At 71.3% G+C, this 56,083-nt stretch carries 51 protein-coding genes and 1 tRNA gene (1 of these 52 cut by a window edge); 24 read left to right on the forward strand and 28 right to left on the reverse strand.

Translation table 11 applies throughout. The features are described 5' to 3' along the window. Both ETD85_RS04560 and ETD85_RS04565 read right to left on the reverse strand, forming a co-directional pair. Positions 1–941: inositol-3-phosphate synthase (locus tag ETD85_RS04560; protein WP_138688322.1), on the reverse strand; the 941-nt coding region annotated here is incomplete at its 3' end. Between the two features lie 7 nt (positions 942–948). Beyond that, positions 949–3,471 carry an ATP-binding protein gene (locus ETD85_RS04565; RefSeq protein WP_138688323.1) on the reverse strand — a complete coding sequence of 841 codons (2,523 nt, stop codon included), beginning with the start codon at positions 3,469–3,471 and terminating at the stop codon, positions 949–951. 73 nt (positions 3,472–3,544) lie between these two features. Between ETD85_RS04565 and ETD85_RS04570 the strand changes: the two genes are divergently transcribed. After that, a complete protein-coding gene (locus ETD85_RS04570) occupies positions 3,545–4,669 on the forward strand; it encodes an MFS transporter (protein ID WP_138688324.1) in 1,125 nt (374 codons plus the stop codon). On the opposite strand, the gene ETD85_RS04575 is transcribed toward ETD85_RS04570, so the two are convergent. Continuing rightward, on the reverse strand, positions 4,638–5,261 hold the full coding sequence (locus ETD85_RS04575; RefSeq protein ID WP_206058080.1) for a hypothetical protein: 624 nt from the start codon (positions 5,259–5,261) through the stop codon (positions 4,638–4,640). The genes ETD85_RS04570 and ETD85_RS04575 overlap by 32 nt on opposite strands. Before the next feature lie 20 nt (positions 5,262–5,281). Between ETD85_RS04575 and ETD85_RS62865 the strand changes: the two genes are divergently transcribed. Then, entirely contained in the window at positions 5,282–5,446 is a 165-nt protein-coding gene (locus ETD85_RS62865) for a hypothetical protein (protein WP_170246494.1), read from the forward strand. On the opposite strand, the gene ETD85_RS04580 is transcribed toward ETD85_RS62865, so the two are convergent. After that, entirely contained in the window at positions 5,422–6,981 is a 1,560-nt protein-coding gene (locus ETD85_RS04580; RefSeq protein ID WP_138688326.1) for an ABC transporter substrate-binding protein, read from the reverse strand. The genes ETD85_RS62865 and ETD85_RS04580 overlap by 25 nt on opposite strands. A 186-nt stretch (positions 6,982–7,167) precedes the next feature. On the opposite strand from ETD85_RS04580, the gene ETD85_RS04585 reads away from it, so the two are divergent. Further along, positions 7,168–9,030: a sensor histidine kinase gene (locus tag ETD85_RS04585; protein ID WP_138688327.1), complete on the forward strand. Its 1,863-nt coding sequence runs from the start codon at positions 7,168–7,170 to the stop codon at positions 9,028–9,030. Beyond that, positions 9,023–9,379, forward strand: a complete 357-nt coding sequence (locus ETD85_RS04590) for a DUF742 domain-containing protein (RefSeq protein WP_138688328.1) — start codon at positions 9,023–9,025, stop codon at positions 9,377–9,379. Before ETD85_RS04585 ends, ETD85_RS04590 begins: the two co-directional genes overlap by 8 nt. A 99-nt stretch (positions 9,380–9,478) precedes the next feature. On the opposite strand, the gene ETD85_RS04595 is transcribed toward ETD85_RS04590, so the two are convergent. Then, on the reverse strand, positions 9,479–10,876 hold the full coding sequence (locus ETD85_RS04595) for an MFS transporter (RefSeq protein ID WP_138688329.1): 1,398 nt from the start codon (positions 10,874–10,876) through the stop codon (positions 9,479–9,481). A 73-nt stretch (positions 10,877–10,949) separates the two neighbouring features. On the opposite strand from ETD85_RS04595, the gene ETD85_RS04600 reads away from it, so the two are divergent. Beyond that, positions 10,950–11,417, forward strand: a complete 468-nt coding sequence (locus tag ETD85_RS04600; RefSeq protein ID WP_138688330.1) for a MarR family winged helix-turn-helix transcriptional regulator — start codon at positions 10,950–10,952, stop codon at positions 11,415–11,417. Here ETD85_RS04600 and ETD85_RS04605 read toward each other — a convergent pair. From ETD85_RS04605 to ETD85_RS04635, 7 genes are read right to left on the reverse strand one after another with little or no spacing between them, the layout of a single operon-like run. Continuing rightward, positions 11,410–12,297 (reverse strand): ABC transporter ATP-binding protein, encoded by an 888-nt coding sequence (locus ETD85_RS04605; RefSeq protein WP_138688331.1) that lies wholly within the window; start codon positions 12,295–12,297, stop codon positions 11,410–11,412. The genes ETD85_RS04600 and ETD85_RS04605 overlap by 8 nt on opposite strands. After that, positions 12,294–13,031 carry an ATP-binding cassette domain-containing protein gene (locus ETD85_RS04610; protein WP_138688332.1) on the reverse strand — a complete coding sequence of 246 codons (738 nt, stop codon included), beginning with the start codon at positions 13,029–13,031 and terminating at the stop codon, positions 12,294–12,296. The genes ETD85_RS04605 and ETD85_RS04610 overlap by 4 nt, the downstream gene beginning before the upstream one ends. Next, positions 13,028–13,930: an ABC transporter permease gene (locus tag ETD85_RS04615; RefSeq protein ID WP_138688333.1), complete on the reverse strand. Its 903-nt coding sequence runs from the start codon at positions 13,928–13,930 to the stop codon at positions 13,028–13,030. Before ETD85_RS04615 ends, ETD85_RS04610 begins: the two co-directional genes overlap by 4 nt. Continuing rightward, a complete protein-coding gene (locus ETD85_RS04620; protein ID WP_138688334.1) occupies positions 13,927–14,943 on the reverse strand; it encodes an ABC transporter permease in 1,017 nt (338 codons plus the stop codon). The genes ETD85_RS04615 and ETD85_RS04620 overlap by 4 nt, the downstream gene beginning before the upstream one ends. Positions 14,944–14,945: 2 nt before the next feature. Continuing rightward, a complete protein-coding gene (locus ETD85_RS04625) occupies positions 14,946–16,565 on the reverse strand; it encodes an ABC transporter substrate-binding protein (RefSeq protein ID WP_138688335.1) in 1,620 nt (539 codons plus the stop codon). Positions 16,566–16,588: 23 nt separating this feature from the next. Then, a complete protein-coding gene (locus ETD85_RS04630) occupies positions 16,589–18,163 on the reverse strand; it encodes a hydantoinase/oxoprolinase N-terminal domain-containing protein (RefSeq protein WP_138688336.1) in 1,575 nt (524 codons plus the stop codon). Continuing rightward, positions 18,156–19,229: a DUF917 domain-containing protein gene (locus ETD85_RS04635; protein ID WP_170246495.1), complete on the reverse strand. Its 1,074-nt coding sequence runs from the start codon at positions 19,227–19,229 to the stop codon at positions 18,156–18,158. Before ETD85_RS04635 ends, ETD85_RS04630 begins: the two co-directional genes overlap by 8 nt. A gap of 214 nt (positions 19,230–19,443) precedes the next feature. Between ETD85_RS04635 and ETD85_RS62870 the strand changes: the two genes are divergently transcribed. From ETD85_RS62870 to ETD85_RS04665, 6 genes are all read left to right on the forward strand, one after another. Further along, positions 19,444–19,516 (forward strand) — tRNA-Met (locus ETD85_RS62870). A 60-nt stretch (positions 19,517–19,576) separates the two neighbouring features. Further along, positions 19,577–20,011 carry an RpiB/LacA/LacB family sugar-phosphate isomerase gene (locus ETD85_RS04640; protein WP_138688337.1) on the forward strand — a complete coding sequence of 145 codons (435 nt, stop codon included), beginning with the start codon at positions 19,577–19,579 and terminating at the stop codon, positions 20,009–20,011. A 334-nt stretch (positions 20,012–20,345) separates the two neighbouring features. Continuing rightward, a complete protein-coding gene (locus ETD85_RS04650; RefSeq protein WP_138688339.1) occupies positions 20,346–21,509 on the forward strand; it encodes an amidohydrolase in 1,164 nt (387 codons plus the stop codon). A 27-nt stretch (positions 21,510–21,536) separates the two neighbouring features. Then, on the forward strand, positions 21,537–24,074 hold the full coding sequence (locus tag ETD85_RS04655) for a Tex family protein (protein ID WP_138688340.1): 2,538 nt from the start codon (positions 21,537–21,539) through the stop codon (positions 24,072–24,074). 577 nt (positions 24,075–24,651) lie between these two features. Continuing rightward, positions 24,652–25,437 carry an alpha/beta fold hydrolase gene (locus tag ETD85_RS04660; RefSeq protein ID WP_138688341.1) on the forward strand — a complete coding sequence of 262 codons (786 nt, stop codon included), beginning with the start codon at positions 24,652–24,654 and terminating at the stop codon, positions 25,435–25,437. Positions 25,438–25,478: 41 nt separating this feature from the next. Further along, positions 25,479–26,615: a hypothetical protein gene (locus ETD85_RS04665; RefSeq protein WP_138688342.1), complete on the forward strand. Its 1,137-nt coding sequence runs from the start codon at positions 25,479–25,481 to the stop codon at positions 26,613–26,615. A gap of 244 nt (positions 26,616–26,859) precedes the next feature. Here ETD85_RS04665 and ETD85_RS04670 read toward each other — a convergent pair whose 3' ends face one another. Together ETD85_RS04670 and ETD85_RS04675 are read right to left on the reverse strand one after the other, a co-directional pair. Continuing rightward, complete coding sequence (locus tag ETD85_RS04670; RefSeq protein WP_206058075.1) at positions 26,860–27,933, reverse strand: spore photoproduct lyase family protein; 1,074 nt, start codon at positions 27,931–27,933, stop codon at positions 26,860–26,862. Between the two features lie 32 nt (positions 27,934–27,965). Next, a complete protein-coding gene (locus ETD85_RS04675; RefSeq protein ID WP_138688344.1) occupies positions 27,966–28,676 on the reverse strand; it encodes a TetR/AcrR family transcriptional regulator in 711 nt (236 codons plus the stop codon). A 100-nt stretch (positions 28,677–28,776) separates the two neighbouring features. Between ETD85_RS04675 and ETD85_RS04680 the strand changes: the two genes are divergently transcribed. Next, positions 28,777–29,997: a saccharopine dehydrogenase family protein gene (locus tag ETD85_RS04680; RefSeq protein ID WP_138688345.1), complete on the forward strand. Its 1,221-nt coding sequence runs from the start codon at positions 28,777–28,779 to the stop codon at positions 29,995–29,997. A gap of 73 nt (positions 29,998–30,070) precedes the next feature. Continuing rightward, positions 30,071–31,720, forward strand: coding sequence for a dihydroxy-acid dehydratase (ilvD, locus tag ETD85_RS04685; protein ID WP_138688346.1), 1,650 nt, complete (start codon positions 30,071–30,073; stop codon positions 31,718–31,720). Positions 31,721–31,974: 254 nt separating this feature from the next. On the opposite strand, the gene ETD85_RS04690 is transcribed toward ilvD, so the two are convergent. The 8 genes from ETD85_RS04690 to ETD85_RS04725 form a co-directional block, all read right to left on the reverse strand. Beyond that, positions 31,975–32,430, reverse strand: coding sequence for a hypothetical protein (locus ETD85_RS04690; RefSeq protein ID WP_138688347.1), 456 nt, complete (start codon positions 32,428–32,430; stop codon positions 31,975–31,977). A 185-nt stretch (positions 32,431–32,615) separates the two neighbouring features. Next, on the reverse strand, positions 32,616–33,509 hold the full coding sequence (locus ETD85_RS04695) for a sigma-70 family RNA polymerase sigma factor (protein WP_138688348.1): 894 nt from the start codon (positions 33,507–33,509) through the stop codon (positions 32,616–32,618). A gap of 10 nt (positions 33,510–33,519) precedes the next feature. Beyond that, the gene (locus ETD85_RS04700; protein ID WP_170246496.1) at positions 33,520–33,906 is read right to left on the reverse strand and encodes an STAS domain-containing protein; all 387 of its coding nucleotides are present in this window, start codon (positions 33,904–33,906) and stop codon (positions 33,520–33,522) included. A gap of 41 nt (positions 33,907–33,947) precedes the next feature. After that, positions 33,948–34,925 (reverse strand): phosphotriesterase family protein, encoded by a 978-nt coding sequence (locus ETD85_RS04705; protein WP_138688350.1) that lies wholly within the window; start codon positions 34,923–34,925, stop codon positions 33,948–33,950. A gap of 153 nt (positions 34,926–35,078) precedes the next feature. Beyond that, positions 35,079–36,494, reverse strand: coding sequence for a methionine--tRNA ligase (gene metG / locus ETD85_RS04710; protein ID WP_138688351.1), 1,416 nt, complete (start codon positions 36,492–36,494; stop codon positions 35,079–35,081). A 193-nt stretch (positions 36,495–36,687) separates the two neighbouring features. Beyond that, the gene (locus tag ETD85_RS04715) at positions 36,688–37,191 is read right to left on the reverse strand and encodes a TrmH family RNA methyltransferase (RefSeq protein ID WP_138688352.1); all 504 of its coding nucleotides are present in this window, start codon (positions 37,189–37,191) and stop codon (positions 36,688–36,690) included. Between the two features lie 127 nt (positions 37,192–37,318). Continuing rightward, positions 37,319–38,605, reverse strand: coding sequence for an APC family permease (locus ETD85_RS04720; protein WP_276617169.1), 1,287 nt, complete (start codon positions 38,603–38,605; stop codon positions 37,319–37,321). Positions 38,606–38,814: 209 nt separating this feature from the next. Then, on the reverse strand, positions 38,815–39,273 hold the full coding sequence (locus ETD85_RS04725; protein ID WP_138688354.1) for a universal stress protein: 459 nt from the start codon (positions 39,271–39,273) through the stop codon (positions 38,815–38,817). Between the two features lie 84 nt (positions 39,274–39,357). Between ETD85_RS04725 and ETD85_RS04730 the strand changes: the two genes are divergently transcribed. Further along, positions 39,358–39,723 (forward strand): hypothetical protein, encoded by a 366-nt coding sequence (locus ETD85_RS04730; protein WP_138688355.1) that lies wholly within the window; start codon positions 39,358–39,360, stop codon positions 39,721–39,723. On the opposite strand, the gene ETD85_RS04735 is transcribed toward ETD85_RS04730, so the two are convergent. Continuing rightward, complete coding sequence (locus tag ETD85_RS04735; RefSeq protein WP_138688356.1) at positions 39,684–40,316, reverse strand: DUF998 domain-containing protein; 633 nt, start codon at positions 40,314–40,316, stop codon at positions 39,684–39,686. The two genes, ETD85_RS04730 and ETD85_RS04735, sit on opposite strands and share 40 nt — an antisense overlap. Before the next feature lie 213 nt (positions 40,317–40,529). Between ETD85_RS04735 and ETD85_RS04740 the strand changes: the two genes are divergently transcribed. Next, the gene (locus ETD85_RS04740; protein WP_138688357.1) at positions 40,530–40,880 is read left to right on the forward strand and encodes a MerR family transcriptional regulator; all 351 of its coding nucleotides are present in this window, start codon (positions 40,530–40,532) and stop codon (positions 40,878–40,880) included. Next, a complete protein-coding gene (locus tag ETD85_RS04745; protein ID WP_138688358.1) occupies positions 40,877–41,851 on the forward strand; it encodes an aldo/keto reductase in 975 nt (324 codons plus the stop codon). The genes ETD85_RS04740 and ETD85_RS04745 overlap by 4 nt, the downstream gene beginning before the upstream one ends. Positions 41,852–41,870: 19 nt before the next feature. Here ETD85_RS04745 and ETD85_RS04750 read toward each other — a convergent pair whose 3' ends face one another. Next, positions 41,871–42,791, reverse strand: a complete 921-nt coding sequence (locus ETD85_RS04750) for a sensor histidine kinase (RefSeq protein ID WP_138688359.1) — start codon at positions 42,789–42,791, stop codon at positions 41,871–41,873. 183 nt (positions 42,792–42,974) lie between these two features. On the opposite strand from ETD85_RS04750, the gene ETD85_RS04755 reads away from it, so the two are divergent. Continuing rightward, positions 42,975–43,526, forward strand: a complete 552-nt coding sequence (locus tag ETD85_RS04755; protein WP_240778958.1) for a DUF1707 SHOCT-like domain-containing protein — start codon at positions 42,975–42,977, stop codon at positions 43,524–43,526. Here ETD85_RS04755 and ETD85_RS04760 read toward each other — a convergent pair. Continuing rightward, positions 43,496–44,608, reverse strand: coding sequence for an aromatic ring-hydroxylating oxygenase subunit alpha (locus ETD85_RS04760; protein ID WP_138688360.1), 1,113 nt, complete (start codon positions 44,606–44,608; stop codon positions 43,496–43,498). The genes ETD85_RS04755 and ETD85_RS04760 overlap by 31 nt on opposite strands. 63 nt (positions 44,609–44,671) lie before the next feature. Then, entirely contained in the window at positions 44,672–45,763 is a 1,092-nt protein-coding gene (locus ETD85_RS04765; RefSeq protein WP_138688361.1) for an FAD-dependent oxidoreductase, read from the reverse strand. A gap of 50 nt (positions 45,764–45,813) precedes the next feature. Here ETD85_RS04765 and ETD85_RS04770 point away from each other — a divergent pair, with 50 nt between their 5' ends. The 3 genes from ETD85_RS04770 (at position 45,814) to ETD85_RS04780 (ending at position 48,417) form a co-directional block, all read left to right on the forward strand. Next, a complete protein-coding gene (locus ETD85_RS04770) occupies positions 45,814–46,377 on the forward strand; it encodes a TetR-like C-terminal domain-containing protein (RefSeq protein WP_170246497.1) in 564 nt (187 codons plus the stop codon). 122 nt (positions 46,378–46,499) lie between these two features. Continuing rightward, complete coding sequence (locus tag ETD85_RS04775; RefSeq protein WP_138688363.1) at positions 46,500–46,853, forward strand: hypothetical protein; 354 nt, start codon at positions 46,500–46,502, stop codon at positions 46,851–46,853. Positions 46,854–47,034: 181 nt separating this feature from the next. Then, positions 47,035–48,417: a DUF2079 domain-containing protein gene (locus ETD85_RS04780; RefSeq protein ID WP_138688364.1), complete on the forward strand. Its 1,383-nt coding sequence runs from the start codon at positions 47,035–47,037 to the stop codon at positions 48,415–48,417. A gap of 98 nt (positions 48,418–48,515) precedes the next feature. On the opposite strand, the gene ETD85_RS04785 is transcribed toward ETD85_RS04780, so the two are convergent. Next, complete coding sequence (locus ETD85_RS04785) at positions 48,516–49,613, reverse strand: glycosyltransferase family 4 protein (protein WP_138688365.1); 1,098 nt, start codon at positions 49,611–49,613, stop codon at positions 48,516–48,518. 38 nt (positions 49,614–49,651) lie between these two features. Between ETD85_RS04785 and ETD85_RS04790 the strand changes: the two genes are divergently transcribed. From ETD85_RS04790 to ETD85_RS04800, 3 genes are all read left to right on the forward strand, one after another. Further along, entirely contained in the window at positions 49,652–50,470 is an 819-nt protein-coding gene (locus ETD85_RS04790) for a PIG-L deacetylase family protein (protein WP_240778959.1), read from the forward strand. A gap of 49 nt (positions 50,471–50,519) precedes the next feature. Beyond that, the gene (locus ETD85_RS04795) at positions 50,520–51,578 is read left to right on the forward strand and encodes a lysylphosphatidylglycerol synthase domain-containing protein (RefSeq protein ID WP_138688366.1); all 1,059 of its coding nucleotides are present in this window, start codon (positions 50,520–50,522) and stop codon (positions 51,576–51,578) included. 81 nt (positions 51,579–51,659) lie between these two features. Beyond that, complete coding sequence (locus ETD85_RS04800) at positions 51,660–55,067, forward strand: ATP-binding protein (protein ID WP_138688367.1); 3,408 nt, start codon at positions 51,660–51,662, stop codon at positions 55,065–55,067. On the opposite strand, the gene ETD85_RS04805 is transcribed toward ETD85_RS04800, so the two are convergent. Continuing rightward, on the reverse strand, positions 55,036–55,554 hold the full coding sequence (locus tag ETD85_RS04805) for a hypothetical protein (RefSeq protein WP_138688368.1): 519 nt from the start codon (positions 55,552–55,554) through the stop codon (positions 55,036–55,038). The two genes, ETD85_RS04800 and ETD85_RS04805, sit on opposite strands and share 32 nt — an antisense overlap. Before the next feature lie 170 nt (positions 55,555–55,724). On the opposite strand from ETD85_RS04805, the gene ETD85_RS04810 reads away from it, so the two are divergent. After that, positions 55,725–56,083, forward strand: the 5' portion of a protein-coding gene (locus ETD85_RS04810; protein ID WP_138688412.1) for a DedA family protein. It continues 169 nt past the right edge of the window; the window shows 359 of its 528 coding nt (coding positions 1–359); the start codon lies at positions 55,725–55,727; the stop codon falls past the right edge of the window.

Here is a 56,083-nt window from a genome sequence, read left to right on the forward strand (position 1 = left end):
TCCCCGAGCAGCCCGCCCACCCCTTCGTCCATGGCCGCCTTGGCGTGCCGTACCGCGTCCAGGGCGTTGCCCGCGGCGCTCGGCGAGTCCTCGACGACCATCCGCACCTCCACCTCCAGCGGGGAGCCGCCGAAGCCGGTCCCGTCCAGCCGGAGATAAGCGATCTTGCGATCGTCAAGGAACGGCAGGTATTGAGCGCTCACGTGCGTGGAGGTCCCGGCTCCGGTGGCTTTCGTGTCCTTCTTGCTCTTCATCCGGTCGGCGTCCTGGAGGTTGGCGAAGTCCATGTTGCCGCCCCCGAGCAGCTGGTGGCCGTCGTGGAGGTGGACGCCGCTCGCGGTCAGGGCGTCCACCAGCGCGCGGTGCACGAGCGTGGCGCCGAACGAGCTCTTCAGGTCGTCGCCGATCAGCGGCAGCCCGGCTTCCGCGAAGCGTCGCCGCCATTCCGGCGAGCGGGCGAGCACGGCGGGCATGCAGTTCACGAACGCGCAGCCGGCCGCCAGCGCCGCCTCCGCGTACAGCTCGGTGGCCTGCTGAGCGCCGGTGGGCAGAAAGCTGAGCACGACGTGCGTGCCCGTCTCCGCCAGGTGGGCGGCGACCTGGCCGGGGGTCGCGCCACCGCGCGGGTCGATCGCCCCGGCCGAGCCGGGGCCCACGCCGTCGGCCAGGATCCCCTCCACGACGGGCACGCCGAGGTGCGGCACGGTGGCGAACCCGCGCGCGTTGTTCGGCGGGGTCCAGATGGCCTCCGACAGGTCGCGGCCGAGCTTGGCGGCGTTGACGTCGAAGGCGGCGGTGAAGCGCACCTGCGAGATCGCGTATCCGGCGCACACGGGGTGCGACAGCCCGGGCGCGTCGCCGTCCCGGTAGTGCTCCACGCCCTGCACCAGGGAGGACACGCAGTTTCCTACACCGATCACGGCCACGTTCACGTTCGACATGCCTGGATTAGATCAGCCCCGTGCGGCGGGCCACCGCGGCGGCCTCGACGCGGGAGGTCACGCCCAGCTTGGCCAGGATGTTCGAGACGTGCACGCCCGAGGTCCTGGCCGAGATGAACAGCCGCTCGGCGATCTGCCGGTTGCTCAGCCCCTCGGCGACCAGGCCGAGCACCTCCAGCTCCCTCGCAGACAGCGACTGGCAGTCGGTGAGACCGACCCGCAGCGTGGCCGCGGCCGACTCGGCCTCCCGCCGCAGCGGCTCCGAGCCGAGGCCGGCGGCGATCGCCGCCGCCTCGCGCAGCAGCTCGCGGGCGTTCGCGCGATCCTGCTCTGCCGCCCTGACCAGGGCCTGCCCCAGCGCGTACGGCTGCCCGACGGCCCGCCAGCAGGCCACCGCCGCGGCCCAGGAGCCCCCGCACTCGGCCTCGAACGTGGCCCGGTACGCCTGCTGCACCCGCCCGGTGGTCGCCAGCCCCGCGGGCGCTTCGCGCACGCGCCCGATGCGGGCCCCCAGCACCAGCAGCGGCCAGGCGTAGCGGCGGCTCAGCGTGAGGTCGTGCTCGGCCAGCACGTGGTCGATCAACCGGCCGGCCCGCTCCAGGCCGGCCCCGCCGGTGGCCTGGGTGCTCGCGAGCCGGCATTCGAGCAGGTCCGGCTCCAGGCAGGAGTCGTAGCCCCGCGAGCGCCCGCGCATCAGCGGTCTGACCAGGCCGACGATCTCGCCGGCCTCGTCCGTGGCGCCCTCCCAGACGGCGACCGTGCCGAGCACCATGAGCGCCCAGGCCCGGTGGATCGGCGGCGGGTCGAGCGCCAGCGCCGCCCTGATGACCTCGCGGGCCTCCTGCCAGCGGCCGAGCGAGGCGAGCGGCTCGGCGAGGTTCGCGGCCAGGTGGGCGCCGCGGGAGCGGGCCAGGCCCAGCCGGCGGGCCCTGGCGATGCCCTCCCTGGCGACCGACTCCGCCCTGGCGTGCTCGCCCGCGGCCTCCAGCACGTCGGCCTCGCTGGCGTAGGAGACGAGCAGGCTGTCGTCGTCGGGCGCGTCCGTCCTGGCCTTCGCGTACAGGGCCGACGCCGTGCCGAGGTCGCCGTCCAGCGCGGTGAGCGCGGCCAGCGTGATGAGCGATCTGGTGTCGCCGAGCGCCAGCGCCTCCTCGGCGTGGGCGCGCGCCTCGGCGTCCTGGCCGTTCCAGGCCAGGGTGTTGGCCAGCGCGCCGATCAGCCTGGCCTCGCGCGGCGCCAGGCGGACGGCTTCGCGCAGGTCGCCCAGTCCTTCCTCGCCGAGCAGGTCGCGGACGGCTACGCGCAGCTCCAGCAGGTGGGCCGCGCGCAGCGGATCGTCCACCTCGTCGAGCGCCCGGGTGGCCAGCTCCTCCGCGCGCGCGGCGTCGCCCTCGCACAGGGCGTCGCGCGCGGCCAGCTCCAGCACGTGCGCGTGGTCCTCCCCGCCCGCCTGGTCCCACAGGTCGAGCACCCGCTGCCATCTGCGGGCCTGCCAGGCGGCCTGGAAGGCGCGCGGCCGGTCCCCCGCCGCGTACCAGTGGTCGGCGGCCAGCTCCGGCTGGGCCTCGGCGCAGCGGGCGTGCAGGCGCCGCCGCTCCCCCGGCAGCAGGTCGTCGTAGACGGCGTCGCGGATCAGCGCGTGCCTGAAGGCGTAGCCGTCGCCGTCGACGAGCAGCAGCCGGGCGCGTACGACCGGCCGTAACACCTCGTCGAGCGCCAGGTCGTCCAGCCCGGCCACGGCCCGCAGCACCTCGTGCGGTGTCCTGCGCCCGGCCACGGCGGCGATCCGCAGCACGTCGAGCCCCGCCGGGGGCAGCCGCTCGGCCCCGGCCAGCAGCAGCTCGCGCAGCGAGGCGGGCGTGGCGGCCCCCGCCCCCGCGCCGGCCAGCGCCTCGACGAACAGCGGATTGCCCTCGCTGCGTGCCAGGACCAGCTCCAGCTCCTGCCGGAGCCCGGCGTCCTCGCCGCCGAGCAGGCGGGCCACGTCGTCGCGCCCGAGCGGCGGCACCCTGATCACCTCCGTGCCGGGCAGCCGGAGCTGCTCGCGCGAGGTCGCGACGACCAGCACGCCCGGCCGCATCAGGTTGCGCAGCAGGAACACCAGCAGGTCGCGGGTGGCCTGATCGGCCCAGTGCAGGTCCTCCAGCACGAGCACGAGAGGGCGCCGCTCGGCGGCCCGCTCGACCAGCAGCAGGACCTCCTCGAACAGCCGCGCCCGGCCCAGGTCCGGCAGCTCCTCGACCTCGCCCAGCTCGGGCAGCAGCCGGGCCAGCCCCCTGCGCCCGCCGCCCGGCACCAGCTCGGGACCGTGCTCCCTGACCAGCCGGCGCAGCACCGGGACGAACGGCGCGTACGCGGTCGATCCCGGGTCGGCCCCGCCCTCGGCGACGAGCGCCTCGACCCCGCGGGCGAACTCCCCCACCAGCCGCGACTTGCCGATCCCGGCCTCGCCCACGACCAGCACGCCACCCGGAGTGCGTGCCTGCGCGGCGGCCAGCCGCTCCAGCTCGGCCTCACGTCCGACGAACATCCCCCCATTATGAAGAGGCGGCTAAGCATCATGACCGATGTGAGGCGAACGGCTTTTCGAGACCGTCGTCGGCATGATGAACCGTTCGCTGAACCTGATGATGGCCGCGTCGGTGGCCGGTCTGCTCGGCTTCTACCTCCTGTTCGCCACCGTCCCCTTGTACGCGGCGACGGGCGGCGCGGGCGAGCTCGGCGCGGGGGCGGCGACCGGCGTCATGATGCTGGCCACGGTCCTGGCCGAGCTGGCGGTGCCGTGGCTGCTGGCCAGGCTCGGCTACCGCGCCGTGCTGGGCCTCGGCCTGGCGCTGCTCGGCCTGCCCGCGCTGCTGCTGCCCCTGTCGGCGGCGCTGCCTCTGGTGCTCGCGGCCAGCCTGCTACGCGGGGCCGGGCTCGGCGTCCTCGTCGTTGCGGGTACGGCGCTCACCGCCCAGCTGGTGCCGGCCGATCGCCGCGGCGAGGGCATGGGCCTGTACGGCATGGCCGTCGGCGTACCCTCGATCCTCGGCCTGCCGCTGGGCGTGTGGGCGGGCGGCGCGATCGGCTTCGTCCCCGTCTTCGTCGTGGCCGGGCTCATCCCGCTGGCCGGGCTCGGGGCCGTGCTGGGGCTGCCGCGCATCGTGCCCCGGCCGTCCGGGCCAGGCGAGCGCGGGGCGGGCCTGCGCGGGCTGGCGGCCCCTGCGCTGATCTTCGCGGGGGTGACGACCGCGACGGGCGTGGTGGTGACGTTCCTGCCGCTGGCGGCCTCGCCCGGGCTGGCCTCGCTCGCGCTGCTCGTCCAGTCGCTGACGACGCCGGTGGCGCGCTGGCTGGCGGGCAGGTCCGGTGACCGGCACGGCTCGGCCCGCCTGGTGGTGCCCGGCCTGCTCGCCGCCGTCACGGGCATGGCGCTGCAGATCTGGGTCGGCAGCCCGGTCGCGGTGGTGGCGGGGATGGCGGTGTTCGGGGCCGGGTTCGGGGTGCTGCAGAACGCGACGCTGGCCCTGATGCTGGAGCGCGGCGAGGCGGCCAGGGTGAGCACGCTGTGGAACCTGGCCTACGACGCGGGGATGGGCGTGGGGGCGATGGGGTTCGGGCTGGTGCTCGGGCACACGGGTTACCCGCTGGGGTTCGCGCTGGTCGCCGCGCTGATGGCGGTCACGCTGCCGCTGGCCCGGGTAAGGAGCGAGGTCAGGCCCGCGTGCGCTCCACTCCCACGGTGATCTCGTTGCCGAGCCGGCGGCCGGTGAGCAGGTCGAGGTCGTCGCCGCTCCAGAACCTGCCGGGGTCGTACCAGTTGGGGCGGCGGCCGCCGGCCAGCAGGCCCATCTCCTCGTAGGTGACGGCCACGACCTCGGCGCAGTAGGCGCTCTCCAGCGTCTGCTCCTTGCGGGTCCTGCGCGGGACGCGTCCCCTGGCCCAGCGGCCGGCCAGCCGGGCGGTGGAGGGGAACGGGGTGCCGTCGAGCCGGGCCACCGTACGCAGGGCCGCGTCCTCCATCTCCTGCGTGGCCAGCGGTTCGAGCTGGCGCAGCCAGGCCCGCTGGTCGTATCTGTCGGCCCACACCGTCACCGCCTCGCGCAGGTCGTGGAGCTGCGCCCCGCGCTGGTGGGTGCCCGACCACAGGTCGAGGAGCGACTTGCCGAGCTCGGCGTGCCACATCATCGGCGGCAGGTCTTCGATCACGATGGCCATGCCCACGTGGTTGACCGGGCTGTTGGTCATCGTCTGGATGGCCCGGTCGGGCACGGAACGTCCGCGGAAGACCCACAGGTCCCCTGTCCTCGTCACCTTTACGGCCTCGTCGAGAGTCAGCACACCGCTAGCCTAGGCACATGCGCTGGTGGAAGATGCTCGGTCTGGCCGGAATCATGGGCGTCGCGGCGACGGGCGTGGTGATCGCCCGAGCCGAACGCCGTCGTCGCGCCTACACTCCCGAAGAGATCAGGGTGCGGCTGCGCGAGCGGGTGAACGCTCAGCCCGAGGGGCGCAGGTCGTAGACGAAGACGACGTCGGGGTAGGCCGGGTTGTCGTCGTAGCCGCGGATGCCCCCCACGAAGGCCCGCTGGTAGTTGACCACCCATGGCAGCGCCGCCGCCGCCCGCTGGTCGAGCACCCGCCGGGTCGCCTGCTCGTACGCCCGCTGCGCCGCCGGCCGGTCGGTCACGGTCAGCTCGGGCACGGTGTCGAGCATCGCGTCCAGCCCCTGGTCGTTGAGGTAGGCCAGGTTGAAGACGGGCGGGTTGCCGCTGTGGAAGACGTTGCCGAACCACGAGTAGCCATCGGCGTAGTCCGGCCACCAGTACATGACGAAGATGTCCTGGCCGCGCTTCTTGCCCAGCTCCCATTGGGCGTTCCAGGGCATCGGCCGGGCCTCGATCGTGACGTTCAGCGGCTGTAGCGTCCTGGTCAGCTGGGTGGCGAGCAGCCGCCAGTCGGTGTCGCCCTCCCCGTACGTCAGCCGCAGCCGCAGCGGCTTGCCCGCCGGGCCGTAGCCCGCCCTGGCCAGCAGCTGGGCGGCCCCGTTCAGGTCCTGCTTCGGGACGCGCCCGGGCACGTGGCCCATCAGGCCCTCGGGGATGAGGCCGCTGGCCGGCGAGGCGGCGCCCTTCAGCGCCTTGAGCAGCCCGCGATAGTCCACGGCCTTCTGGATGGCGCGGCGCAGGCGCACGTCCTTCATCGGACCGGTCGCGGTGTTGAACAGCAGCATCGCGGTCTGGAACGACGGCCGCTCCGACGTGCGCACGCCCGGCGCCGTCTCGGCCCTGGCGAACAGCCGCGGGCTGAGCCGGTCGACGAAGCTCACCTCGCCGCGCTGGAGCAGCCGGTACGCCCGCTCGGGATCGGGCACGACGCGGAACTTCACCGCGTTGTAGTGCGGCCTGGTCCAGCCGCCCCAGTACTTGTCGTACGCCCTGAGCGTGAGCTCCTCCTCCTTGCCCCGCTGCCAGTTCGCCACGGTGTAGGGACCCGAGCCGGCGTCCCTGCCCTCCTTGAACCACTTGCCCAGGTCGGGAGCCGCCTTCGTGTCGTAGATGTAGGCGGCGTACCCGGCCGAGGCCACCAGGTCGAGCGGGACCGAGTACTTGAGCGAGAACGTCACCGTCCGGGGGTCTTCGGCTCTGATGGCCGAGACCGCGTCCCAGATGTAGGAGGCGCCCGTCTTGGCCTGCATCGTGCGCTCGATCGACGCTTTGACCGCCGCCGCGTCCAGCGGCCTGCCGGTGTGGAAGGTCACGTCAGGGCGCAGGTTGAACGTCCACGTGCGGCCGTCCGCCGACGACCGCCACGACGTGGCCAGGCGGGGGGCGGACTTCTTGGTGACCGGGTTCCAGAGCGTGAGGGTCTCGTAGACGTTCTGGAAGGCGATGATCTCGTTCGAGTACGAGCGGCTGGGGTCCCACTCCGTGATGACGTCCAGGTTGTTGACGTACACGAACGGGGCTTCGCCGACGGGGGCCTGGGGCACTTCGATGGGGGCCGAGCAGGCCGCGAGGAGCATCAGCGCGGCGGCCGCGACGAGACGACGGCGCAACGCATCTCCCTTTGTCAGCGATGTACCCGGGAAACCTACTCCAAGATCAAGCTAATGTGTCCAAAAGTCCCGAAAAATTGGGCATTCCGGTGATCGAATTGCTATCCTCGGGGCTTGTCCCGTCCGGGGTTGCCAGCAGGGGACCGACCGGAGTGAGGTGCCATGGGTCGTAGCCGAACGATCCGCATGAAGATCATCGGTCTGCTTCTGGTGCCGCTGACCTCCATGGTGGTGTTGTGGGGGGTCATCACCGCCGTCACCGCCAGCGAGAGCTTGGAGCTGCGTCAGTACAAGACACTCTGGACGAACCTCCGGCTACCCGCGTACAAACTGATCAGCGAGATCCAGCGTGAGCGTCTCGTCTCGGCCAAATTCCAGCGTACGACCGCGGACAAGGCGGCCGTCGCCACGCAACGCACCCGTACCGACGCCGTCAGAGACACCTTCAAGCAGCTCTCCAGCATCTCCAAGAACCGATCGGAAGAGATCCGCACACAAGTGGACGCGGTGAACATGCAACTCGACAGGCTCGATTCGATCAGAGGAGAGATCGACACGGGCCTGTCCGACCGTCTGCACACCGCCGAGTCCTACAACGCGGTCATCGACACCCTCTTCGGCCTGCACAAGCGCGTCGCGCTCATCGACGACATCCCGATCTACGAGCAGTCCCGGGTGGTCATCGACATGGGCTACGCCAAGGAGCTGCTCACCAGGGAGCAGGCCATCGCGCTCGGGCCGACCACGGCCGCCGAGCGCCGGCTGTTCACCCAGCTCGTCGGCAACCGGCGCTTCCTGATCGACCAGGCGCTCGGCGAGCTCGACCCGAGCCTGCGCGACGGCCAGGTGGCCCTCATCTCCTCGCCCGCCTACCAGCGGATGCGGATGATGGAGGACCAGATCATCGCCGGGGGCACGCCCCAGAGCTGGCTCGCCACCACGGACGCGCTGGCCAAGTCGTTCCAGGAGGCGCAGATGCGGGCCAGCACGATGCTGAACGCGCGCGCCGACCCGGTGGCCGACGAGGTGCTGTCGAGGGCGTTCCTGCTGGCCGGTACGGCGCTGGCGCTGGTGATCGTGTCGATCGGGTTCTCGCTGCGGATGGGCAACCGGCTGTCGAAGGAGCTCGGCGCGCTCCGGCTGGCCGCGCTGGAGGTGGCCCAGGAGCGGCTGCCGCACGTCGTGGCCAAGCTGCGCAAGGGCGAGACGGTCGAGATGCCCGAACTGTCGGTGGCGAGCACCACGGTCGAGATCGATGACGTGGGGCAGGCCTTCTCCACCGTCCAGCAGACCGCCGTCGAGGCGGCCGTCGGCCAGGCGCAGCTCAGCGAGGGCGTCGGCCACGTGTTCCGCAACCTGGCCAGACGCAGCCAGACGCTGCTGCACCGCCAGCGCATCCAGCTGGAGGACATGCAGCACCGGGCGACCGACCCGGAGGCGCTGGACGACCTGTTCAGGCTCGACCACCTCACCACCCGCATGCGCCGCCACGCCGAAGGGCTGATCATCCTGTCGGGCGCCACCCCCGGCCGGGGCTGGAGCAAGCCGGTGCCACTGCTCGACGTGGCCCGCGGCGCGGCGGCCGAGGTGGAGGACTACCAGCGGGTCGTCGTCGAGCCGATGTCCGGCCAGCGCCTGGCCGGGCCCGTGGTCGGCGACGTGATCCACCTGATCGCCGAGCTCATCGAGAACGCCACCGTCTACTCCCCCGAGCACACGTCGGTCATCGTGCGCGGCGAGGAGGCGGCCCGCGGCTTCGCCTTCGAGGTCGAGGACCGCGGGCTCGGGATGAGCGCAGAGGAGCTGGCCGATCTCAACGAGCGGCTGGCCAGCCCACCGGAGTTCGACCTGGCCGACAGCGACCGCCTCGGTCTTTTCGTCGTCTCCCGCCTGGCCGCCAGGCATGACATCCGCGTGACGTTGCGCGGTTCACCATATGGAGGGACCACCGCGATCGTGTTGATCCCGGAAGAGCACGTGGCCGATCCGGAACCGGAGGTTCGCGTGCAGGAACCCGCTCGACCCATGCGGGTGGTGCGAAGTGAGTGACGAGCGCTGGCTGGACGAGGACGCCGGTCCGATCGTCCCCGCCTACCTGCTGACCAGGGGCCGGACGGTCCCCGCGAGCGAGGCCATCGACCTCATCGCGGTGATCATCACGGCGGGTGGCCTGACGCCGCCTGTGGGCCTCGGGCCCGAGCATCTCATCATCCTGCAGAAATGCACCAAGCCGACCAGGCTCGTGGACGTCGCGGCGGAGCTGAACCTGCCCATCGGCGTCGTCCGGGTGCTGGTCGGCGACCTGCACGCGCAGCAGCTCGTACAGGTCGAGCTGCCGCCGCCCGCTCCGGACGCCAAGGTGCTGCTAGAGGTGATCAGCGGGCTCAAGGCGCTATGACCCCCGTGGTCCCGGGCGAACGGGACCACGGGGGCCGGATGTGACGCTCGAACCCGCCGCTCAGCCTGGCTGCTCGAACCGGCCGCTCGAACCGGCCGCTCAGGCGGCCGCGAGCGTCCTGCGGTTGAGCGCGCCGTACACGGCCGCGAACACGGCGGCCACCGCGCCCGCCGCGGCGGCGACGCCGAAGATCCACTGGTAGCCGAGCACGCCCGGCTGGGCGGCCAGGATGGCGGCGATCACGGCGCCCGCCGTGCTGCCGCCCACGATGCGCACCAGGGCGTTCACGCCGGCGGCCAGGGCCGTCTTGGCCGGGTCCACGTGCTCGACGGCCATCGTGCCGAGCGCCGCGTAGCCGATGCCGAGGCCGATGCCCATCAGCGAGGACGAGGCGTACAGGTCGGCCGCGCTGTCGTTCGCGACCACCAGCAACAGCGCGGCCAGGGCGGTGACCGCGGAGCCCGCCGCCACCATCGAGGAGGCCTGGAAGCGGCGCATGAACCGGCCCGCGAACAGCGAGATCACCAGCATGAACAGCGTGCTCGGCAGCAGGTAGAGCCCTACTTGCAGGGTGGAGGCGCCGAAGCCGTAACCGGTGCTCTCCGGCACCTGGGCGAAGCTGGACATGCCGGTCAGGATGGTGAAGAACGCGAATCCGAGCAGCATCGAGGCCACCGTCGCGCCGATCGTGCCCCTCTGCACCAGCATCGCCATCTCGACCAGCGGCGCCGCCACCTTGCGCTCGACCGCGACCCAGATGGCGGCCAGCATCGCGGCGGCGGCGAACAGCCCGAGCACGCCGGGCGAGGTCCAGCCCCACGAGCCGCCCTGGCTGATGGCCAGCAGCAGCGCCACCAGCCAGGAGGTCAGCAGCGCCGCGCCGAGCAGGTCGGGACGGCCGCCGCCCGCGGGCGCGCCGTCGCGGACGAGGAACGCCACGACGATCGCGGCCACCAGCGAGATCCCGCCGGTGATCCAGAAGACCAGATGAAAGTCACCGGCCGCGAGCCCGGCCAGGATCATGCCCCCGCCGCTCCCGAACCCCATCGTCGCGCTGAGCACCCCGATGCCGGTCGCAAGCTGGTGTTTGGGCAAGGTGTCCCGCACCACCCCGATCGACAGCGGCACCAGCGCGGCCACCGCGCCCTGGAGCACCCTTGCCACGATCAACCAAGCCAGCGAGGTCGCCAGGGCGGCCATGACCGAGCCGATCACCAAGAGGGCCAGGGCGCCGAGGATCATGGGGCGCCTGCCGTACATGTCGCCGAAGCGCGACAGCAAAGGGGTGGCCACCGCGGCGACCAGGAGGCTCAGCGTGAGCGTCCAGGTCACCGCGGTCAGCGAGGCGTGCAGCTCGCGCTGCAGCACGGGAAGCAAGGGGACCACCGCGGTGTTCTGCAGTGCGGCGATGGAGGCGGCGAAGGCCAGCGAGACCACCGCGGGCCAGGGGTTTCTGGTGGACGTCTCGCGCGGCGCGGACGCGACCACTGTCGCCATTACGGCTCCTTTAGATAACTTGGGTAAGTAACCGAGAGACGATAATACATACGTAAGTTAGGTAAGCAAACCGATGGACGAAGATCTCAACAGGACGGTGTCGGCGTTCCGCGCGCTCGTGACCACGCTCAACCGCGCCAAGACGCACGAGCGGCTGACCGAAGCCGCCGGCGTCCGGTTGGACCGGCCCGACGTGCAGATCCTCGTCCATCTGCTGGACGCGGGCGAGCCGCGCAGGATCGGCCTGATCGCCGAGGGGCTGCAGGTGGAGAGCCCGCACGTGACCAGGCACGTCGCCGCGCTGGAGCAGCGCGACCTGGTCGAGCGCGTACGCGATCCCGACGACGGCCGCGCCTGGCGAATCGCGCTCACCGAGGAGGGCGCCGAGGTGGCGAGCAGGTGCAGGAAGGTGACCACCGACTGGTTCGACGGCGCGATCGCCGGGTGGTCCGCGGCGGATCGAGCGGAGCTGTCCAGGTTGATGGGGAAGCTGGCGGAAGACCTCTGCTCGCACCTGAAGGACGTGATCAGCGTCAGGTGACGGTTTCCGCCGCTTCCGCCGCTTCCTCCGCGCGGTGGCAGGCCACCTGACGGCCGCCGACGTCCCTGAGCTCGGGGCGCCGCTCGCACTCCGGCGCCGCCAGCGGGCAGCGCAGCCGGTACGCGCAGCCCGTCCCGGCCGGTACGGCCTCCGTCGCGCCCTTGGCCTCGGGCGGCTCGCCCCCGAGCTTGGGCACCGCGTCGCGCAGGGCCCGGGTGTAAGGGTGGGCCGGGCTCGCGAGGAGGGCGCCCGTGGGGCCCGACTCGACCACGCGGCCCGCGAAGAGCACGTGCGAGGTGCGGCAGAGCCGCTTGACCACCGCGAGGTTATGGGTGATGAGCAGGCGCTCGGTGTCCAGCCCGGCCAGGAGGTCGAGGATCCTGGCCTGGACGGTGACGTCGAGCGCGCTGGTGGGCTCGTCCAGGATCAGCAGGCGCGGGCCGACCGCCAGCGCCCTGGCGATCACCACGCGCTGGCGCTGGCCGCCGGAGAGCTGGTGCGGCCGGCGGGTGGCCAGCTCGGGGTCCAGGCCGACCTGTTCGAGCAGCTCGCCCACCCGGCTCCGGGCCGCGCGGGGCAGGGCTTCGGCGATGGAGCTGCCGATGCGCATCCGGGGGTCGAGGGCTTCGGCCTGGAAGACGGGCTGAACGTCTTTCCGGAATTTCCGCATGTCCGCCTTTTTCAGGCTTTGGTCGCCGTACCAGATATTTCCGGACATGGGGGTGAGGAGGCCAAGGAACGCCCGCGCCAGGGTCGTCTTGCCTGAGCCGCTCTCCCCGATCAGGCCGACGCCGCCCTCGGTGATGTCCAGGCTCACGTCGTGCACGACCGGGCGCCTGCCGTACCCGAGTGTCACCCGCTCGGCCCTGAGAACCGTCACGGCAGCGCCTCCAGCAACTCGCGCGTATAGGGATGGGCCGGCTCGGACAGCACCCGGGCGGCCGGGCCCGACTCCACCACCGCGCCGTCCCGCATGACGAGCACCCGGTCGGCGATGGTCGAGACCAGGGCCAGGTCGTGGGAGACGAGCAGGAGCGCCAGCCCGCGCTCGGCGCGCAGCCTGCGCAGGACCCCGACCACCTCGGCCTGCACGGTCACGTCGAGCGCGCTGGTGGGCTCGTCGGCGAGGATCGCCTCGGCGCCCAGGGCGATGGCGAGTGCGATGGCGAAGCGCTGGGCCTGTCCGCCGGAGATCTCGTGCGGGTAGCGGCGCAGGATCTCGCGGTCGAGCAGGACCGCGTCCACGGCCTCCGCCATGGTCTCCGCCACCCGGTCACGTCCGTGCAGCTTGAGCGCGCGCCGCATCAGCACGCCGAGCCGGGTGGCGGGGCTGAGCGCGGCCTGCGGTGACTGCATCACGAGCGCCACCTTGGCCCCGCGGATCTCGCGGAGCCGCCGGGGCGAGGCCGTCAGGACGTCCACGCCGCACACACTGACGTGCCCCGATATTTCGGCGTCTGGGGTGAGGCCCAGCAGCGAGAGCAGCGTCGTGGACTTGCCCGAGCCGCTCTCCCCCACGATCGCGACGCACTCGCCCGCGCCCACGTCCAGCTCGGGCACGTCGGCCACGACCCGGCCGCCATAGCTGACCCGGAGGTCGCGCACCTCGATCATTCCGCCACCCCCGTGCTCGCTCCCGGGCCGGCAGGGCCCTTCGCCTGCCGGGCTCCCCCGCTCCGGGGGTCGAGCGCGCTGCGCAGGCCCTCGCCCAGCACGTTGAACGCGAACGCCGTCACCAGGATCGCCAGCCCGGGGAAGGTCACGACCCACCAGTCCGTGGTGAAGAGCGTCTGCCCCTGCTGCACCATCAGCCCCCACTCCGCCGTCGGCTCCTGCGCGCCCAGCCCCAGGTACGACAGCGCCGCCGAGGTCAGGATCACGCCGCCCGCGTCAAGGGAGAGCTGGACGAGGACGGGGGTGAGCGAGTTCGGCAGCACGTGCCTGAGGATGATCAGCGGCGCGGGCACGCCCAAGCACCTGGCCGCGTCCACGTAACTCCTGGTCGCGATCGAGGCGGCCATGGAGGCGGCCAGCCGGGTGTACCAGGGCCACCAGGTCACCGCGATGGCCACGATGACCGTGGTGACGCTGGGCTGCAGCACGACGGCCAGGGCCAGGGAGAGCAGCAGCGCGGGGAAGGCCAGGAACACGTCCGTGACCCGCATGATCACGTCTCTGACCCAGCCGCCCGCGTACCCGGCGACCACGCCGAGCGTGACCCCGGCCAGCGCCGACACGCCCAGCACGGCGACCGCGATGAACAGCGAGGTGCGCCCGCCGTACAGGATCCGCGTGAGCAGGTCCCGCCCGGCCTGGTCGGTCCCGAACCAGTGCGCGGCGCTCGGCGGCTGCGAGCCGATCAGCGGGTTCAGCTCGTCCATCGGGTACGGCGCGAGCCACGGCGCCAGGATCGACGCCAGCACGACGAGCACCATGAGCACCGCGCCGAACGTGGCGAACCGGTCGGTGACCTTCGGCAGGGTGCGCCGCAGGGGCGCTTGCGTGAGTGTCATCGGACCCTCGTCCGAGGATCGACGAAGCCCTGGAGGAGGTCCACGACCAGGTTGGCCAGGACGTACATCAGGGCGACCAGGAGGGTGACGCCGGAGATGGCCGGGGTGTCCAGGGAGCGGATCGACTCGGCGGCGTAGCGGCCCAGGCCCGGCCAGTTGAAGACCGCCTCGACCAGGAAGCCGTTGACGATCGCGTAGGCGAAGACCAGGGCGATCAGCGACAGGACGGGGTTCAGCGCCGGTCTCAGGGCGAATTTGGTCAGGATGGACGTCTCGCCGAAGCCGAGCGCGCGCTCCAGCCTGACGTGGTCCTGGCCGGACTCCTCGATGAGTGCCGCTCTGGTCATCTGCGCGATCACGCCCAGGGGGTAGGCGGCCACGACCAGGGCGGGCAGCACCAAGTGCTCGACGGTGCTGGTGAAGATGGGCCAGTTGCCGGTGATGAGGGCGTCGACGACCGTGATGTTGGTCCAGAGGGTGAGCGGGCTCGTGGTGTCGAGCGAGGAGTCATACTCGCCGGCCACGGGGAACCAGCCGAGGTTGCTGGCGAAGACCGTCTGCAGGGTCAGGGCCAGCCAGAAGACGGGGACGGAGACGGCGAGCATGCTCCCGAACCGCACCCCCAGGTCAGGAAATTTCGTCTTATAGCGTGCGGCGAGCACGCCGACCGGGATGCCCACGACGACCGCGATGAGCAGAGCCGTCCCGACCAGCTCCAGAGAGGCGGGGAACGCGAGGTAGAGGTCGTCGCGCACGGGTTGCCGGGTACGCAGGCTGGTGCCCCAGTCGCCGGCGAACAGGTCGCGCACGTAGTTCAGGAGCTGGACGGGGATCGGGTCGTCGAGCCCGAACCGCTGCCGGGCCTCGGCGAGCTGCTCGGGCGTCGCCTTGGGCCCGGCGAACGCGACCGCCGGATCCCCCGGCACCAGCCGCATGACCGCGAACGTGAGCACGACCACGCCGGCCACGACCAGGAGTGCCTGGCCGAGCCGGCGGGCCAGATAGCGGAGCATGGTCAGCTTGCGCGCGTGAGGTCGTAGAAGAAGACCACGTTGGGATAAGCGGGATTGTCCACATATCCCGCCACGTCGTCCGTCAGCGCCCGCTGGTAGACCTGCACGTACGGCACCGCCACCGCGGCCTGCTCCGTGATGATCTTCTTCTGCAGGTCCTGGAACGACTGCCTGGCCTGCATCTGGTCCGTGGCCGTGAGCTGCGGCAGCTTGTCGATGGCCGCGTCGATCTCGGCGTTCTTGAGGTAGGACAGGTTGAACTGCGGCTTGTCAGCGCTCTTGAACACGTTGACGAACCAGGAGTAGGCGTCCGGATAGTCCGGGTACCAGTACATGACGAAGATGTCCTGGCCCTGCTTCTTGCCCAGGTCCCACTGCGCGCTCCAGGTCATGGGCTTGGCCTGGAGGGTCACGTTGAGGCCCTTCAGCGCCGTGCTGAGCAGCGTGACCAGCAGCTTCTGGTCGTCGTCGCCCTGGGCGTAGGTCAGGCTGAGCTTGAGCTCGGGGTTGTCGGGGCCGTACCCGGCCTCTTCCAGCAGCGCCTGCGCCTTGGCCAGGTCCTGCTTGGGCGCCATGTCGGAGATCTGGCCGAGCAGCCCCTGCGGCACCAGGCCGCTGGCCTTCTGGCCCGAGCCCTTGAGCGCCGCGGCGAGGCCGTCGTAGTCGATCGCGAGCTGCAGCGCCTGCCGCACCTTGATGTCCCGCGCGGGGCCGCTCGCCGTGTTGAACAGGACCAGCAGGTTCTGGAACGACGGCGACTGCGCCGTCCGGACGCCCTCGGTCGTCCCTGCCTGTGCGAAGAGCTGCGGGTTCAGCCGTTGTACGAAGTTCACCTCGCCCTTCTGCAGGAGCTGCCACGCCGTGGTGATCTCCGGCGTGACCCTGAAGGCCACCTTCTTGTACTGCTCCGGCTTCCAGCCGCCCCAGTAGTCCTCGTACGCCTTCAGCGTGAGCTCGGTCTCCTTGCCCTTCTGCCAGGAGTCGATCGTGTACGGCCCGGTGCCCGCGGTCTTCTTGCCGTCGGGGTCCACCGCGTCCACGTCGTAGATGTAGGCCGCGTAGCCGGAGGAGGCGATGAGGTCGAGCGGGGCGGCGTACTTGAGCGTGAACTTCAGCGTGGCCGCGTCCACCGCCTCGATCTTCTGCACCGAGTCCCAGATGTAGGCCGCTCCCCCCTTCTTCTCGATCGTCCGCTCGATGGCCTTCTTGGCGGCCTGCGCGTCGAGCGTGGCGCCGGAGTGGAACTTGACGCCCTGGCGCAGCTTGAACGTCCACTCCTTGCCGTCGTCCGCCGAGGTCCACTCGGTGGCCAGGCGCGGCTCGGCCTTCTGGCTCTCGGAGTCGTACCTGGTCAGGCCCTCGTAGATGTTCGACAGGGCGACGATCTCGTTGGAGTAGGAGGTGGCGGGGTCCCAGTCGGTGACCACGTCCAGGTTCGGCACGTAGACGAACGTGCTGTCGTTGGCCTGCGCGGCCTGTGTGGCCGCCGGCTGACTGCCGCCGCTCGCGGCGGGCTGCGGTGTCCCTCCGGCGCCGCGCACCTGGCCGCCCGCGCAGGCGGACGCGGTCAGGGCCAAGGCACCGGTGACCCAGGCGACGAGCAGACGCTTGTGCCAGCGCATGGTGGGGGGATCCTTTCGATCTTTCACCGGGCGAGGGGTCCGGCTGCTTTGACGTGTACCCGTACCGCGGGCTCGGAGAGGTAGCTGAGCGGCACCTCGAGGAGATCGACGATCTCGACGCCGGCCGGATCCGCCCCCGCCGCCACGGCTCGCGCCGCTGCCTCCTCTTTGACCCTTTCGATAGCTTGTGACCGGCTATCTCCGGCAGGCAAGATCGTATCGACTCTGCCGCTCGCAAGTGCGATGGCCGCTCCAACCGCGTTGGCCACCTCCGCGTGCTCCGGGCGGATCACGTGGCTCACGCCGGGGATCCCATCGGGCAGCATGAAGGCCCCGCCACCCACCGCCACCAGGGGTCTGTCGGTCTTGCCGAGCGCCATCCGGTCCACGGCGTCGATCACCATCTCGTCCGCGACGGCCAGCGCCCTTTCCAAGGTGTCGGACATTCCTGCCGACATGTCATGCCCGCCGTTCAGCAGCCGCTCGCGCCAATCCTGCGCGTCGCGCGGCGTCCGTCCGGCCGCGACGGCCGCGTCGGTCATCGTCATCGTGCTCCTGCCGAAGACGAGCGCCTCCTCGACGATCCGGTAGCCCACCGAGTCAGGGCCGGCGCCGTGCTCGCGGACGACCGTCCCGCCGCCGAGCGCGACGGCCAGGATGTCCGGCATCCGGAAGTTGGTCAGCACCCCGCCGATCTCTACCGCCGCCGCCGACTCCCGCGGGAAGCCGCCGGTCAGCACCCCCAGGTCGGTGGACGTGCCGCCGACGTCCACCACGATCGCGTCCGCCACGCCCGACAGGAACGCGGCTCCGCGCAGCGAGTTCGCCGGGCCCGAGCCGATGGTGGACACGGGCAGGCGCGCGGCGTGCTCCACCGTCATGAGCGTGCCGTCGTTCTGCGCCAGGTAGGGCCGCGCGTCCAGGCCCCGCTCGGCCAGCGCGGTGACCAGGGCGTCGGTGACCTGGGCGGCCACGCCGTACAGGGCGGCGTTCAGCACGGTCGCGTTCTCGCGTTCGAGCAGCCCGAGCGAGCCGATCTCGTGGCTGAGCGAGACCGGCAGGCCGTACTCGGAGGTGATCAGCTCCGCGGCGAGCCGCTCGTGCTCGTTGCTGGCCGGGCTGAACACGCTGGTGACGGCCACGGCGTCGGCCTGCACGCCGTCCAGGAAGCGGCGGATCGCGTCCAGGCCCGGAGGGCTGATCTCGCGGCCGTCGACGTAGTGACCGCCGGGCACGATGGCCGCGCCGGCCGAGACGGCCGCGCGCAGGTCGTCGGGCCAGTCCGAGAGCGGCGGCACGGAGGTGGTGGCGGGCGCGCCGAGCCGCAGCACCGCAACCCGGCCCAGCCCCCTTCGCTCCAGGATCGCGTTGGTGGCGTGTGTGGTGCCCAGCATGACGCGGGTGATCCGGTCCTGCCCGGCCCCCTCCTGCACGAGTGCCAGCACCGCGTCCAGGGCGGCGCGCAGCCCGGCCGTCACGTCCCGGGTCGTCGGCCGCTTGGCCTTGGCGATCACCCGGTCGGCGGCGTCGAGGACCACGGCGTCGGTGTTCGTGCCGCCGACGTCGATGCCGATCCTGAGCTTCGGCTGGTCAGCCATGTGCCGTCAGCTCCTCGACCGGAACGTAGTCCAGCTCGTATCCGAATGCCCGCGGCCCGGCCGTCTCCAGACCCTTGGGCGTGCGCCAGAGGGGGTCGCAGGGCCAGGCGAGCACCGTGACGCGCTGGCCGTACCTGAGCGACTCGGTCTGCACGGCGGCGGCGGTCTCGGTGTCCACCACCGTGATGAGGTCGGGGACCATGGCCCGCACCCGGCCGTTCTCGACGGCGACCAGGTTCTCGTTCTGCAGCTCCAGGGCGAGGCTGCGGCCGCGGTCGTCGCCGGTGCCCTCGACGGTGGCGGTTCCCCGTACGAACCCGCCTGTGGTGCGCCGCTCGACGTCGGTCAGCTTGCCGGTGATCAGCCGGACCGCGCCGAGCCGGTCCTGGAGCGCGCGCAGCGGGTCCGGCGCGCCTTCAGTGGCCCGGCCGACGTCCAGGGCGCGGGTGACCGTGCCCTCGATGACCGCGCCCCGCGCCCGCGCGGCGGTGAGTACGTAGTCCGCCATCAGCGCGTGCGACCCCGACGCCACGCAGACGGCGCGGGCCAGGCGTTCGGACCAGAGCCCGTCCACCGGGCGGATGGTCACCACGTTGCCCGCGACGTCGGACATGATCACCAGGTTGGCCGGCAGCCCGGCCACGTACATCGACACCATCTGGACCTCGGGGAACGCCCGCCCCATGCCGTCGGCGTCGAGCAGCGGCAGCCCGAGCTGCGCGGCCCAGGCGACGGGGGCCACCCCGTTGGCGCCCCCGATCTCGGAGGACATGATCGCGGTCGGCGGCCTGCCGAAGAGCCGTTCCACCTCCTCGGCGATGCGCTTGGGCTCTTCCTCGCTGTGGATCATCTCGTGGCTCACGGTCGGGGCCCCGATCCCGGACAGCGGCACGACCAGCGCGTCCTCCGGGAGATCGGCCAGCTCGACCAGCGGCACTTCGCCGTACTCGCGAACGGCTCTGACGGCGGCCAGCGACCCGGTACGCACGTCTCCCCCGCCTCCCGTGCCGAGGATGGCGCATCCTCGGGCGAGAGCGGCGATATCGGTCACATCAATGCTGCTCATATGGCGACACAACCAAGCACATACCACCGCAAAGCGCCAGTGCGACACGTGTTGCCCGGCAGAAAAGCGTTTGCGTGGCCCCGGTCATCGCCGCCATGATCGAACACGTCGAAAGGGGGATTCCATGGACATCAGGCGAATGCGCATGCGGCGCACCGCGCGCGTGTCCTGGGAGCTCCGAGCCTGATCGGCGACCGCCCTGACACGCCTTCGAGGCGGGTGAGGGCGCTGGTGTGCCCACCGGTTTCATAAGCCGTTCCAGGCGGGTTCGATCCCCGCACCCGCCACACGCTCTTCCCCGGCCTTTCCCGTCCCTGATACATCTGGGGATCGGGATGGGAGGACGCATGCGGATTTCGGTGGCCGCCGACAGCACGGACGGCGTGGCCGAGCGGGTCGTGTCCGAGCTGCGCGAGCGGGGGCACGAGGTGGTGACCCACGGCGCGCTCGACGCCGGGGAGCGCGACGACTGGGCGTGGGCCTGCGAGCTGGCCGCCAGGGACGTGAGCGAGGGCCGGGCCGACCAGGCGGTGGTGTGCTGCTGGACCGGCACGGGCGCCTCGATCGCGGCGAACAAGGTGGCCGGCGTCCGCGCGGCGCTGTGCGTCGACGCCTACACCGCCGACGGCGCCCGCAAGTGGAACGACGCCAACGTGCTGGCGCTCAGCCTGCGGCTGACCTCCGACGTGGTGCTCACCGAGATCCTGGACGCCTGGCTGGCGGGCCGCCCGAGCAGTGACGCCGCCGACGTGGCGAATGTGGCCCACCTCGAGGAGATCTGACTACGCTCCCGGACATGTCGAATTTACGGTGTACGCATTGCGGCGAGGAAGGGCTCGAAGCCGGGTTCATCATGGACTCGGGCGAGCACTCCTCCGGGTTCGCCCGCTGGGTGGAGGGCGCGCTGGAGCGGGGTGTCTTCGGCGGGGCAAAGCTGTTTGGACGACCCAAGTGGGAAATAGACGCATATCGCTGTCGTTACTGCCACCACCTTGAGCTCTTCGCCAGCCGCCCCTCCTGAACGCGGCCCCCGACTCTCCCCATCCACGACCAGGATTCAGAACCGTCACACCGGAGGCACGGAAATCGTCGGTCCCGCCCTTTAGGGTGCTTGGCATGACCGACGTGCTGCTCCGCGGTGGGCTCCTGTGGGGGCTCAGGGCGCCGGCCGACATGCTCATCAGCGGCGGCCGGATCGCCCGCGTCGCCCACGGCCTCGACGCGCCCGGCGCGCAAGTGCACGACATCGCCGGTCAGCTCGTCCTGCCCGGCCTCGTGGACGCGCACTGCCATCTCGACAAGACCCTCTACGGCGGCTCGTGGGTGCCCCACTCCGCCGACGACACGCTCGCCGGGCGCATCGGCAACGACCTGGGCCGCCGGGCCGAGCTCGGCGTGCCGAGCGTGGCCAGGATCGGCGCGCTGCTGGCCGCCATGAGCGCGGCGGGCACCACGCACGTGCGCACCCACACCGACGTCGACCCCCTGGTGGGGCTGCGGGGTGTGGAGGCCGTGCGCGAGGCCGCCGCGGCCGCCCCGATCGACGTGCGCCAGGTCGCCTTCCCGCAGCACGGCGTGCTCACCAATCCCGGCACGGCCGAGCTGCTCGAAGAGGCGCTGAAGAGCGGCGTCGAGGCGATCGGCGGCCTGGACCCGGCGGGCGTCGACCGCGACCCGGTCCGCCATCTCGACGTGATCTTCGGCCTGGCCGACCGCTACGGCGCGCAGATCGACATCCACCTGCACGACGGCGGCTCGCTGGGCGGGTGGGAGCTGGAGCTCATCACCGAGCGCACCAAGGTGCTCGGGCTGGGCGGCCGGGTGACGGTCAGCCACGCCTACGCGCTCGGCCAGCTCGACGAGGCCCACCAGGATCGGCTGGCGGAGGGCTTCGCGGAGGCGGGCGTCGCGATCGCGACCGCGGCCGTCTACAGCTTCCCCGTGCCACCGATCAAGAAGCTGCGCGCCGCGGGGGTGACGGTCGCCTGCGGGCACGACGGCATCCGCGACCTCTGGGGCCCCTACGGCAGCGGCGACATGCTGGAGCGGGCGATGCACGTCGCCTATCGCAGCACCTTCCGCAGGGACGAGGACATCGAGCTGGCGCTCGAGGCCGCCACCGTCGGCGGCGCCCGCGTGCTCAGGCTCGACGACTACGGCCTGGCTCCGGGCGACCGGGCCGACCTGGTCGTCGTGCCGGCCGGTGGGCCGGCGGAGGCCGTGGTCGTTCACCCTGCGCGCACTCTGGTCATGAAGGACGGCGTCGTCCTGCACAATTGACCGGCGGGACCATCGAAAGGCAGGCAAGTGCTCTCTATTCACCAGCGGATCGCGGCAGAGCTCGACGTACGCGACGGGCAGGTGCAGGCCGCGGTCGAGCTGCTCGACGGCGGCGCGACCGTGCCGTTCATCGCGCGATACCGCAAGGAGGTCACCGGCGCCCTCGACGACGCGCAGCTGCGCACGCTCGAGGAGCGGCTGCGCTACCTGCGCGAGCTGGAGGAGCGCAGGGCGGCGATCCTGGAGTCGATCGAGTCTCAGGGCAAGCTCGACGACGAGCTGCGCGAGCAGATCATGGCGGCCGAGACCAAGGCCAGGCTCGAGGACATCTACCTGCCGTACAAACCCAAGCGGCGCACCAAGGCGCAGATCGCCCGCGAGCTGGGGCTGGAGCCGCTGGCCGACCAGCTGCTGGCCGACCCCTCGCTCGACCCGGCGGCCACGGCCGAGACCTTCGTCACCGAGGGCGTGGCCGACGCGGGCGCGGCGCTGGAGGGCGCCAGGGCGATCCTGATCGAGCGCTTCGCCGAGGACGCCGACCTCATCGGCGCACTGCGCGAGCAGCTCTGGACCCGCGGCCGGCTGGTGTCGAAGGTCCGCGAGGGCAAGGAGGAGGCGGGGGCCAAGTTCTCCGACTACTTCGAGTTCGGCGAGCCGTTCACGAAGCTGCCCTCCCACCGCATCCTGGCGATGTTCAGGGGTGAGAAGGAGGAGGTGCTGTCGGTCGTGCTGGAGCCCGACGACAGCCCCGACTACGAGCTGCGCATCGCCTCCCGCTTCGGCGTCTCCGACCAGGGGCGCCCGGCCGACAAGTGGCTCAACGAGACCGTGCGCTGGGCCTGGCGCACCCGCATCCTGGTGCATCTGGGCATCGACCTGCGGATGCGGCTGTGGCAGGCGGCCGAGGACGAAGCCGTCCGGGTGTTCGCGACCAACCTGCGCGACCTCCTGCTCGCCGCCCCGGCCGGCACCCGCGCCACGATGGGCCTCGACCCCGGCCTGCGCACCGGCGTGAAGGTGGCCGTGGTCGACGCCACCGGCAAGGTCGTCGAGACCGCGACCATCTACCCCCACGAGCCGAAGCGGCAGTGGGACCAGTCGCTGGCCGTCCTCGGCGCGCTCGCCCAGCGCCACGGGGTCGAGCTGATCGCCATCGGCAACGGCACCGCCTCGCGCGAGACCGACAAGCTGGCCGGTGAGCTGGTCAAGAACATGCCGTCGGTGACCAAGATCGTGGTCTCCGAGGCGGGCGCGTCGGTCTACTCCGCCTCCGCCTACGCCTCGCAGGAGCTGCCCGAGCTGGACGTGTCGCTGCGCGGAGCCGTCTCCATCGCGCGCCGGCTGCAGGACCCGCTGGCCGAGCTGGTCAAGATCGACCCCAAGTCCATCGGCGTCGGCCAATACCAGCACGACCTGGCCGAGTCCAAGCTCTCCCGCTCGCTCGACGCGGTGGTCGAAGACTGCGTCAACGCCGTGGGCGTCGACGTCAACACGGCCTCGGCTCCCCTGCTCACGCGGGTGTCGGGCATCGGCTCGACGCTGGCCGAGAGCATCGTGCGCCACCGCGACTCCAACGGCCCCTTCCGGACCCGCGCGGCGCTGAAGAACGTGCAGCGGCTCGGGCCCAAGGCGTTCGAGCAGTGCGCGGGCTTCCTGCGGATCCCCGGGGGCGACGACCCGCTCGACGTGTCGAGCGTCCACCCGGAGGCCTATCCGGTGGTGCGCCGCATCCTCAGCTCGGTCCAGTCGGACCTCAAGTCGCTGATCGGCAACACGGCGGCGCTGCGGGCGATCAAGCCCCAGGACTACACCGACGAGACCTTCGGCCTGCCCACGGTCACCGACATCCTGCGCGAGCTGGAAAAGCCCGGCCGCGACCCGCGCCCGGCCTTCAAGACCGCCACCTTCAAGGAGGGGGTCGAGAAGATCTCGGACCTGGCGTCCGGGATGATCCTGGAGGGCGTGGTCACCAACGTGGCCGCGTTCGGCGCGTTCGTGGACATCGGCGTCCACCAGGACGGGCTGGTGCACGTCTCGGCCATGTCCCGCAACTACGTGAAGGACCCGCGCGACGTCGTCAAGCCGGGCGACATCGTCCGGGTGAAGGTGCTCGACGTCGACATCCCGCGCAAGCGCATCTCCCTGACCTTGCGCCTGGAAGACGAGGTCAGCACGCAGCCGGGGGGCGAGGGCCCCCGCAAGAGCACCGGCCGCCAGGGCGCCGCCCGGGGTGAGGGCGCTCGCGGTGAGGGCGCCCGTGGGGACGGTTCCCGAGGCAACGGCGCTCGCGGCGACGGCGCCCGTGGCGACGGCGCTGGCGGGGACAGTGCCCGTGGCGACGGCTCTCGTGGGGACGGTGGCAGGGGCGGCCGTGGCCAGGGCGGTCGCGGGGACGGCCAGCGTGGCCGGAGCGACGGCCAGCGCGGCAACGGCAACGGCGACGGGAACCAGCGCGGCCGGGGCGACGGCCAGCGAGGCGGCCAGCGCCGCCAGGACCGCCCGGCGCCTTCGGGCGCGATGGCCGAGGCCCTCCGCAAGGCGGGCCTGGGCGGCGACAACCGCTGATCCTGCCACCCCGAAACCCCGTTCTGGGCACGAGCCCGGCGGGGTCTCGGGGCGGCCATGGTGGATTCCGTAACCTCCCGACGAGCGCCCACCGTCGGGAGGGCTACGCGATCCCGCACGCCCGCCGTCGGAAGGACCCGCGACCCGCACGCCTGCTGTGTGGACCCGCGAGCGCGAGCACACGGCGGGGAGGAACGGCCGTCGCAAGTACACGGCAGGAGGAATCCGTCGCGGGGCCGGGAGGAACCCCCGGTCGCGTATGCCCACGGTCGAGAGGAACTGCCGGCATCGCTTCGGGGCCAGAGTGCCGAGGAGGGCGATGATCTCAGCGCGGAGGGGGCCTGGCGGAAGGACACCCTGGGCGGAGCGGACCTCTGGGCGGAGGGAGCCGAAGACGATCAATCTGGGGAGAGCGACGGCCAACCCGAGCAGCGGTCCATCGGGCCCAGGAGAGAGAAGCGACCACCCCGAGCAGCGGGCCATCGACCCCGAGGGGAGAAGCCCTCGACCCCTAGTCGGAGGCGATCGACCCCCAGGGCAGAGGCAATCGGGTGCGGGGCGGAGGACAATCGGCGGCATGGCGAACATACGACTCGGCGATGTCCCGACCTGGTATGAGGAGCTCGGGGAGGGCGAGCCTCTCGTCCTGTTGCATGGCGGCTTCGTGGACTCGCGCATGTTCGCCCCCGCCCTGCCCGTGCTCGACGACCGCTTCCGCGTCTTCACCGTCGATCGGCGCGGACACGGCAGGACCTCGGATGTCGAAGGCCCCATCTCGTACGAGCTGATGGCGCAGGACATGATCGCGTTCCTGGAGCAGGTCGTCGGCGGGCCCGCGCACCTGGTCGGGCACAGCGACGGCGCCAATGTGGCGATGATCGTGGCGATGCGGCGACCCGACCTGGTCCGCAGGCTCGTGCTGGTCAGCGGGAACTACCACCATGACGGCATCGTGCCGGGCGTGCTGGAGGGGTTCACGGACGAGGGAGTGCTGCAGCTGCTGGCGCCCAGGTACGGGGAGGTGTCCCCGGACGGCGAGAAGCACTTCCCCGTGGTCGTGGAGAAGCTGCTCCGGATGGTGTTCGAGGAGCCGACGCTGACCGAGGACGACCTCGGGCGCATCACCGGCCGCACGCTCGTGGTCGCGGGCGACGACGACGCCGTGACGCTGGAGCACACGATCGCGCTCTACCGGGCGATACCGGACGCGGAGCTGGCGATCGTGCCCGGAACGTCCCATCTGCTGGTGGTGGAGAAGCCCGACCAGGTCTATACGCTCATCGCCGACTTTCTGGCCAACGATCCCGTACCCACCTGGCAGCCGATCCGCCGGGCCAGGAGCGAGTATTCAGTCCGCAGCTGAACCCGCGGGATGCGGCGGGCGGGGGGCGATACGGTCGGAGGGTGAGCACTACAGCGTTTTCCACGGCGGTCACGCAAGCCCGTGACCTGCTCAGATGGCGTTCGCCGCTGCGGACCGAGCTGTGGGCGGCCCGGCTCACCGCCGCGCTGGAGCCCGGCGAGGTGGATCCGTTCCTGCGCGCGCTGGCCGACGACGGAAGTGCGGAGGCACGGCTGACCCTCGCCGCTCTGGCCGCCGTCAACCAGGGCGCCGAAACCGCCGACGTCGCGCCTGATGATGGCGCTGGCGCCGCACACCATGTAGCCGTGGACGCCGTGCCCGATGACATCGACGAGGTGGCGGTTGGTGCTGGTTGGCCGGGTGACGAAGACCTGGCCAGCCAGGCTGCCGGGTCAGGTGCGGCATACGTGGTGGCTGGGCGTGGGGTCGCGGAGACGCTGCCCGGGTGGGTACGCCGGATGGGGCGCGTGGTGTGCGACGGCGCCTGGTACGGCAAGGCGGACCCTTATGGCGAGCAGGCGCTGGCCGTCCTGTCCTTCCATTATGAGAACGGCAAGGAGCCCCACCTCCTCGTCGTCGGGATCGACCAGGTCAACGGCGGCCTGGCAGTGGACGCCCTGGTCGAAGAGGTGAAGTTCCTCGACGACCTGGACCTGGGCCGGGCCGAGCCGGGGCAGGTCGCGGGCCGGGTCCTGGACGCGTTCGAGTCGAGTGATCGGGTCATGGGCGCGGTGGTCGCGGACACGTTGCCCGCCGTCCGGCCGCTCGCGCTCTCTCGGGCCCGCGCCGTGCCCGGGATCACGCGGCAGGTGCCTGAAGACACGCTGGCCCGGTTCGACGCGCTGCCGGAGCTGCCGGAGCTGCTGGAGCTGCCGGGGGCGCGCGAGGCGTTCGAGAAGCTGGCCGAGTTCGTGGGTGACCGGCCGCTGTGGTGGAGCCCGGGCCGGGTCTCGCAGTTCCTGACCTCGTGGTTGCCCCGCGAGGCGATCCTGTCGGACGCTGCGGTCGAGGCGATGCCTGAGGTGGTGCGTGCCTGGAGCCGGTTCTGCGGCGGCCATCCCGCCGTGCTGCGCCAGATCGACGAGGACGCCCCTCGGCTGCCCGCCCTCATGGCCGACGACTCATTGGCCGGGCTCGGCAAGCGCATCGCCCAGAGCCGTCTGGACGACACTCGGTAAAAGCCTCCCCCTCGCGAACCCCCCACCCCCGGTGACTCAACGCCTGATGGTCCGCACTTCGGTGATCCACCGTCTGGCGGGTCCGCACCGCAGTGACTCCACGCCTGGCGGTCCGCGCCCCAGTGACTCCACGCCTGGTGGTCCCCGCCCCGGCGGTCCACACTTCCGAGTGGTCCACGGGGTAGGGGGGCTCTGACCACGGCCATCACCTGGCCCGGGTTACCTGGGGCACCCCGCAAGCCGGTCAGAAGGCGTAGCGGATGCGGCAGTAAGGGAGGCGGGCGGCGATCAGGTCGGTGAGGGCGGCCACGTGGCGGCCCTTGAGGCCGGTGCGGTAGCGGACGTTCCAGCCGCCCGTCTCCGAGCGCTTGGCCTGCTGCAGCTCCGGCCGCCACAGCACCTCCTCCGCCTTCGGGTGCCACCCCAGGTTGACCTCGTGCAGCCGGTCGTTGTGAGTGAGGAAGATGACCTCGGCCGCGAGCTGGGCGCGCGCTTCCGGGCTGAGCGCGTCGTCGAGATGCTCGAACAGCTCAGCCCAGCTCTCCAGCCACCCCTCACGCACCACCACCGGGCTGAAGTTGACGTGGACCTCGTAGCCGGCGGCCACGAAGTCGTCGATGGCGGCGATCCGCTCGGCGATCGGCGAGGTGCGGATGTCGAGCAGCTTGGAGTCGGCGGCGGGCATGAGGCTGAACCTGATCCTGGTACGCCCCTGCGGATCCCAGTCCAGCAGGTCCCTGTTGACGTATTTGGTGGCGAAGCTGGCCTTGGCGTTCGGCAGGAAGCGGAACAGCTCCACCAGATCGCGGACGTTCTCCGAGATCGTGGCGTCGAGCGAGCAGTCGGAGTTTTCGCCGATGTCGTAGACCCAGGCCAGCGGGTCCACCTGGTTGGGCTCCGGCTTGGCGCCCTGCCGGGCGGCGTGGCGCTGGACGTATCCGAGGATCTTGTCGATGTTGGCGAACACCGTGATCGGATTGCTGTAGCCCTTGCGGCGCGGCACGTAGCAGTAGGCGCACGCCATCGCGCAGCCGTTGGCCGTGGACGGCGCGATGAAGTCGGCGGAGCGGCCGTTGGGGCGCGCCGTCAGCGACTTCTTCACCCCGAGCACCAGCGCCTCGGTCTTGATCCGCACCCAGCGGGCCACGTTGGTCTCGTCGCCGTACAGCTCCGGGATGCGGTGGTGGCTCTCCACCTCGACGCGCTCGGCGTCGGGGAAGCGCGCGAGGATCTCGCGCCCGCGCGGCAGCTCCGCCGCCGCAGGCTCGAGGTAGATGCGCCGGATGTCCAGCAGCCGGTGACCTTCGGTGATCGACATGTTACTCGTTGACCATGCTACCGGGGCCCGGCTCATGGGCGGTCCTCGCCGGCCGCGGCGCGGGATGCGCTGGACAGGAGCATGTCGAGGGCGACCGGGTACGCGCTGTCGTTCATCCGGGCCACCAGCAGCGGCGCGGTGGCGGCGATGTGGGGATGGGTGCTGGCGGGCAGCCGCGCGTACGTGTCGCGCCACACCTCCTCGTCGGCCTCCCTGGCGGCCTTGGGCAGGGCCAGCGTGGCGGCGTCGAGGATGGCGAAGGCCAGGCTCTGGTCGATGAAGGCGTGATAGACGCGCACCGCCGCGGCGTCGGCGAATCCGGCCCCGCGCAGGATGCCGAGGATCGTCTCGTCGCTCGCCACCTCGTTCGAGCGGCCCGTGACCCGGCTGGCGGTCAGCACGGCCGCCTGCGGGTGGGCGAGGTAGGCGTGGTGGATGCGCAGCCCGAGGTCGCGCAGGTCGGCCCGCCAGTCGCCGGTCGGCTCCCAGTCCGCCATCGCGTGGCCGAACAGCTCGTCCGCGATCGCGAGGATCAGGTCGTCCATGCCGCGGAAGTACCGGTAGACCGTGCTGGCGTCGGCGCCGAGCGCGAGGCCGAGCCGGCGGGCGGTGAGCCCCGCCGCCCCGTGCTCGCGCAGCATCCGCAGCGCCGTCTCCACGATGAGCTCATGTGTCAGGATCTGCCCCTGTTTGGTGGGACGCCGCCGCCTGCGCGCCGACTCCGGCACCACCCGCTTGGCCATGGAACGGCTCCTTATGCCAACGCCATTGACGTTGATGAGCCTACTGAAGTTGGATTAACGACACAGCCCCCCAAAATGCCGTAAAAGGGGATTTATCGTCATGCGTATCCTTCTTGTGGGAGCCGGCGGCGTAGGAACCGCCATCACCCGAATCGCAGCCCGCCGCCCGTTCTTCGAGCACATGGTGGTCGCCGACTACGACCTCCCCCGCGCCAAGGCGGCCGTCGCCGCGCTGGGCGAGCGGGCGGGCAGGTTCACCCCGGCCAGGATCGACGCCGCCGACCCCGCCGCCGTCACGGCGCTGCTGGCCGAGCACCGGTGCGATGTCCTGCTCAACGCAACTGACCCCCGTTTCGTGCTGCCGCTCTTCGAGGCCGCGCTCGCGGGCGGGGCCGACTATCTCGACATGGCCATGTCGATGTCGAAGCCGCACCCCGACCGGCCGTACGAGGAGGTGGGGGTCAAGCTCGGCGACGACCAGTTCGCCCAGGCCGCGGAGTGGGCCGGCTCGGGACGGCTGGCGCTGGTCGGCATGGGCGTCGAGCCCGGCCTCGCCGACGTCTTCGCCAGGTACGCCGCCGACGAGCTCTTCGACGAGATCGAGGAGATCGGCATCAGGGACGGCGCGAACCTCACCGTCGAGGGCTACGACTTCGCCCCGTCGTTCTCCATCTGGACCACGATCGAGGAGTGCCTCAACCCGCCGGTCATCTACGAGAAGGACCGCGGCTGGTACACCACCGAGCCGTTCAGCGAGCCCGAGGTCTTCGACTTCCCCGAGGGCATCGGCCCGGTCGAGTGCGTGAACGTCGAGCACGAGGAGGTGCTGCTGGTGCCCCGCTGGGTGGACGCCGGCCGGGTCACCTTCAAGTACGGCCTCGGCGAGGACTTCATCGACAAGCTCAAGACCCTGCACGCCCTGGGCGTGGACAGCACCGAGCCGGTCGCGGTCATGACCGACCGCGGCACCGCGAAGGTGTCGCCGCGCGACCTGGTGGCCGCCGTGCTGCCCGACCCGGCCGGTCTCGGCGACCGCATGCACGGCAAGACGTGCGCGGGCACATGGGTGAAGGGCGTCAAGGACGGCCGGCCGCGCGAGGTCTACCTCTACCACGTGGTGGACAACCAGTGGTCGATGCGCGAGTACGGCTCCCAGGCCGTGGTCTGGCAGACCGCCGTCAACCCGGTCGTCGCCCTGGAGTTGCTGGCCACCGGGGCCTGGACCGGCGCGGGCGTGCTCGGACCGGAGGCGTTCGCGCCGGGGCCGTTCCTGGACCTGCTGGTCGAGTACGGCTCACCGTGGGGCATGCGCGAGCAGTGAGGGGGCCGGGGACCGGCGGCCGGAACGGGCACAGGATCATTGAGGTGCAACGACCCGTACCACGGAGGACCCCTTGAGCATCGCCGACGATCCCGATCGCGCACCGGCCCGCTCCCACCTGTACGCCATGGGCATGTCGGAGGAGGAGATGCGCCGCCCGACGGTCGGCATCGCCACGACGTGGACCGGCACGATGCCGTGCAACCTCACCCACCGCGAGCTGGCCGCCCACGTGGCCGAGGGGGTGCGCGCGGCGGGTGGCCTGCCGATGGAGTTCAACACCATCGCGGTCTCCGACAACCTGACCATGAACACGCCCGGCATGCGCACCTCGCTGGTCAGCCGGGAGGTCATCGCCGACTCGATCGAGCTCATGGGGCTGGCGCACGGGTTCGACGCGCTGGTGGCGATCGTCGGCTGCGACAAGACCGTACCGGCCGCGATCATGGCGCTGGCCCGGCTGGACGTGCCCTCGGTCGTCCTCTACAGCGGCAGCATGATGCCGGGCCGCTGGCGCGGGCGCGACGTGACCATCCAGGACATGTGGGAGGCCCTGGGCGAGCGCGCGGTCGGCCGGCTCGACCAAGCCGAGCTGGACGACCTGGCCAAGCACGCCTGTCCGGGCGCCGGCACCTGTGCCGCCCAGTACACCGCCAACACCATGGGCAGCGTCGCCGACTTCCTGGGCCTGGCCCCGTTCGGCGTCGGCGACATCCCGGCGGTGGCCGCGGACAAGAACGCCGCCGCGCGCCGGGTCGGCGAGATCGCCATGGACGCCCTGGCCCGCGACGCCCGCCCGTCGCGCGTGCTCACCGCGGACGCCCTGCACAACGCGATCGTCTCGGTCGCGGCCATGGGCGGCTCCACGAACGCCGTCCTGCACCTGCTGGCCATCGCCAGGGAGGCGAACCTGCCGCTGGAGATCGACGAGATCGGCGACGTGTGCCGCCGGATCCCGATCATCACCGGGCTCAAGCCGAGCGGCGGCGACCACACCGCGCTCGACCTGTGGCGGGCCGGCGGCACCTCGCTGGTGGCGCGCCGCCTGCTGGAGGCCGGGCTGCTGCGCGAGAACGTGACGCTGGTGGACGGCCGCACGCTGGCCGGCGTGGCGGCGGACGCCGAGGAGACCCCGGGCCAGGAGGTCGTCAGGAGCGTGGCGGAGCCGTTCAAGCCGCGCGGCGCGCTGGCCATCCTGCGGGGCTCGCTCGCGCCCGACGGCTGCGTGCTCAAGCTGGGCGGCAAGGCCGACTTCCGCCACGAGGGGCCGGCCAAGGTGTACGACTCGGAGGCCGAGTGCACGGCCGCGATCGACGCCGGCCTGATCGTGCCGGGAGACGTCATCGTCGTCCGGTACGAGGGCCCGGCGGGCGGTCCGGGCATGCGCGAGATGCTCTCGATCACCGGCCCCCTCGTCGGCCGGGGCCTGGGTGAGACGGTGGCGCTGGTCACCGACGGCCGCTTCAGCGGGGTCTCGCACGGCCTGGTGATCGGGCACGTGGCGCCGGAGGCGTACCGCGGCGGGCCGATCGCGCTGGTGCGCGACGGCGACACGGTGATCGTCGACAGCGCGGCGGGGAGCCTGGAGCTGGTGGTGCCCGAGGAGGAGCTGGAGCGGCGCCGCGCGGCCTGGCGGCGGCCCGAGCGGGTGGTCGAGCGCGGGGTGCTGAGCAAGTACGTGATCACGGTCGGCTCGGCCTCGGACGGCGCGGTCACCATCTGAGCGGTGGGCCGGCGGCCGGCGAGCGCCCGGGATCAAGCGGGCGTTCAGGGCGGCTATGCTGCGCAGTGACGTTTGCCGATGCCCCGATGCGGGCGTTTCAGAAGGAGACTCGCGCGATGTACAAGGAGTTCGCTGTCGAGGCCGTGATGTGGCTCGTCCCGGTCGTGGTGCTGATCGGGCTGGCGCTCCTCGTCACCGCGTGAGTACGCCAGGGGCCGATCGGCACCGAGTGCCGGCCGGCCCCTGGCGGTCGCTCAGCGGTAATACCGGTAAGACACGTACGTGCTCGCGTAGTACCTGAAGCCGGAGAACCCGTCCAGGTAGTCGTTGTACAGGTTGCTCAGCGTGCTGGTGCGCACGGTGCAGGCCGCCCACGTGGTCCGGCGGGCCCTGAGGCCGCCCACGTAGTCGGTGCAGGTCCCGGCCTTGCGCCCGTTGACCTTCAGCCGGGCGTTGAGCCGCACGTTGAAGAGGTTCCTGCGAGAGATGTTGGTGACCCGGACCTTGATCGTGCAGGTGTCCCGGCACCTGCCGAAGTAGACCTTGGTGCGGATCAGCTGCGCGCTCGCAGTGGCGGCCGACTTCGACGTCGCGGTGCTCGCGGAAACGCTCGCGGACGACGCGCCGGCCGTCGATGCGGCGGCGGGCGCCGCCATGAGCGTGGTCGCGGCGGCCGCCACTAAGAGTGTGCCGGTCAGACTCTTGATCATTCTGCCCCCAGTGCAGAGACGGTCGCTCCCCCCTGTTGGCAGCGACCCGTACCTGTTCGACTACTACCAGGAAACGGGGCATTCGAGAGTTTCAGCAAGGTCATCCGATACGAAACGGTTATCCGCTTACGTCCGCCTTATGGGCTCTCCTGTAGATCGACAACGACACTCGGCCCTGACTCCGATCAAGACGCCCACGCCAGCAACGGGCTGCCCTGCCTGAGCCGTTTCAGCGCCTGCTTCTCCAGCTGCCGGATGCGTTCCCTGGTCAGCCCGAGGTGCGCGGCGATCTCGGTGTAGCTCTGCGCCTCGTATCCGGTCAGGCCGTACCGGAGCTTGATGACGAAGGCTTCGCGCGGCGGCAGCGTCGTGACCACCTGGTGCAGCTCCGCGCTCATGGCGCGACGCTCGGTCAGCTCCTGCACCTGCAGCCCGTCCTCGTCGGCGATCATGTCGCCGATCTTGCCCTCGCCGTACTCCCCGACCGGGATGTCCAGGCTGACCATGTCCTGACCGAGCCGGCGTAACGCGGCGACCTGCGCCGGCGACCGCTCGGCCGCGTCGCCCAGCTCGGCGTCCGTCGGCTCGCGGCCGAAGTCCGCGGCCAGCTGGCGTTCGATCCTGATCAGCCGCGACAGCTCCTCCGCCACATGGATGGGCAGCCGCACGGTACGGCTCTTGTCGTGGATGCCACGCTCGATGGCCTGGCGGATCCACCACATCCCGTACGTCGAGAACTTGTAGCCCCGCGTGTAGTCGAACTTCTCCACAGCCCTGATCAGCCCGAGGTTCCCTTCCTGGATGACGTCGAGCATGGGCAGCCCCCGGTAGGAGTAGCGCCTGGCGGCGGCGACGACCAACCGGAGGTTCGACCTGATCAGCAGGTCCTTGGCTCGTTGCCCGTCGCGGACGATCAGCTCCAGCTCCGGCGTGGCGTCACCGCGCTCGATCAGATGACCCGCGTACAGGCCGGCCTCGATCCGCCGGGCGAGATTGACCTCGTCCGCGGCGGAGAGCAAGGGGGTTTTGCCGATCTGCTCCAGATACGTGCCGAGCAGGTCGGGCTCTTCGGCCGACATGCACGGGGGACTACCCGGTAAACGGCGGCGAATTCCCGGCTTCGTTGAGTTCTGCGATGGCCAGCTCCGCCGTAGTGCGGATATCGAAGAACTTGTCCAGTGCGGTGATCGCGAACAGGTGCTTGCACCTGCCGTTGAGCCCCGACAGCAGCAGCCGGCCGCCGGAGGCGGTGACCGCCTTGTGGAGATAGACGAGCACGGACAGGCCGGAGGAGTCGCACACGCTGACGGCCTGCATGTCGATGACGAGCAACGGTGGCTGGGTCAGATCGAGGGCCTTGGTGACGCGGTCGCGAACCTCCGCCGCGGACCCGAAGTCGAAGTCCCCCGTCAGCCGCGCGATGACGCAGGGTCCCTGGAGTCCGAGGCTTATCGACAAGGCCTGCTCCGAAGTCACCCAGCTCCACCTACCTGCGTTGCTTTCCCGATCCAACCACTTTACGAGAAGTAGCGCTTCGGGTTGAACACCAGCATTTGCTCAATCTGGTCATCGGTCACACCCGAGTCCAGCAGTGCGGCCAAGACGTCGTCGTGAATGTGATCGTAGCGCCAGTTCGGTGCGAGCGTGCTGCGGGCCTCGTCCCAGGCACCGCCGAAATAGTCCATGAAACAGGCGGTGTCGTGGCTGAGCACCATGCGATCGGCGTATCCGCGCTGGCAGAGCGCCGCGACCGTGGCCACGCGCTGCGGCGTCGGGTTGTAGACATCCAGCCCGAATCGGTCCATCCCGAGGATGGCGCCGGTGTCGGCCAGCCGCATGAGGTAGTCGAGGTCGTTGCTGTCGCCCGCGTGCCCGACGACCACCTTCGTCAGGTCCACGCCCTCCTTGGCGAACAGGTCCAGCGCGATCAGGCCGCTCTGCGTGAAGCTGTTGGTGTGGACGGTGATGGGCGCGCCCGTGCGCACGTGCGCCTGCGCGACCGCCCGGCAGATGCGCTCGACGCCGGGCGTGAGGCCCTTCGCCTCGACCACGCACTTGAGGAACGCGGCCTTGACGCCGGTGTCGGCGATGCCGTCGGTCAGGTCGCGGACGAAGTCGTCGATCATCGGGTCCGGGCCGTCGAAGAACAGGCCGGGGCCGCGGTGCTCGTACTGGTGCGGGAGCTCCTCGAAGGAGTAGATGCCGGTGGCGGCGATGATGTGCAGGTCCGGCACCTGCTCGGCGATCCGCTGGACGCGCGGGAGGTAGCGGCCGAGCCCCCAGACCGTCGGGTCGACGATCGTCCGCACGCCCTTCGCGGCCACCGCGCTGAGCTTGGCGACCGCGTCGGCCACCCGGAACTCCTCGTCCCACCAGGCGCCTTTGCCGTAATTGTCGAGGTGCTCGGTGGCCACCACGAAGACGTGCTCGTGCATCAGCGTCTGCCCGAGGTCGTCGACGTCGATGGGGCCGCGAACGGTGCTGACGGTGGGCATGCGCGCCTCCATACCGGCTGGTCTGTGGCGCCAACCTAGGCTTCCGCACGATCGCCGTCAACCGCCTGTGCGCACACCGGCGATCGCCGTCAACGCCTGTGCGCACACCGGCGAGCCGCCGTCACGACGGCTCGGCTCGCCGGTGCCCGCGGCTCAGGTGCGTGTCCCGGCCAGCCGCCGGAAGAGCGGCTCGGGCCGGGGCAGCCGCGACCCGCCCACCGCCGCCGCCACGCGCGCCGCCGCCGTCGGCAGGAAGGGCTCCAGGTGTACGGCCAGCGCCCGGCAGGCGTGCACCAGCGTGCCCAGCGACGCCTCCTGCCCCGCCCGGTCCTGCTGCCACGGCCGGGTCCTTTCGACGTACCTGTTCGCCTCCTCGACGAGCTCCCATACGGCCGCCGCGGCCCGCCGGAAATCGAAGTCCTCCAGCGCCGCGTGCACCGCCGGAGACACCTCCGCGAGCCGCTCCCCGGGGGCGTCGGGGACGTGGCCGTCCAGGAACCGGTGCACCATGGTGACGACCCGGTTGACCAGGTTCCCCAGCCCGTTGGCCAGGTCCTCGTCCGCCCGCCCGGCCAGCCGCGCCTCGGTGAAGTCGGCGTCACCCACGCGCGGCACGTCGCGCAGCAGCCACCACCGCACCGCGTCGACCCCGTAGGCGTCCACGAGCGTCACGGGGTCGGCTGAGTTCCCCGCCGACTTGCTGATCTTGCGGCCGTCCACGGTGAGGTAGTCGTGCACGTAGATCTCCGTGGGCAGCGGCTCGCCCGCCGACAGCAGCATCGCCGGCCAGTACACCGCGTGGAACCGGATCACGCCCTTGCCCACCAGGTGCACCTTGCGCCGCTCGGCGACCCACCAGCGGTCGTGGTCACCGCCTTCGAGCGCGGTGACGTAGTTGGCCAGCGCGTCCCACCACACGTAGATCACCTGCTCGGGATCTCCGGGCACCGGGATCCCCCATCCACGGGCGCGGGCGGCGGAGCGCGAGATGCTGATGTCGGCCAGCCCGGCCTCGATGAACGCCAGCACCTCGTTGCGCCGCGCGGCCGGCTCGATCCTGAGCCGGCCGTCGCGGATGAGCTCCAGCAGGGCGTCCTGATAGCGGGAGAGCCGGAAGAACCAGTTCTCCTCCGACACCCGTTGCAGCGGCGCCTGGTGCCCGTCGGGACAGGGGTCCTCCGGGTAGAACTGCTCGCAGCCCACGCAGTAGAGCCCCTCGTAGTGCCGCTGGTACAGGTCGTGCGCGGTGGCCCGCCAGATCCGCTCGACCCCGGCCCGGTGCGCGGGGTGCGAGCTCGTCCGGATGAACGCGTCGAACGACAGGTCCAGCGGCTGCCTGAGCCCCTCGAACGCGGCCGCGTTCCGGTCCACCAGCTCGCGCACCGGCACGCCTTCCGCCTCGGCGGCCAGCACGTTCTTCAGCGAGTTGTCGTCGGTGCCGGTCTGGAACCGTACGGGCTCGCCGCGCCGGCGATGGTGCCTGGCCAGGACGTCGGCCTGGACGAGCTCCAGCGCGTGGCCGAGGTGCGGCCGGGCGTTGACGTAGGGGATGGTCGTCGTGATGTACATCGGATGCCTCCAAGGGGCCCCGGACACGACGAGAGGCCCCGGTTCGCAGGGCCTCAGCAGGACGTCGCCGGTGAACCCCCTAGGGGGCCATCATCACCGTGTACGTCGTCATGCCGGCCATACTACCCCGGCAGCGGGCGACGCCGCCGGGTGAAACCGGCTGCGTCCGGTAGCCGGGCCGGTGACGTCTTCGTCACGTGAACCCGGCGAGCTTGTAGAGCACGAGCGAGCCCGCCACCGCCACGTTCAGGCTGGCGCCGGTGCCGATCATCGGGATCTCGACCACGGCGTCCAGCAGGTCGAGCGCCTCCCCCGGGATCCCGGTGGACTCGTGCCCCAGCACGATCACGGTCGGCTGCCCGGCCATGGGCAGGTCGGCCAGCCTGATCGCCTCCTCGGCCAGCTCGACGCCGAGCACCCGCTCCTGCCGCTCGGCCAGCCAGGCCATCGGCCGCACCCAGTGCACGCACGCGCCGTTGCGCAGGGTGTTCCCCCTGGCCAGCGCCTCGGGCACCCAGGGCAGCCGCGGCACGGCCATGCAGGCGCCGACGGCGTCGCACGTGCGCAGGAGGGTGCCGAGGTTGGCGCCGTGCATGGGCCAGAGCGGCGCGACGGTGAGGTGGCCCAGGCATCGGGGCGGGCGGCGGCGGCGCTGGGCGCGGAGATCTTTCCTGGTGCGCACCCTGATCCCGCTCATGCGCGCGGGGCGGTGCTCCTGACGTGGCCGGTCAGGTCGTGGATGTGCATGCGGAGGGCGCTTTCAGCGGCACGCCCGAGCCATCGACGAGAGATCACCCCAGTTTACGCACCCCGAACCCCGCATGTCATGAGGCGCCGAGGCCACGGTGGCGCACCACCCAGAGCAGCAGCCCCACCGCGAAGACGGCCAGCCCGGCGAGCACCGAGCTCAGCGGCAGGGTGGCCGCCAGCAGCAGGCACAGCCCCAGCCCGAGGATCGGCACCGGCCTGGGCGGCGCGCCCTCGTCGCGGTCGAGGGTGAGCGCGGCGGCGTTGGCGATGGCGTAGTAGACGAGCACGCCGAACGAGGAGAAGCCGATCGCTCCCCGCAGATCGGCCACGAGCAGCAGCACGATCACCGCGCCGCCGACCGCGAGCTCGGCCCGCCGCGGCACCTGCCGCACCGGGTCCACGACCGCCAGCGCGGCGGGCAGGTCACGCTCGCGCGCCATGGCGAGCACCGTGCGGGAGACGCCGAGCAGCAACGCCAGCAGCGCGCCCAGCGCCGCCACCGCGGCGCCCGCGCCCACCGCCGGCACCAGCCACCCGGCCCCCGACTCCCTGACGACGTCGGACAGGGGCGCCGGGGACATGGCCAGCGGCACGGGCCCGAGCACGTGCAGCGCGGTGGCCGCGACCAGCGTGTAGACGACCAGCGTGACGCCCAGGGCGATGCCGACGGCGCGCGGGATCGTGCGCGCCGGATCCCGGACCTCCTCGCCCAGCGTGGCGATCCGGGCGTATCCGGCGAACGCGAAGAACAGCAGCCCAGCTCCCTGCAGCACTCCCCACCCGTCGACGCCGTCCGCCGTGAACGGCGAGTGGAGGAACGGCTCCGGGGCGGGCGCGTAGGCGAACCAGCCGAACGTGATCTTCGACTCACCGGCCAGGCCCGCGACGACCACCGCCGACAGCACGACCAGCACGAAGGCCACGGCCACCCTGGCCACACCCGCCGACCGCCGGACGCCGAACAGGTTGAGCGACGTGAGCGCGGCGACCGCGCCGATCGCCAGGGGTCGTTCGAGACCGGGCGCGGCGTACGCGCCGAAGGTGAGCGCCATCGCCGCGCACGAGGCGGTCTTGCCGACGGTGAAGCCCCAGCCGGCGAGGTAGCCCCACAGCGGGCCGAGCCGCCGCCTGCCGTAGACGTAGGTGCCGCCCGACTCGGGGTGGCGGGCGGCCAGGCGGGCCGAGGAGGTGGCGTTGCAGTAGGCGACGACGGCGGCGATGGCCAGGGCCAGGAGCAGCCACGACCCCGCGGCCCCGGCGGCCGGGGCGAAGGCCGCGAACACGCCCGCGCCGATCATCGCGCTCAGCCCCACGACGACCGCGTCGGTGGTGCCGAGCCGGCGTGCCAGCTCTTCGGGCAACCTTCCCGCCTCCCCTCCCGCTCGTGCAGGCACCCACTCTGCCGGATCCCACCGACAGATCTATCCGGGGCCCGTCCTCAAGAGAGGCGAGGTGGACGGCCGAGCTCAAGCGGACGGCATCAGGCGGACGGCGAGGCTCAGGCGGACGGCGAGGCTCAGGCGGACGGCGAGGCTCAGGCGGACGCCGGTGATCAGGTGGACGCCGGTGATCAGGTGGACGCCTCCGGGCCCGGGACCACCAGCACCGGCCGGTGCGCGTGGTGCAGCACCCGGTCCGACGTGCTGCCCAGCAGCAGGGACCGCACCCCGCCCAGCCCTCGCGTCCCCGTCACGATGAGCTTGGCGTCGATCTCGTCCGCCACGTCCACGATCGTCGACCACACGGCCACCGAGTCCACGTCGCACCGGGGCGTGGCGTCCAGCCCCGCCTCCCGCGCCAGGTTCGCGCCGTGCTGGGCCAGCTCGCTCATCGCCTGCCCGATCGCCTCGTCCTCCACCCCGGACTGGTCGAGCGTCATCATCAGCCCGGCGGACGCCCTGGCCGAGGTCATCGCGAGGCGCTCCCACACCGTCAGCACCACGGCGTGCTCCCCGCGGAAGAGCTCACCGGCGAAGGCGATCGCGGTCTTGGCGTCGTCGGAACCGTCGTACGCAATCAGAATCGTCATTTCAGCCACTCCCATTCGGACGTCAGGCCCTCCCTCTTTCCCGATCAATCCGTTTCACGCCTGTACCAGGGGTAGCCGCCCGGTATGACGGTTACGCGATTCCAGGATCTTCCCCTTGACGACCGCGACCGGGAGTGGAACGCCGCCGAGGCCGACAAGCGGGTGCGAAAGTGGGCCGGCGCCGAGGACAAGCCCGACGCGAAGTACCGCGACGCCCACATCTGGTACGACGCCGACAACGCCGACGAGTTCGGAGCGTACAAGCTGCCGATCGCCGACGTCGTGGACGGGAAGCTGAAGGCGGTGCCGCGGGCCGTGATCGCCGCGGCCGGGATCATGGACGGCGCCCGCGGCGGGATCGACATTCCCAAGAAGGACGTCGGGCCGGTCAAGCGGCACCTGGCGAAGTACTACGCCAAGATGGGCGAGGCCCCGCCCTGGGAGCGCTGAGCGGCCAGCGGCTTGAGCATCGACAGCCCGGCCAGCGCCAGCACGCCCAGCTCGGTGACGACCACGACCCGCTGGGTCAGCCCGGCCGGGATGTCGTCGTTGGTCAGCGGGATGCCGAACATCCGCACCACGTAGGGGACCACGACCAGCAGCAGCGCGCCGAGGGCCAGCGCGCTGAGGATCCGCACCGCCTTGGCGTACCGGATCCTGGCCTGGGCCAGCAGCAGCCCGGCCACGGGCATCATCAGGAAAGCCGCGAAGGCGGCGTACCGGTGGATGCCGCCCGACAGGGAGAGCGGCACGCCGGGCCGGTCGGTGGGAAAGGCGCCGATCAGGAACATGCTCGTCCCCCACGCCAGCAGCAGCACCACGATCCAGCGGCTCATCCCGGCCCGGCGCAGCGCCTCGGCGATCAACGCGGAGCCGGCCGCGAACAGCGTCAGCGACGCGGGCAGCAGCCATCCGGCAGCCTGGAAGGCGTACTCGCTGATGACGCTGTGCATCGGGTCGAGGCCCGCTTCCGCGTGCAAGGTGAGCATGGCGCCGGTCCCGGTGCCGATCGCCGCAAATCCACTGACAAGCAAACCCTTCATGCCTTAAAGCTCGTGGAAAGCGGCTTTCCGGAGTATCGAGGATCGTCCCGAACAGGCCCTGAAGGATCCCCTAATACCTTGGTCGGGTCCACCCCTGAGCGCCGGTTCCGACCTGCGCGAATGTGACCCTGAGTAGGGCCTGCCCCCTCAGGGTGGGTACGGGGGTCCACCCCGATTTGACTTAGAGCGCACTCTAAGGGCGACTCTGGAGACATGACGATCCAGGAGGCCGCGCAGCGGTCGGGGCTGAGCGCTCATACGCTGCGGTACTACGAGCGTATCGGGCTCATCCACTCGGTCGGCCGCGACGGAAACGGGCACCGCGACTATGTCGAAGGGGACCTCCAGTGGCTGGAGTTCCTGACCAGGCTGCGCACGACCGGGATGCCGATCGCCGACATGTGCCGGTACGCGGAGCTGCGGCGCATGGGCGCCCACACCGCCGATGAGCGCCGGGTGATGCTGGAGCTGCACCGGGAGCGGGTCAGGTCCAGGATCGACGAGCTCACCCAGGATCTGAAGGTACTGGACTACAAGATCGACACTTACAAGGGGCAGGCATGAACACGCGCGCACTCGGAACCGGCGGCCCGCAGGTCTCCGCGCTCGGCCTCGGCTGCATGGGGATGTCGGAGTTCTACGGGCCGGGCGACGAGAAGGAGTCGATCGCGGTCATCCACCGCGCGCTCGACCTCGGCGTCAACTTCCTGGACACCGCCGACACCTACGGCAAGGGCGCTAACGAGGAGCTGGTCGGCCGGGCCATCAAGGACCGGCGCGACGAGGTGGTGCTGGCCACCAAGTTCGGCATCAAGCGGGAGGGCACGAGCAGGACGGTCGAGAACAGCCCCGAGTACATCAGGGCGGCCTGCGACGCGTCGCTGCGGCGCCTCGGCCTCGACCACATCGACCTTTACTACATGCACCGCCGCAACCGGGAAGTCCCGATCGAGGAGTCGGTCGGCGCCATGGCCGAGCTGGTCCAGCAGGGCAAGGTGCGTCATCTCGGCCTGTCGGAGGTGAGCGCCAAGACGCTGCGCGCGGCGTACGCCGTTCATCCGATCGCCGCCCTGCAGAGCGAATACTCGCTGTTCACCAGGGGCATTGAGGCGGAGATCCTGCCCGCGGCCAGGGAGCTGGGCGTCGCGCTGGTGGCGTACTCGCCGATCAGCCGTGGCTTCCTGACCGGCGCGCTGCCGCCCGCCGACCAGCTCCCCGACGACGACTTCCGCAAGTGGATGCCGCGCAACACCGGCGAGAACGCAGAGCACAACGCCAAGCTGGCGGACGAGGTACGCAAGATCGCCGAGGCGGCCAGCGTCACCGCGGCGCAGCTGTCACTCGCGTGGCTGCTCGCCCAGGGCGACGACATCGTGCCGATCCCCGGCACGAAGCGGCTGAAGTATCTGGAGGAGAACGCGGCCGCGGCCGGCATCACGCTGAGCGCCGAGCAGCTCGACGCCCTCGCGGCGGCCGTGCCCGCGGACGCGGTGCGCGGCACCCGCTACCCCAGCATGTCGGAGATCGAGAACTGATCGGGGGGCCGGCTCGGGCTCAGGGGGCGTCGAAGTAGACGCGGATCGCGGTCGCGCCGGCCCGGGTGTGGACGCGTACGAGATCGCTTAGCAGGTTGACGATCAGCAGCCCGCGCGAGCCCGCGACGCGCGGGTCCACCGGGCTGCGGCCCACCAGCGGATCAACGATGTGACCGGCGTCGCTGACCTCGCACACCAGCCGCCCCTCGGCGGCCCACACCCGGAACGTGCCCGAGCCGCCCCCGTGGTCGAGGCTGTTGGCGCCCAGCTCGGCCACCGTCAGCCGGATGTCGTCGATCCTGTCGTCGGCGAACCCCAGCTCGGCCGCCCGCCGCGCGGCCAGGTGCCGCACCGCCGACAGGTTGGTGTGGTCGAAGCGCAGCGAGACGGACTCGCCCGGCTCGCCCAGCGGCCGGTTGTGCCCGTCGACCACCATCTCGGGCGCGTAGCCGGAGCTGTGCCATTCGGTGGTGGCGTCCCTGAGCACGGGGTGGGTGCGCTCCGCCTCGGCGAGCACCTCGGTGTCCAGGCGCTCGGCGTCGTACGGGCACAGGATCGTGACGTGCCGGCCCGCGAACGACAGGTTGATCAGCGCCTCGTGCTGGGCGCAGGCCGGATATTCCGTCGCGGTGCGCCCCGGCCAGATCGGCTCGCCGATGATCCGCACGTGCTCGCCGGGATGCCGGTCGGCGAAGTCGCGCAGCACGCCGGGAATGATCCGCCCCGGATTGCGGCCCGCCTGCGTCATGTCGAGCATCAGCACCGCGCCGGCCTCGGCGCCCAGCTCAGCCGCGATCAGGGCCAGATTGCCCGGCGGGACCGCGACCGCGACCGGCTCGTCCGCCGCCAGCCCCGCGCGGACGAAGGCTGTCGTGGCAGCAACGTATTCCCGCTCTCCCCGGTAGAAGAACGCCGGATGCACGAAAGGTTCTGCCAACATCACGCCTCACGCTACCCAAGGATGAGGAGTTCATGGCAATCCGTTGGGTACCTAATACGTTGTGAAGAGAGTCCAGGTCATCCGCCGTCCCAGGCCCCGGCCCACGCCCTCGTCCCTCGACCTTCGCACGCCCTCCGGCCGTCCTCTCCCGTTCTGAGACCAGTCAGCCACTATGCTCAGGACATGTCGGAATTGCAGATGCGGGTCTCCGACGAGGACCGTGAGCGCACCGCACAGCAGCTTCAGCTCGCATTCACCGAAGGCCGTCTCACCCATCTCGAGCTCGAGGACCGCCTTGAGATCGCCCTGACGGCGAAGACCTACGGCGATCTGCTCGGCCTGATCACCGACCTCCCCGTCGAACAGCCCGTTGACGACGTGGTCACCCTGGAGTCGAAGAACGGTCACCTCAAGCGTTCCGGCGACTGGGCGGTCCCACGCCGGCTGCGGGTGAGCTCCAAGTACGGCAGCGTCGAGCTGGACCTGTCCGAGGCCGTCATCACGCATCCGGTCGTGGACATCGAGCTCGACCTCACCTACGGCTCAGCCAAGATCGTCCTGCCAGAGGGCGGGGTGGCGAACCTGGACGCGTTCCAGACCGACTGGGGCAACACCGCGACCTCGGACGTGCCGAGCAGGCAGCGTCCGGGCGCGGTGTACGTGGTGGTCAGCGGCCGGGCCAAATATGGCGGGCTGAGTGTTCGCTATCCGCGTAAACGCTGGTTCACCCACTGATGGAAGATCGAGATGTGGTGCTCGCTCGGCACGAGCACCCCGCCGTCCCGGTACGCCCGTGACGACATGCCGGGCTGCGTCCGCTCGCAGGCGTCGAAGTCCTGCTCGTTGACCCGGTGGAACAGCTCGACCGACGACGACAGATCCGCTCCCGAGGCCACCACGTCGGGGTGGTAGAGCCAGTCGCACTCGACGATCGTCCGGTCGGCGGCCATGGGTGACATCCGGTGCAGGATCACGTGGTCGGGCACCAGGTTGACGAAGACCTGCGGCTTGACGGTGATCGCGTAGTAGCGGCGGTCCTGGTCCTGCGACACGTCGGGCAGCTTGGCGAACCCGGGGCCGCCGTCCACGGTGAAGCCCTCGGCCCGCTCGGCGAACTCGGCGCCGTGGCCCACGTAGTACTGGGCCGCGTAGCCGCCGGCGAACTCCGGCAGGACCGCGGTCAGCTCCGGGTGGATCGTGGCGCAGTGGTAGCACTCCATGAAGTTCTCGACGATGAGCTTCCAGTTGGCCCGGACGTCGTAGACGATCCTGCGGCCGAGCGCGAGCTTGTCCACGTGGTAGCGCTCGATGGCGGCGGGGTCGCCCAGCCGTTCGGTGGCCGCGTACGTCACCGTCTCCTCGAACGAGGGCGGCTCCGCGGCCAGGCAGACCCATGCGTACCCGAGCCATTCGCGCAGGTGGACGGGGACCAGGCCGTACTCGACGCGGTCGATGTCCGGCATTTTCGCCAGGTTGGGGGCGGCGGCGAGCCGGCCGTCGAGGTCGTAGGACCAGGCGTGATAGGCGCATCTGATCGTCCGCTTGACCTCTCCCCCGGCCTCCACGCACAGGCGGGCGCCGCGGTGCCGGCAGACGTTGAGGAAGGCGCGCAGCCGGTCGTCGCGGCCGCGTACGACGAGCACGCTCTCCCTGCCGACCTGCACCGTCCTGAACACGCCCGGTTTCGGCAGGTCCTCGGCCCTGACCGCGCAGAACCAGAGGGCTTCGAAGATCTTGGCCTGCTCCTCCGCGAACACCTCGGGGTCGGTGTAGGAGCGGCCGGGAAGCGTGGAGATCAAGCTCGACGTGGTGGTCAACCGACACCCCTTGTTGCGTATTACGCAGCGAGTTGCCCTATATGCGACATCGTCAGACGGCCTTCAGGAGACTGTCAAGAGGTAGTTGCTGGCCCGGCGCAGAAACGCCGTGTACCACCCGGTCACGAGCCGGTCGGGAAGCAGTCCCGCGAGGGGGCGCTGCATGTCGGTCATCTCCGTCGCCGCCAGCCTGGCGGGCCTGCGCACCACCTTCGACCGGGCCCGCTCGTACGCGCGCAGGTCACCGATCGAGCGGGCCAGCAGCCAGGCGTCCTCCAGTGCCTGGTTCGCGCCCTGGGCCATGGTCGGCGGCATGGTGTGCGCGGAGTCGCCGGCCAGCGTGGTCGGCCCCTTGCCCCAGACGGCGGGGATCGGCTGGCGGTGGTGGGGGAAGAAGTCGATGTCCGTGATCGTGTCCAGGATGCCGGGCACCGGCTCGACCCAGCCGCCGAAGCGCTCGCGCAGCCGCTCCACCACGTGCCGGTCGTCGGCCCAGAGGGGCTTGCCGGGGGCCGACCTGACGTCGAACCACCACAGCAGCCGGCCCTCGCCCGCCGGGATCAGCCCGCACAGGCCCTGCCCGCCGGCGATCATCACCGCCCTGCGCGCCTCGGTCAGCGAGGTGGGCAGGGTGGTGAACCCCTGCCAGGTGACCCAGTTGCTCAGCCGCGCGGTGTCGTTCCCCCACAGCGCCGTCCGCACCACGGAACGGCGTCCGTCGGCGCCCACCAGCACGTCGCCGCGCACCGTGCGCCCGCCGGCCGGCCGCGCCTCGGCCCGCTCGGGCACCACGTGCTCCACCCGAGCGCCGTAGGTCACCGGCACGCCTTCGGCGAGCAGCTTGACCAGCTCGCTGCGGGCCAGGTGGACGACCGGGTGGCCGTAGCGGCGCTCGGCCACCGTCAGGTCCATGGTGAGCAGCCGCCGCCCGTCGCCGGCCCACGACTCCAGGGTCTCCAGCCGGCGCCCGATCCCGGTGTAGTCGACCTTGAGCTCCTTGAGTATGGCCGTGCTGCCGGGCCAGAGCGAGACGGAGCCGCCCGCCGTGCGCAGCTCGGGCGACTCCTCGTAGACCTCCACCTCGTGACCCGCCATGAGCAGGCCGCGCGCCAGGGCGAGCCCCGCGACGCCCGCACCGACGATGATTACCCTCATAACGACCCCTGTTTATGAGACTCGAAATATCAGATACGAGGAGTATCACAATGTCTGCGCGCGGTCGTAAACCCGACCCCACGGTCGACCACCGCATCAGGCAGGCCGCGACCGGGCTGGTGCTCTCCCACGGCCTCGACTTCACCATGGACGACGTCGCCGCGGCGGCAGGTGTGGGCAGGGCGAGCGTGTTCCGGCGTTACGCCACCAAACGCGACATGCTTCTCGAAACCATCGCCGGCCTCATGAACACCTACGTCGCCATCCCCGACACCGGCTCGCTCGAAGGAGACCTGCGGGTCGTCGTCACCGACACACTCGCCCTCTGGCGGCTGCCCGGCGTGTCCCGCGTGGCCAAGCAGGTCTACGGCGAGGCGGGACGGGACCCCGCGGTCGCCGAGATCATCAAGACCGGCATGCGGACCAGGATGGAACGGTCATGGGTGGTCTACGAGCGCGCCATCGAGCGCGGCGAGCTGCCGCCGAACGCGGACCTGTGGCTGCTCACGGACATGTTCGCGGGGCTGACGGCGTACCGGGGGCTCCTGGATCTTCCGCTGCCCGATCCGGCGGAGATCGTGCAGGTCCTTCTGCATGGCTTTACACCGGCTTGATACCAATGGTGTTACTGGGGTGCAAGCAACGGTCAAGTCCTGGTCCATACTGTTCCCTTCGTTCGCGAAAACCTACGAAGAAACCAACGAAGGGCACGGAAATGACACCCCCTCGTCGTCGCTTGGCCGTCGCGGCCGCGACGCTTACCCTTGCCGTCCTCACCACCGCCTGCGGTGCCCTGGGCCAGGCCGTTGACTGCAACAGTGCCGCCACCGAGGCCAGCAAGATCATGACTGACTGGAGCTCGGAGGTCACCAAGAACGCCGCGGACACCAAGGCCATCGGGACGGCCTCCAAGACCGCCGCGGACAAGACCAAGGAGCTGGCGGGCAAGTACGACGGTGAGGTCGCCGCCGCCCTGAACGAGCTGGCCGGCGGGTTCGAGACCATGGAGAAGGGTGACCTCGCGGGCGTCTCCGAGTTCACCGGCAAGATGAACGGTTTCAGCACCAAGATCACCGCCGCCTGCACCTGATGAGGCTCGCGGTCGCCGCACCTCCTGTGGGGGGCAGGCAGGCGCGGCGGCCGCGTCACGTTCGGGCGGAATCGTTCTAGTCTTGCTGCCCGTGACCGGTGACACTCTGGCGGCGCGACCGGGGGCGAGCGCCGCCTCCCCTTCCATCCGGAGGCGTATCCTTTCCGGCCACCGTGCGGGCGTGGGCGCAATCGCGCTGCTCGCCGCGGTGGCCTACGGGGTGCTGGGGCTGGTCAAGCTGGCCACCTTCCGCGCCACCACGTTCGACCTGGTCATCGTGGACCAGGCGGTGCGCAACTACGCGGCCCTGCGGCCGCCGTACATCCCGGTGCTGGGCATGTTCCACGGGCGCGGCATGGACTACGTCCAGCTCGCCGACCACTTCTCGCCCATCTACGCGCTGCTCGCGCCGTTCTACTGGGTGCACGACGGCCCCGAGACGCTGATCGTCGCGCAGGCGCTGCTGCTCGCCGCCGCGATCCCCTTCATCTGGCTGTTCACCAGGCGCGTGCTGGGACTGGCGCCCGCCTACCTGGTCTGCGCGGCGTACGCGCTGGCCTGGCCCGTCGCGCAGGCGGCCGCGTTCGACGTGCACGAGGTCATGTTCGTCCCGCTGCTCACCGCGATCATGATCGAGCGCTACCACGCGAGCCGCGTGCTCCCCGCCGGCCTGGCGATGTTCGCGCTCCTCCTGGTCAAGGAGGACATGGGGCTCATGGTGATCGGTGCGGGGCTGTGCCTGTTCGTCATGGGCGACCGGCTGCGCGGCGTGCTCAGCGTGGCCTTCGGCGCCGGCGGCGTGCTGCTCGTCCGGGGGCTGCTGATCACGTTCTTCGGCGGCGACTCCCAGGACTTCTGGGCCTACGGCCATCTCGGGCCCGACATACCCGGCGCGGTCATGGCGCTGCTGCGCGACCCGATCGCCGGCGTCCTGCTGCCCTTCAGCGAGGAGGCCAAGGTCGACACGCTGTTCCTGCTCGTGTGGCCGACGCTGCTGCTGTGCCTGCTCTCGCCGCTGTCGCTGGTGGCGCTGCCGCACGTGCTCGAACGCATGCTGTCCGACCGCGCCCAGTGGTGGCAGGCCGACTTCCAGTACAGCGCGTTCACCGTGGTGATCCTGCTCTGCGCCGGCGTGGACGGGTTGGCCAGGCTCCTGCGCCTGCTCAAGCGATCGGACGACGCCTCGCTCAAGCTGGCCTGGTCGGCGGCGGCCTGCGTGGTGGCGCTCACGCTGGTCCCGAAATTTGCTTTGGACCAGCTCTACCATCCCGCCTTCTACAAGGAGCCCAAGGCGGTGGCGGCGGCCGAGGCGGTCAGCAGGGTCCCGGCGGGGGTGACCGTCGAGGCCGTCAACTCGGTCGGGCCGGCGCTCACCGCCAAGGCCACCGTCCTGCTGTGGAGCGGCCAGTCGAAGGGCGCGCCGTGGGTGGTGGCCGACACGACGCGGTGGGAGTTCCCCTTCGGCTCGCCGGAGGAGCAGCTCGCCGAGGTGAACGAGCTCCAGGGGCAGGGGTACGTCAAGGTCTTCGAGCGGGACGGGTACGTGGTGCTGCGCAGGAGCTGAGCGGCCCGCTCCTTTGCGAGCGACCCGCACGGCCGTTCCTTTGTGAGCGACCCGCGCGGCCGCCCGCTCCTTTGTGAGTGGCCGGGCCGACCGCTCGCCTATTTGCCCGCCGACCGCTGGGCCCTGGCCTGCTCGTAGGCCCGGTCGAAGCCGTCGAGCACCGTCGGCCACGAGCCCGCCGTGGGCCGCGTCGCCCGGTTGTGCACGGCGATCGACTCGCGCAGCCCGGCGTCCGTGCACAGCCGGGCCACCGCGCGGGCCAGGTCGCCGAGCGTGCGGCCGAGCAGCCCCTCGGTGCCGTGCCTGACGAAGTCGGCGACCCCGCTCTGCGTCCTGGCCACCACGGGCAGCCCGGCGGCCCGCGCCTCCAGGGCCGCGATGCCGAACGACTCGCGGGGCGCGGGCGCCACGAACACGTCGGCCGACTCCAGGACCTTGGCGATCTGCTCCCTGGAGTAGCGGCCGGGCAGCGAGACCCAGCCGGCCATGCCGTGCTTGTCGAGGAAGCGCTCCATCTGCCCCCGAGCGGGCCCGTCGCCGACGATCGTGGCGCGCATGGGAATCCGGGCGGGCACGTGCGCGCGGGCCGCCTGGAGCAGCTTCAGCAGCCGTACGGGCTGCTTGCGCGGAGCCAGCCGCCCCACGGAGACGACGTGCACCTCCTCGCGCCCGGGCGGCGTGCCGGGCGGCGGCGCCCAGCCCGACAGGTCGAGGCCGTTGGAGACCACGCGCACGGGGACCTCCGGCCCGGCCACGGCGCGGATGGGGGCGGCGGCGGCGTTGCTGACCGTGGTGGCCACCAGCTTCCAGTCCTGCCACCCGTACGCCAGCCGCAGCAGCCGGTAGAGCCCCCGCGTGACCGGGTCCCACATGCTGTGCACGGTCACCACGCAGGGCGTGCCCGCCCGCGCCGCCGCGCGCACGCCCATCCAGGCGAACGGCGAGACCGCCCCCGTGTGGACGTGCACCACGTCGGGACGCGCGGAGGTGATCCGGCGTGTGAGGTGCCCCACGCCGAACGGGTGGACGGGCAGGTCGAACGGCATCCTGGCGACGATCCTGTGCACGCCCGGCAGCGGCTCGCCCCTGGTCGCCGTGGCCACCGACACCTCGTGGCCGGCCTCCCGCTGCATCCGCACGAGGTCGGCCACCTGGACCTCGATCCCCCCGAGTCGCGGCAGGTAACAGTCACTCACGTGAAAGATCCGCACCCCTCCCAGACTAATCTGGGCGTGTGCCTCCACGTACCGCTGTGTTCTTCCATGCCCATCCCGACGACGAGGCCCTGCTGACGGCGGGCACCATGGCGATGCTCGCGGCCGAGGGGCACCGCGTGGTGCTCGTCGTGGCCACCGCGGGCGAGCGGGGCCTGGCCGAGATGGCGCCCGGCGACGCGCTCGGCGAGACCAGGCTCAAGGAGCTCTACGAGTCGGCCGCGCTGCTCGGCTGCGCCCGCGTGGAGTGCCTGGGCTACGGCGACTCGGGGCTGAGCCCCAAGGGCGGCGTCGCCGACGAGCGGCCCGACAACGCCTTCATCGACGCCGACACCGAGGCGGCGGCCAAGGCGCTGGCCGCGATCCTGCAGGAGGAGCAGGCCGACCTCCTGGCGATCTACGACCCGGCCGGCGGCTACGGGCATCCCGATCACGTGCAGGTGCACCGGGTGGGCAAGCGGGCGGCGAAGATCGCCGGCACGGAGATCGTCCTGGAGGCGACGGTCAACCGGGATCCGCTGGTCAGGCTGCTGAAGCTGGCGGGCAGGTTCTACCGGTTCCCGCCGGAGTTCGACGTACGGACGTTCGAGAGCGCGTACTCGTCGAGCGAGACGATCACCCACCGGGTCAATGTCCGGAAATATACGAAACAGAAGCGGGCCTCCATGGCCGCGCACGCCTCCCAGGCCAGCGGCGGCGACAGCGACCGCACGCTCGCCGTCATGCTGAAGGTCCCGAGCCCTCTCTACCGCTTCGTCTTCGGCACCGAGTGGTACGTCCGCCGCGACCTCCCGCCGGGCACTCGCCTCACTCATCCCTTCGACCGGTGGCCCAAGTAGGACCTAGGGTTGACGCGGCCGACACGCCCACCCGGCAGACTGGACCCCGATGAAGAACAAGTGGCTCCAGATCACCCTGTCCGTGCTGTCGCTCGGGCTCGCCGTGCTGCTCGTGATCTACCTGCCCCAGATCGTGCGCTCCCTCACCGGCAAGCCCGTCTCGTGGGCCGAGATCGGCGCGTTGTTCGGCACGCTCGGCGCGGGCGAGATCGCGCTGATGAGCGCGCTGTGGCTGCTGAGCCTGCTCGCCTACACGTTCGTGCTGACCAACTCGCTGCCCGGTCTCAACAACCTGCAGGGCCTCACGCTCAACGCGGCGGGCAGCGCGGTGAGCAACCTGCTGCCGTTCGGCGGGGCGGTGGGGGTGGCGCTGTCGTTCGCGATGACCAGGGGCTGGGGCTTCGCCAACCGGGCGATCGTGGTCATGACGCTGGTCAGCGGCATCTGGAACACGTTGTTCAGATTCATCCTGCCGGCCGTGGGGATCATCGCGCTGCTGATCGCCGGCGAGGCGCCCAACGCGACGGTCGCCAAGGCGGGCTGGACGGGCGCGATCTCCATCCTGGCGCTCTGCGCGGTCGTGGCCGCCGCACTCTACTGGGACCGGGCCGCCACGCTGCTCGGCCGCGCCCTCGACGGGCTGACCAGGCTGCTGCGCCTGAAGGTGCACGCCTCGGCGGCCTTCCACCGATTGCGCGCCGACACCGCCGAGATCGTCCGGACCAGATCGCTCGGCCTGTCGCTCGGGATGGTGTTCTTCCTCGGCTTCCAGTGGGCGGTCATGGCCGCCTGCATGCACGCCACCGGCGCCTGGCCCGGCCTGGCCCAGTCGATCGCCGTCTTCGCCCTGTCGCGCGTGCTCACCAGTGCCTTGATCACCCCCAGCGGAGCGGGGATCATGGAGGGCGGGGTGGTGCTCTTGCTGACGTCCGCGTTCGGCGTGCCGGCCGCTCCGGCGACCGCGACCGCATTGCTTTTCGGCTTCTGGACTTACACTATCGAGATCCCGTTCGGCGGCCTGGCTCTGGGCGCATGGGCGCTCCTGCGCAGGCGCAACAGCCGGAGCGCCGAGGCGGAGCCCCCGTCCGCGATCTCGAAGGCCCCCTAGTGACAATCCCAAACCCATCGAGTGCTAATCAACCACGGGCCTTGTGCGTGATTCGCAGGCCCGCATAGCGTGGCGGCTGACATGGTGGCGTTCCGAGTTCTGGGGCCAGTCGAGGCGTACGAACACGACGACGAACTCGACCTCGGCGGGTTGCGGCAGCGGGCCGTCCTCGCCCGGCTTCTCGTGGCCAGAGGGCAGGTCGTGCCCGTTGACACGCTTCTTTACGACTTGTGGGACGACGACGCGGCAAAGGGCGCGCAGTCGGGCCTGCAGGTCTACATCTCGCGCCTGCGCAGGGTGCTCGAGCCGGGCCGCCCGCGCGGCGGCCCCAACCGGCTGCTCGTGACGGTCGCCTCCGGCTACGCCCTGCGCGTGGCCAGCGACCAGGTCGACGCGCTCCGGTTCGAGCAGCTCGTGCGCGCGGCCGGCGAGCACCTCGAAGAAGGCGATCCGCAGGCCGCCCGCGGCCGCCTGGAAAAGGCGCTGGGCCTGTGGCGCGGCACGCCCTATTCCGACTTCGCCGACCAGCCGTGGGCGGAGGCCGAGGTCAACCGGCTGACCGAGCTGCGCCTCGTGGCGCGCGAGCGGCACGCCGACACGGGGCTCCGGCTCGGCATGCACGCCGAGACCGTGCCCGACCTGGAGGCGCTCACCACCGAGCACACGCTGCGCGAGGAGGGCTGGCGCCTGCTGGCGCTCGGCCTCTACCGCTGCGGCCGGCAGGGCGACGCGCTGGCCGCGCTGCGCAGGGCCCGCAACATCCTGGCCGACGAGCTGGGCATCGACCCGGGGCCCGCGCTGCGCAAGCTGGAGTCCGACATCCTGGCCCAGGCGCCCGAGCTGGAGCTGGCCGCCCCGCCGCGGCCGTCCAGGCCGGCGCCGGTCACCGACACCTGGCCGCCCCGGCCGGCCGCTCCCGTCGAGCCGCCGCCGCTGGAGCCGGAGCCGTTCGTCGGCCGCGACGCCGAGCTGTCCAGGCTGACCACGGCGGCCTCGCGCACGGGCAGGTTCCAGGTCGCGATCGTGGCCGGGGTCGCGGGCGCGGGCAAGACCACGCTGCTGCGCCAGCTCGAAGGCCGGCTGGGCAGCGACGGCTGGATCACCGCGTCCGGCGCCTGCCCCGACTCCAGCGCCACCCCGCCCGGCTGGGCGTGGGTGGAGATCCTGCGCACGCTCATCGGCATGAGCGGCGCCGGCGAATACGCCCAGCTGCTCGCGCCGCTGCTCGACGACGCCGCCCCCGATCCCGACGAGGACGAGGTGTCCGGCGGCTTCCGGCTGCACCGCGCGGTCGGCGGCTACCTCGCGGGGGTCGCGCGCCGGGGGCCGGTGCTGCTCACCCTCGAAGACCTCCACTGGGCCGACGACCAGACGCTCGCCCTGCTGCGCGCGCTGCCGAGCCTGCTGGCGACCAGCCGGGTGCTGCTGGTCGTGACGTGCAGGGAGAGCGAGCTCGACGACCGCCAGGCCGACGTGCTGGCCGCCCTGGCCAGGCTGGGGCCCGTACGCGTGGGGCTGTCGGGGCTCGACCCGAAGGCCGTGGCCGAGCTGGTCAAGGCGACCTGCGTACGCGAGATCGACGAGGACGCGGTCGAGTCGATCGTCGAGCGCACGGGCGGCAACCCGTTCTTCGTCCGCGAGACCGTGCGCCTGCTCGACTCCGAGGGCGCGGCCGACCGGGCCAGCGCCACCGAGGTGCTCTCCCGGGTGCCTTCTGGGGTGCGCGACGTGCTGCGGCGGCGCATCTCGCGGCTGCCCTCCGGCGCGCAGCAGATCCTGCTGCAGGCCGCGGTGATCGGCCGCGACGTCGATCTCGACGTGCTGGTCGCCGTGGAGGTCGACGAGGACCAGGTGATCGAGGCCGTCGAGGCGGCGCTGCTGGCCGGGCTGGTGACCGAGCCGGGCCCGGGGATGCTGCGCTTCGACCACGACCTGGTCCGCGACACGATCTACTCCGACGCCTCCAGGCTGCGCCGCACCAGGCTGCACGCGCGCGTGGCCGCGGTCATCGAGGACCGCACGCCGTCCGACGTGGCGGCGCTGGCCCACCACTACTTCCTGGCCGACACGGCCGAGAAGGCGGTCCACTACACCGGGCTGGCGGCCGAGCAGGCCGAGCGGCGCTTCGCCCACCGCGAGGCGGCCACGCTGTGGGAGCAGGCCATCGCCGCGTTCGACCGGGGCAGCTCGCGCCGGGAGAGCGACGAGCAGCGGTCCGAGCAGCCGCCCGAGCGGGCGAAGGAGCGCCTGCGGCTCATGCTGCGCCAGATCAGGGCGCTGGCGTTGTGCGGCGACATGTCGGCGGCCCGGCTGCTGCGGCGCCAGGCCATGGACGCGGCGCTGCCGCTGGGCGACCTGGAGATCACCGCGAAGGTGGCGGCGTCGCTGGCCGTGCCGCACAAGGGCATGGCGCGCGATTTCACCCGCACCGCGTGGGAGATCGTCGACGTCACCGAGCGGGCGCTGATGGAGCTGCCCGCTGGCGAGCAGCGGCTGCGGGCCAGCCTGCTGACGACGCTGGCGCTGGAGCTGGAGGGCTCCTCCTCGCCCGAGCGGGGCCGCCAGGCGTCGCTGGAGGCGCTGGAGCTGGCCAGGCAGAGCGGCGACCCGACGCTGATCGCGGCGGCGCTCAGCGGGCGGCTGCGCCAGTCCTACGACATCCCCGCCGTCGACACCCGCGAGAGCATCGGCAGGGAGCTGCTGGAGGTCGCCCAGCGTTCCGGGCAGATGGCCACACAGGCGCTGGCCCATCTGGTGCTGCTGGAGTGCGCGGCGGCCAGGGGCGAGTTCTCGGTCGCCGACGAGCACGCCGCCGCCGCGGACCGGCTGGCCAAGCAGTACGACCTGTCGGCGCCCGCCGCGGTCGTCGTCTGGTACGCGGGCCAGCGGCTCATGATCTCCGGCGACTACGCCGGCGCCGAGCGGGCCTACCGCGACGCGGCCAGGATGACCGCGCGGGCCGGCATGCTGGAGGGCCGCCAGGACCTGCCGCTGATCACCACGTTCTGCCTGCACCTGGTCGACGGCCGGGCGGCCGAGACGGTCGATCTGCTCTCCGAGGCCCACCTGCGGGGCGCGAAGTGGACGCTCGACGCCTACGCGCTGGCCCTGGCCTCCGCGGGGCACCTCAACGACGCCAAGGCCGTGGCCGCCACCCGGCCGCCGGTGCGCCCCGACTTCCTCTACGAGCTGGTGATGACCTGGCGGGCCCTGGCCGGGATGCTGCTCGACGACCGCGAGCGGATGGTCGACTGCTACGACAAGCTCAAGCCGTTCGCCGATCGGGTGGCGGGGGCGGGCACCGGCGTGGTGGCGCTGTGGCCGGTGGCGCTGACGCTCGGCGACCTCGCCATCCGGCTGGGCCAGCCCGACGCCGCCCGCGCCCACTACGAGAAGGCGCTGGAGGTGGCCGAGCGGATCGGCGTGCCGCGCTGGGTGGAGGCCGCGCGGCAGTCGGTCAACAGCTCACCTGGAAACGGTCGCTCTTGATGACCTTGGCGTCGCCTGCCTGGAGCTCGACGCGGTACCAGCCGGGGTTCCCCGACACCTGGGGCCGCCACTCGACGGTCTCGCTGCCGCCCGCGAACCCGTCGTACTTCACCAGGTAGGTGCGCCAGGTCTTGGTGGCGGTGCTCCAGCGGGCCAGCCGCCAGCCGTAGCTGACGCTCTGCTCGGGGCCCTCGGCCGTGAGGACGCTGCGGACCAGGTACGACTTGGCGCAGCCCGCCTCGCCGCCGGCCAGGATGCTCACGCTGATCTGGCCGGTCTCGGCGGCGGCGGTGCTCGTCTGGACGGGGGCGGTGACGGGCAGCTCGCGGGCCGCCAGGGTGATCGTGTGCGCCGGCTCGGTGGCCGAGCTGGCGTTGCCGTAGGCGGAGAGGCCGACGTACGCGCTGGTGAAGGCGAGGGCGGCGACGAACAACTTGGCCGCGTTCGCGGTACCACTGGCCAGGACGGCTGCGCTTCTCGTCGGCATCTTCAACACCCCTTTTGGCTCACTCATAGAGTGGGACCAGGTGGTTGAGCGCTGGTTGTCGGCTGGTTGCACCTTTTGCCGGGCGGCTTGCAACCCGGTGTGGCAAAGACTTGCGACGATGAATTAAGGTAAGGCTGACCTAAGGTCACGGAGGGGTGGTGGGCCGGCAGATGCGGCATGTGATGATCGCGGTCCCGGCCCCGGCGGATCCGTTCTGGCTCGGGCTGCCCTACTGGCTGGTGGGCGCCGTCCTGATCCTCGCCCTGTTCGGGGCGTTCCAGGTCTACTACTGGGTCGGCCGCAAGCTGGGCGAGCGCATGTACGACTCGCGCATCGGCGTCAAGCTGGGCCGCGAGCGGATCGCCAAGATCGAGCACGTGGTGGAGCGGTGGGGGGCGCTGGCCGTCTACGGGTGCTTCTGGGTGCCCATGCTGCGGCACACGCTGCCGTGGGTGGCGGGGGCGCTGCGGGTGTCCTATCCCTGGTACGTGGTCGCCAGCGCGCTGGGCTGCCTGACCTGGGCGCCGAT

Source organism: Nonomuraea zeae (genome assembly GCF_005889725.1).
Taxonomy (GTDB): Bacteria; Actinomycetota; Actinomycetes; order Streptosporangiales; family Streptosporangiaceae; genus Nonomuraea; species Nonomuraea zeae.

Excerpts from the sequence above, each read along its gene's own strand:
- ETD85_RS04715 (WP_138688352.1), bottom strand. The coding sequence starts at position 37,191 with ATGAGCGGGATCAGGGTGCGCACCAGGAAAGATCTCCGCGCCCAGCGC.
- ETD85_RS04770 (WP_170246497.1), top strand. The coding sequence starts at position 45,814 with ATGTCTGCGCGCGGTCGTAAACCCGACCCCACGGTCGACCACCGCATC.
- ETD85_RS04745 (WP_138688358.1), top strand. The coding sequence starts at position 40,877 with ATGAACACGCGCGCACTCGGAACCGGCGGCCCGCAGGTCTCCGCGCTC.
- ETD85_RS04600 (WP_138688330.1), top strand. The coding sequence starts at position 10,950 with ATGGACGAAGATCTCAACAGGACGGTGTCGGCGTTCCGCGCGCTCGTG.
- ETD85_RS04725 (WP_138688354.1), bottom strand. The coding sequence starts at position 39,273 with ATGACGATTCTGATTGCGTACGACGGTTCCGACGACGCCAAGACCGCG.
- ETD85_RS04735 (WP_138688356.1), bottom strand. The coding sequence starts at position 40,316 with ATGAAGGGTTTGCTTGTCAGTGGATTTGCGGCGATCGGCACCGGGACC.
- ETD85_RS04565 (WP_138688323.1), bottom strand. The coding sequence starts at position 3,471 with ATGTTCGTCGGACGTGAGGCCGAGCTGGAGCGGCTGGCCGCCGCGCAG.
- ETD85_RS04660 (WP_138688341.1), top strand. The coding sequence starts at position 24,652 with ATGGCGAACATACGACTCGGCGATGTCCCGACCTGGTATGAGGAGCTC.
- ETD85_RS04610 (WP_138688332.1), bottom strand. The coding sequence starts at position 13,031 with ATGATCGAGGTGCGCGACCTCCGGGTCAGCTATGGCGGCCGGGTCGTG.
- ETD85_RS04695 (WP_138688348.1), bottom strand. The coding sequence starts at position 33,509 with ATGTCGGCCGAAGAGCCCGACCTGCTCGGCACGTATCTGGAGCAGATC.
- ETD85_RS04730 (WP_138688355.1), top strand. The coding sequence starts at position 39,358 with ATGACGGTTACGCGATTCCAGGATCTTCCCCTTGACGACCGCGACCGG.
- ETD85_RS04690 (WP_138688347.1), bottom strand. The coding sequence starts at position 32,430 with ATGATCAAGAGTCTGACCGGCACACTCTTAGTGGCGGCCGCCGCGACC.
- ETD85_RS04585 (WP_138688327.1), top strand. The coding sequence starts at position 7,168 with ATGAAGATCATCGGTCTGCTTCTGGTGCCGCTGACCTCCATGGTGGTG.
- ETD85_RS62865 (WP_170246494.1), top strand. The coding sequence starts at position 5,282 with ATGCGCTGGTGGAAGATGCTCGGTCTGGCCGGAATCATGGGCGTCGCG.
- ETD85_RS04570 (WP_138688324.1), top strand. The coding sequence starts at position 3,545 with ATGATGAACCGTTCGCTGAACCTGATGATGGCCGCGTCGGTGGCCGGT.
- ETD85_RS04680 (WP_138688345.1), top strand. The coding sequence starts at position 28,777 with ATGCGTATCCTTCTTGTGGGAGCCGGCGGCGTAGGAACCGCCATCACC.
- ETD85_RS04670 (WP_206058075.1), bottom strand. The coding sequence starts at position 27,933 with ATGTCGATCACCGAAGGTCACCGGCTGCTGGACATCCGGCGCATCTAC.
- ETD85_RS04675 (WP_138688344.1), bottom strand. The coding sequence starts at position 28,676 with ATGGCCAAGCGGGTGGTGCCGGAGTCGGCGCGCAGGCGGCGGCGTCCC.
- metG (WP_138688351.1), bottom strand. The coding sequence starts at position 36,494 with ATGTACATCACGACGACCATCCCCTACGTCAACGCCCGGCCGCACCTC.
- ETD85_RS04755 (WP_240778958.1), top strand. The coding sequence starts at position 42,975 with ATGTCGGAATTGCAGATGCGGGTCTCCGACGAGGACCGTGAGCGCACC.
- ETD85_RS04740 (WP_138688357.1), top strand. The coding sequence starts at position 40,530 with ATGACGATCCAGGAGGCCGCGCAGCGGTCGGGGCTGAGCGCTCATACG.
- ETD85_RS04705 (WP_138688350.1), bottom strand. The coding sequence starts at position 34,925 with ATGCCCACCGTCAGCACCGTTCGCGGCCCCATCGACGTCGACGACCTC.
- ETD85_RS04800 (WP_138688367.1), top strand. The coding sequence starts at position 51,660 with ATGGTGGCGTTCCGAGTTCTGGGGCCAGTCGAGGCGTACGAACACGAC.
- ETD85_RS04625 (WP_138688335.1), bottom strand. The coding sequence starts at position 16,565 with ATGCGCTGGCACAAGCGTCTGCTCGTCGCCTGGGTCACCGGTGCCTTG.
- ETD85_RS04615 (WP_138688333.1), bottom strand. The coding sequence starts at position 13,930 with ATGACACTCACGCAAGCGCCCCTGCGGCGCACCCTGCCGAAGGTCACC.
- ETD85_RS04630 (WP_138688336.1), bottom strand. The coding sequence starts at position 18,163 with ATGGCTGACCAGCCGAAGCTCAGGATCGGCATCGACGTCGGCGGCACG.
- ETD85_RS04650 (WP_138688339.1), top strand. The coding sequence starts at position 20,346 with ATGACCGACGTGCTGCTCCGCGGTGGGCTCCTGTGGGGGCTCAGGGCG.
- ETD85_RS04805 (WP_138688368.1), bottom strand. The coding sequence starts at position 55,554 with ATGCCGACGAGAAGCGCAGCCGTCCTGGCCAGTGGTACCGCGAACGCG.
- ETD85_RS04595 (WP_138688329.1), bottom strand. The coding sequence starts at position 10,876 with ATGGCGACAGTGGTCGCGTCCGCGCCGCGCGAGACGTCCACCAGAAAC.
- ETD85_RS04795 (WP_138688366.1), top strand. The coding sequence starts at position 50,520 with ATGAAGAACAAGTGGCTCCAGATCACCCTGTCCGTGCTGTCGCTCGGG.
- ETD85_RS04765 (WP_138688361.1), bottom strand. The coding sequence starts at position 45,763 with ATGAGGGTAATCATCGTCGGTGCGGGCGTCGCGGGGCTCGCCCTGGCG.
- ETD85_RS04640 (WP_138688337.1), top strand. The coding sequence starts at position 19,577 with ATGCGGATTTCGGTGGCCGCCGACAGCACGGACGGCGTGGCCGAGCGG.
- ETD85_RS04750 (WP_138688359.1), bottom strand. The coding sequence starts at position 42,791 with ATGTTGGCAGAACCTTTCGTGCATCCGGCGTTCTTCTACCGGGGAGAG.
- ETD85_RS04620 (WP_138688334.1), bottom strand. The coding sequence starts at position 14,943 with ATGCTCCGCTATCTGGCCCGCCGGCTCGGCCAGGCACTCCTGGTCGTG.
- ETD85_RS04635 (WP_170246495.1), bottom strand. The coding sequence starts at position 19,229 with ATGAGCAGCATTGATGTGACCGATATCGCCGCTCTCGCCCGAGGATGC.